The following is a 57,671-nucleotide window of genomic DNA, read 5'->3' as shown; positions in this document are numbered from 1 at the left end:
CATAGATGTCGATGACACCCGGACGAATGGTCGAGATCATCGGCGCATGCTTGGGCAGAACACCAAAATTCCCGTCCGTGCCCGGAACAACGACCATCTCGACCGGCTCGGATTTGAGCAGGGCAGACGGTGAAACAAGTTCCAGTACAGTCGTATCAGTCATGACAATCCTCGCTCCTTAGCCGGAGGGGGACCAAAGCTGCCTTAGGCAGCTTCGGCCATCTTCTTGGCTTTTTCGATGGCTTCTTCGATGGTGCCGACCATGTAGAATGCCTGTTCCGGCATGTGGTCATATTCACCAGCGCAGATCGCTTTGAAAGCCTTGATGGTGTCTTCGAGCTGAACGAACACGCCCGGAGTACCGGTGAAGACTTCTGCAACGTGGAACGGCTGCGAAAGGAAACGCTGGATCTTACGGGCACGTGCCACAACCAGTTTGTCTTCTTCCGAAAGCTCGTCCATGCCGAGGATGGCGATGATGTCCTGCAGACCTTTGTAGGTCTGAAGAACACGCTGAACTTCACGAGCGGTCTCGTAGTGTTCCTGACCAATGACGCCCGGATCCAGAGCACGCGAAGTGGAGTCGAGCGGGTCAACTGCCGGGTAGATGCCGAGCTCGGCAATCTGACGGTTCAGCGTGGTGGTTGCGTCAAGGTGGGCAAACGAGGTTGCCGGTGCCGGGTCAGTCAAGTCATCGGCCGGGACGTAAATTGCCTGAACCGAGGTAATGGAACCTTTTTTGGTCGAGGTAATACGTTCCTGCAGCGCACCCATGTCGGTTGCCAGCGTCGGCTGATAACCCACAGCAGACGGGATACGACCGAGAAGTGCCGACACTTCCGAACCCGCCTGGGTAAAGCGGAAGATGTTATCGACGAAGAACAGAACGTCCTGGCCTTCTTCATCACGGAAGTATTCCGCAAGGGTCAGACCGGTCAGAGCAACACGTGCACGTGCTCCCGGGGGTTCGTTCATCTGGCCATAAACCAGTGCGGCTTTGGATTCGCCTTCCGGGTTGATAACGCCCGATTCCATCATCTCGTGATAGAGGTCGTTACCTTCACGGGTACGTTCACCAACACCAGCAAAGACCGAGTAACCACCGTGGCCTTTTGCCACGTTGTTGATCAGTTCCATGATAAGGACGGTTTTACCAACGCCCGCACCGCCGAACAGACCAATTTTACCACCCTTGGTGTACGGCGCGATAAGGTCGATAACCTTAATGCCGGTCACAAGGATTTCGGTTTCGGTGGACTGATCGATGAAGTCAGGTGCTTCACGGTGGATCGGAGAGGTCTTGGCTGCATTAACCGGACCACGTTCGTCAACCGGCTCACCGATAACGTTCAGAATACGACCAAGGGTTTCCGGACCAACCGGAACCGAGATCGCGTCACCGGTGTCGGTGACTTCCTGACCGCGCTGCAGACCTTCGGTGGTGTCCATTGCGATCGTACGGACCGCATTTTCACCAAGGTGCTGTGCAACTTCAAGAACCAGACGCTGACCGTTGTTGTCAACATGCAGCGCATTCAGAATGGGAGGCAGATCGCCGTCGAATTTAACGTCGACGACGGCGCCCATTACCTGGGAAATTTTCCCCGCCTTCTTGTTCGCCATAGTTATTGTCTCCTGCTCGGACAAAGCTATCCGTTAACTTCCTGCGACCCGCTTACAAAGCCTCGGCGCCGGAAATGATTTCAATCAGTTCATTGGTGATCTGAGCCTGACGTGAGCGGTTGTACTGGATGCTCAGTCGGTCGATCATATCGCCGGCATTGCGGGTTGCGTTATCCATCGCGGACATACGCGCACCGTGTTCAGATGCGCTGCTTTCAAGCATTGCACCGAAAATCTGGACGCCAACGTTACGCGGCAGCAAATCAGCCAGAATGGCTTCTTCGGACGGTTCGTATTCATAAACCGCAGAAGAACCAGTTGCTTCTTCCTGCTCGTCTGCCTCTTCACCCGTGAACGGGATCAGCTGCTGAGCGGTTGCCACCTGCGAAATCGCAGACACGAACTTGTTGTAGAAGATCGTGCAGACGTCGAATTCGCCTTCGTCGTAAAGCGCCAGAACCTTGTCTGCCACCTCGGTTGCCGAAGAGAAATCAATCCCCTTCTTGCCCTCGATGCCAGTATACCGGGCGACAATATTGTCACCAAATTCACGCTTGAGCGCATCTGCACCCTTGCGGCCAACACAGATCAGCTTCACCGTCTTGCCTTCAGCCTGCAGGGCTTTGGCTTTCAGACGGGTTGCTTTGACGATCGATGCGTTAAAACCACCGCAAAGGCCACGGTCTGCGGTGAAGACGACGAGCAGATGCACATCATCCTTACCGGTACCGGCCAGAAGCTTTGGCGCCCCTTCATTGCTGCCGACGGCAGTTGCAAGACGGCCCAGCATCGTCCCCATGCGTTCAGCATAGGGACGGGCTGCTTCCGCTGCATCCTGTGCACGACGGAGCTTGGAGGCTGCCACCATCTTCATCGCCGAGGTAATCTTCCTCGTCGATTTGACGCTGGCAATGCGCGAGCGCAGATCCTTCAAACTAGCCATTGCGTTTCCTCCTTCGCCTAAGTTTCAGTCTTACGCGAAGGTTTTCGCGAACTTGTCGAGGAACGCTTTAAGCTTGGCTTCGCTGTCATCGGACAGAACTTTCTCGGTGCGGATCGCATCGAGGATATCAGCGCCAGCCGAACGAATTTCGGACAGGTACTGTTCTTCGAAAGCGCGAACCTTGTTCACCGGAATGCTGTCGAGATAGCCTTTAACACCAGCGTAGATCACAACAACCTGCTCTTCGACCTTGAGCGGCGAGTACTGCGGCTGCTTGAGCAGCTCGGTCAGACGTGCGCCACGGGCCAGAAGTTTCTGGGTTGCCGGATCAAGATCCGATGCGAACTGTGCGAATGCTTCCATCTCACGATACTGTGCGAGTTCCAGCTTGATCGAGCCAGCAACCTGCTTCATCGCTTTGATCTGTGCGGACGAACCAACACGCGAAACCGACAGACCAACGTTCACAGCCGGGCGTACGCCTTTGTAGAACAGGTCGGTTTCAAGGAAGATCTGACCGTCGGTGATCGAGATCACGTTGGTCGGAATAAACGCCGAAACGTCGTTACCCTGGGTTTCAATAACCGGAAGTGCGGTCAGCGAGCCAGCGCCGTTTTCGTCATTCATCTTTGCCGCACGTTCCAGCAGACGGGAGTGCAGATAGAAGACGTCACCCGGGAATGCTTCACGTCCCGGCGGGCGGCGAAGCAGCAGCGACATCTGACGATAAGCAACAGCCTGCTTGGACAGATCATCATAGAAGATGGTTGCGTGCATGCCGTTGTCACGGAAGTACTCACCCATTGCGCAAGCAACGAACGGTGCGATGAACTGCATCGGTGCCGGGTCGGATGCGGTCGCAGCAACAATGATGGTGTTTTCCATCGCGCCGCGCTCTTCAAGGACCTTAACAACCTGTGCAACGGTCGAACGTTTCTGACCAACTGCAACATAGATGGAGAACATCTTGTCGCTGTCGGATTTCGCTGCATCGTTCACCGGCTTCTGGTTCAGAATGGTGTCAACGATGATGGCGGTTTTACCGGTCTGACGGTCACCAATGATCAGCTCACGCTGGCCACGGCCAATCGGGATCAGCGAGTCAATCGACTTGATGCCGGTCTGTACCGGCTCGTGAACCGATTTACGCGGGATGATGCCCGGTGCCTTGACGTCAGCAAGGCGACGTTCTTTTGCACCCAGTTCGCCTTTGCCGTCGATCGGGTTACCCAGACCGTCAACAACGCGACCAAGAAGTTCTTTACCAACCGGAACGTCAACGATGGCACCAGTACGTTTAACCTGGTCACCTTCCTTGATCGAACGGTCAGAACCGAAGATCACGACACCAACGTTGTCTTCTTCGAGGTTAAGGGCCATGCCCTTAATGCCACCCGGGAAGTCAACGAGTTCACCAGCCTGGACGTTGTCCAGACCGTAAACACGGGCAATACCGTCACCGACAGACAGAACCTGACCGACTTCGGCAACTTCGGCTTCAGCACCAAAATTGGCAATCTGATCCTTAAGAATAGCGGAGATTTCCGCGGCGCGGATTTCCATCACGCAACCCCTTTCATAGCGAGCTCGAGCTTCTGCAGTTTAGTACGAAGCGAGGCATCAAAAACCCGGGAACCGACCTTGACGACAAGACCGCCAAGAACAGCCGGATCAACTTTAAGGTCCACTTTTACAGTGGCGCCGACAACTTCTTTGAGAGCGCCGGTAACGGCTTCGATTTGCTCTTTTTTCAGCTCGGAAGCCGAGGTCACCTGTGCGGTAACTTCGCCCTTGTGAGCCGAGAGCATGGAAAGGTAGGAATCAATGACATCCGGCAGGGCAAACAGACGACGCTTCTGAGACAGAAGCCCTACGGTCTTCTTGGTCAACTCGGAAACGCCAAGCTTGTCCAGAAGAGCCGCCATCGCCTTGGCCTGCACGTCCCGGGAAATCACGGGACTGCGGAGTACATTCCGGAGGTCATCGCTGGTTGCGATGGCCTGGTCGAGCAATTCAAGATCGCTTTTGACAGCATCAAGCTGGTTGGCCGAGTTGGCCAAGTCAAATAGTGCTGTGGCGTAGCGCCCTTGGAGCCCGGTCGCGGCAGTATTTTGGGACACCGGTGAAAGCCCTCAATTCTGGTTATGAGAACGACTCGGATACGTATAAAAAAATGATCCCCCGAAAGGGTTTCCTTCCGGGAAGCGAGCGTTTGGTATCACATGTCCTTTGAGTGGGCAACCCCCGCGCAAGCGCAATTGCGCCCTCTTTTCCATTCTTTGGCAAAGTTCGGCCAAAACACCCCGAAATCGCCCATTTTTAAGGCAGGCTTACAACTATTTAATAAGATGCCTCTGGTTGGGGATGGGGCCGCGAGGTTAATGAAATCCTGATTCAGCCGACGAATCCCCGAATTGCACAGAGTTGGTTTTTGTCGTGGCGGCAATTATCGGGATAAACCGGTCGAAACTGTAACCGACTTCACACCTGACCGAGACTTGAGGTGGCCCAGTAGAACTACCTGGTTCCCGGATCATCGCGAGGTATCATCACATTAAATCAAGTGACGTCGATGGTTTCAGACGTGTGATCCCGTGCCATCGCCCTTTGATACCCAGGTTCGTGATCGATTGATCGCCATCTTGGCCTGAACTTCCTGATCAAGATCGAGGTTGAACTGATCAGCCAGACGATACAGCAAAATCAGAACATCGGCGGCCTCTTTGCCGATCTCGCTGATGTCGCGATCCTGAACCGCTTCACCAAGTTCCTGCATTTCCAGAAGTGCGCGTTCCACAAGCGATGCCGGATCACTGACCGGGCCAAATGTCTGCTCTGCCCAATCGCACATGCTGCGCTGATTTTCAGATGATTCGTTATTACTTTCACAAAGCATTATCAAATTAACTCCTTAAATATAATATGACAGCAGATGCACCTGCGCCGTTTTCAGGACAACAGGAACGACAATGAAGACGCCAACGGCACGAAAACAAAGCTTCCTTGAACTGGGAATTTGCCTTTGTGCAGCAGTGTGCCTGATCCTGTTATCGTGGAAAAGCCCTTCGGCCCGCACCCTTGTGATCGAGGGGCTTGAAGAAGCCCCGTTGAAATGGGTTGGCCATGAAGACCCCATGGGCATTGATATCGACATCATGACCGAGGTGCTGCGCACTATGGGAATCCGGGATTATGTGTTCCGGTTTGTCGATAATGGCAGCCGTTTGCTGCACAACGCCCGCAACGGCAACTCGGACATCGTCCTGACGCTTTCGATGAATGACGAGCGCGCCGAATTCCTTCTATATCCCAATGAGGCGCATCTGCTGCTGGATTGGCGGTTTGCAATCCGGGCCGAGGACAAAGAAAAAATCCGGTTCGAGGAGTTTTCCGATCTCGCACGGGTGCGGATCGGGGCTGCGGCCGACTATTCCTATACCAGCGCCTTCTGGAATTCCGGTCTTGATATCCAGACAGTGGCCCGCAGTGACCTTCTGATCCCGATGTTGCTGCAAAACCGGTTTGACGCGGTACCGGTCAATTACCTCAACACCATTTATGACAGTTTGCAGAATCGCTATCGCAACAAGATCGCCTTTCTGCATCCACCACTGCGTCGTGCGCCCTATTATAATGTGTTCTCAAAGGCATCCGATTATCCCGACAAGGAAGCTTTCCTGAGCCGGTATGACGAAATCATCCGTGAAATGCGCGAAGACGGCCGGTTGCTTCGTATCTTTGAAAGATACCTTGGACCGGACGGGTATGACTGGTGGCAGTCGCAATATTCGCAATGAGCGACACGACGCGAAGCAATCCCGACTACATAAAGCTGTAGGGGTCGATATCGACCTGCACACGCACACTGCCCGGTGTTTTGACCTTTGACAGCCAGTCATGGATCAGTGCCTGCATCTTGACCGACTTGTCGGCACGGATCATGAAGCGGCGACGATAACGCCCGCGCAAAAGCGACAAAGGTGCGGGTGCCGGGCCCAGAACCATCAGTCCATCCCCGCGCGGCGCAACCCGGCCGATGCGCCATGCGGCCTCATCAACTTCGCTTTCCTTTTTGCCACTTATAATAAGGGCGGCCAGCCGACCATGTGGCGGCATGCCATGGGTCATACGTTGCGATAGCTCCACCTCGTTAAAGGCATCACGATCACCAGCGGCAATTGCCTTGATCACGCGGTTGGCCGGATCGGCTGTTTGCAGCATCACCGTTCCCGGTCGATCGCCACGGCCTGCGCGGCCCGCCACCTGGGTTAGCAATTGATAGCTGCGCTCGGCCGCGCGTAAATCGCCGCCAGCCAAACCCAGATCGGCATCAACCACCCCGACGAGCGTCAACATCGGGAAGTGATAGCCCTTGGCCAATATCTGGGTGCCGATCAAAAGGTCGACTTCGTGATTATGCACGCGATCAATCAGCTGTGCCGCGGCCTTGGGGCCCATGATGTTGTCGGATGTCGCGACCTCGACCCGGATATCGGGAAAAGTCTCAACCGCCTCTTCATACAGGCGTTCCACCCCCGGACCACAAGGGGCTAGTTTTCCCTCTGCCCCGCAGGACGGGCAGGCATCCGGGGCCTTGGCCTGATAGCCGCAATGATGGCATTGCAACTTGCCCCATGCCCGATGTTCGACCAGCCAGGCCCTGCAGTTCGGACACTGGAACCGATGACCACAGGCCCGACATAGGGTAAGCGGCGCATAGCCCCTCCGGTTCAGGAACAGCATCGCCTGTTCGCCATTGGCAAAGGTTTCTGCCAGCCGTTTTTTAAGCGTCGGCGTGATCCAGCGATTGCGTTGGGGTTTGTCTTGGCGGATATCGATGATCTCGACAGATGGCAACACCGCGACACCATGACGACTGCCAAGTTGAACATGCTGATAGCGTCCGGCTTCAACATTGGCCAGGGTTTCAAGCGATGGGGTCGCGGAAGCGAGAACAATAGGGATATTGCCCAGATGCGCCCGTGTCACGGCCATGTCGCGGGCGTGATACATCACGCCGTCTTCCTGCTTGAAGGCGTGTTCGTGTTCCTCGTCGACCACGATCAGACCAAGGTCATGATAGGGCAGGAAAAGGGCCGACCTGGCACCGACGACAAGCTTGGCCGATCCATCGGCCACCGCGCGCCAGGTATCACGACGCCGGGCCTGCCCGACTTCAGAATGCCAAAGGGCAGGTTCGACGCCAAACCGATCGCGGAAACGTTGCAGCCACTGGGCGGAAAGTGCGATTTCCGGCAACAGGACAACAACCTGCTTGCCCTGCGCCAGCGCGGCACGGACCGGTTCAAAATAAACTTCGGTCTTACCCGACCCGGTCACACCATCAAGGAGCGTGCAGGAAAAACCATCGTCATCAAGGCGCGCGCACAGCGCATCAGCGGCCTCGTTCTGTTCGGGTGACAAGTCCGGTCGCGGAATATCAAGATCAGGTGCCTCAAACGGCGATGGCGGGGTGACCATCAGGCGCTGCACAGCGCCAGCTTCGACCAGCCCCTTGATGACACTCGCCCCGGCACCGGTTTCGCGCAGGATTTCGCCCTGCTCCATCGGCGGATGATCGGCCAGAAACGCCAGAACGCGTTTGCGCGGCGGCGTCATGCGCAGAGATGTAGCGTCAAATTCCGGATTTAGGGTAAATCGAAAGATCGGTTTGGGGGCCTCAAGCGCATCTGGCACGCTCATGGCCATACGCAACACCGCCCCTTGCGGCGCCATGGTATAGGCCGAAACCCAATCAATGAATTTGCGGGTGACATCGGCCATCGGCGGGGTTGGCAAAACACCGAAAATTTCACGCAGCTTGGCGGGGTCAACATCGCCCTTGGCATCGCCCCAGACGACACCGCGCTGGGTTTGACGACCGAGGGGAATTTCAACGAAATCACCGGGTGCAACAGAGACGCCTTCGGGCACCAGATAGTCATATGGCCCGGCCAAAGGCAGCGGTGGCAGGACGCTCACGGTCTGGGCGGTTACCTCAAAGGCCGGATCATTCGCAAACAAATTTCCAGAGGTGGCCTTTGCGGCACGCATATATTATAAACCCCGTGAGGTTGCCCATCAGACCGAGCCGTTTCAGGAACGCCAGACATATGGGCACAGAAACAAACGGTCCCACAGCAAGGATCTGGTTCCGTCATCAGATGATCCAGAACCTAGCAGCTAACCGCATCATTGAACAACAGGTCCTAAACAGGAATTCCAATGAAGTTTTTCATCGATACCGCTGACATCGACGCAATCCGCGAACTGGCCATGTCCGGCCTCGTGGACGGTGTCACCACCAACCCCTCGCTGGTAGCAAAGTCTGGCCGACCGTTTCTCGAACTGATCAAGGAAATTTGTGAAGTTGTTGACGGTCCTGTCAGCGCAGAAGTTGCTGCGACCGACTACGAAACCATGGTTGCCGAAGGCCGCAAGCTTGCCAAAATCGCCGACAATGTCGTCGTCAAGCTGCCGCTGACCGCTGATGGCCTCAAGGCTTGCCGTACCTTCACCGACGAAGGTATTCAGACCAACGTAACCCTTTGCTTCTCGGTTGGTCAGGCCATTCTGGCGGCCAAAGCAGGTGCGACCTATGTTTCGCCGTTCGTTGGCCGTCTGGATGACATTTCCTCGGATGGTATGCAGCTGATTGCTGACATCGTTGATGTTTATGGCAACTACCCGAACTGGACCACCGAAGTGCTTGTTGCTTCGGCACGTGGCCCGCAGCACGTTGTCGACTCGGCCCGTCTCGGTGCTGACGTTGTCACCATCCCGCCGCAGGTTCTGGGCCAGCTGACCAAACACCCGCTGACCGACAAAGGCCTTGAAGCCTTCCTCGCCGATTGGGAAAAAACCGGCCAGTCGATCCTGTAATTTTGGATCGCTGATCGCGACAGACATATAAAAACCCGCATCGCGCGCGGTTTTTAACATGCATTTAACCCGGCAGCCCGCATTGTGGCAGCCGGGTTTTTTGTTTCTCACTTTTCAAGCCGGAACCGATGGAAAAGACAGCTTTGCGCGCCGACGATGTGGCGGACTACCTTGCCGAACATCCTGAATTCTTCACTACGCGCCCGGACTTGCTTGAAAGTCTTGATTTGCCGATGCGTGAACTGGGCAATGGCGTTGCCGACATGCAGCAATATGTCGTTGCGCGCCTGCGCGATGAACGTGAAAAGCTGCGCGGTGCCACCAGCGAACTGATCAATATTTCCAAATCCAACCTCGAAACCCAAAGCCGCATTCACCGTGCGGTTCTGGCCCTTTTGAATGCGCGCGGATTTGAAACCTTTGTCGAGGCACTTCAGGACCTTGTACCAGAGCTTCTTGATCTTGATGCGATTGCGCTGTGCTTTGAAGAATGCAAAGAGGCACCGGTACCAAGCTGTGATGGCCGGGTCCGGCGTCTTGTTGTAGGGGCTGTTGATCAGGTTCTGGGGGACGAGCACGATGTCTGGCTGTTACCCGATGATGCCGGTGACGAGGCGATCTTTGGCCCGAAGGCATCTGAAATCCGGTCTGCCGCGATTGTGCGCCTGGCACCATTTTATGGCGATCCGGTCGGGCTTGTTGCCTTTGGCGTCAAGGAACCGGATTATTTCAGCCCGGCACAGGCCAATGATCTGATCATGTTCCTGGCATCCGTTATCGAGTTTGGTGTGCGTCGATGGCTGACCCAAACGGTCTGACCGCCATCACCCTGCCACAGGATGTGCGCGACGCCATTGCCGACTGGCGTGGCTGGCTTGCCAATGAGCGTCGCGCGTCCAATCACACGACCGACAACTATCTGGCCGATCTTTATGCCTTTCTGGGTTTCATCAAGGATCACCTTGGCGAAACACCGACACTTAAGGATCTTCTGCGCCTGAATCCGCGCGATTTTCGAAGCTGGCTGGCACGCCGCAGCATGGATGGCATGGCCAAGACGTCGACCGCGCGTGCGCTATCCTCACTTCGCAATTTTTACCGATTTCTTGAACGATCCGGGCGCGGTCAAAACGCCGCGGTGCAATCCATCCGCAATCCTCGCCTGCCGCAATCAACGCCCAAACCGCTGGCGCCAGATGACGCCATGGCAGTGCTCGAAAATGCCGATGCCTGGCAGGATGAGCCGTGGCTTGGCAAACGTAACCTCGCCCTTTTCACCCTGCTGTATGGCTGCGGCCTGCGTATTTCCGAGGCACTTGATCTGAATGCCAATCAACGCCCGACCGGGGATTCGATGGTGATCACCGGTAAAGGCAACAAGCAGCGCCTTGTCCCGGTTTTGCCCATCGTACGCGACACCATCGAGGATTATGTCCGCACCTGCCCGTTTGCGCCCAATGGCGATGATCCCCTGTTTCTGGGCGCACGCGGCAATCGGCTTGTGGCGCAAGTCGCCCAGCGTGAAATGCGCAAGGTCCGCGAACTTTTGAACCTGCCCGATACCGCCACCCCGCATGCGCTGCGCCATTCCTTTGCGACCCACCTTTTGGCCGGCGGTGGTGATTTACGCACCATTCAGGATTTGCTCGGCCACGCATCGCTTTCAACGACCCAGCGCTATACGGCCGTGGATACCGAACAATTGATGGCGGTTTATAACGGCACCCATCCGCGCGCCCGCCGCTAGACCCCACTGCTAGAACACACATCGGAACCGTTTTGCGCGCTCAGGCGTTGGATGCCAAGACACAGCTCCGCGAAAGAGATCCAGTGATGAAGCTATTTCGATCCCGCCGCTTTGACGCCAGCCATCGCCACCGCCAGATTTACAGTGCCTATGAGATAGCCTATTCGGTCATCGACCTTTTGGCGGCCGTCCTGTTTATCGTTGGCAGCGTGTTGTTTCTTGATGATGCAACGGTCAAGGCCGGGACGTGGCTGTTTATCATCGGATCGGTGTTCTTTGCCGGTCGACCTGCCGTGCGGCTTGCCCGCGAATTGCATCTGGCCGGACTGGGTGACGAGGGTCAACAAGATAGGGCTGAGCCGGGTTCTGCCAGTAACCGCGCCGGGTCTTGAAAATCTTTTCGCAAAATTTCGGTTCCTAGCGATCACCTTTCGCCATTAGACTGCGGGCAAACACCTGATATGCCCGGAGGAAAACCATGATATTGCGTTCGAGTGGCCCGTCGCCGTTTGGCCGGAAAGTCAAAATCGTTGCCAAGATGCTTGGCATTTATGACCAGCTGACGGTTGAAGATTCCAACACCAACGACCCGGCAGATACCCTGCGCCAGCAAAACCCGCTGGGTAAAATTCCGATCCTGATCCTTGAGGACGGACGCAAGATTTTTGATAGCCGCGTGATCTGCGAATATCTTGATGCGCAGGTCGATGGCACCAGCCTGCATCCCACCGAAAGCGACGCACGGTGGGAAGCCCTTACCCTTCAGGCACTGGGCGATGGCATTGTCGATGCATCCATCTTGCAGGTCTATGAAAGCCGCATGCGCCCGGAAGAAAAACGCCATGGCGATTGGCTCTCCTATCAGGCGGACAAGGTCAAACGGTCCCTTGATCATCTGAGCGCCAATGCCCCGTCACTGGAAGGTGACCTGACAATTGGCCATGTCGCGATTGCCTGTGCGCTGGGCTATCTTGATCTGCGTTTTGAGGGCAAATGGCGCGAAAGCTATCCGGCACTGGTCACATGGCTTGAAACCTTTGATGCGCGCGTTCCGGCCTTTGAGGCCACCAAGTTTGTCGCCTGAGACTGATGCCCTTTGGCGCAATGCTGATTTCGCCAAAGGGCAAAGCTTTTAAATCAAGTGCTTAGCCACTGAAAAACAACCCGGAGCCTTTTGCACAATGTCCCGTCTGAACAGCGTTATCCGCCGCCTTCAAGCCCAACGCGATTGCCTGAATGCGGCAGCAGAAATGATCAAGGATCAGGACGGCATCGTGCTTGAAGTCGGGCTTGGAAACGGGCGCACGTTTGATCACCTGCGCGAAATCATGCCGGACCGCGAGATTTTCGTCTTTGACCGGCAAATCGCCGCCCACCCGAAATGCATCCCCGATGATGACCATTTGTTCCTTGGCGATATCTTTGAAACCCTGCCGACGGCGGTGGAGCGGTTCAAAGGCAAGGTCGCACTGGTTCACTCCGACGTCGGCACTGGGGACGAGGCGCTTAATGCCAAGATCGCGGCCTTTATCGGATCAACCCTGCCCCCGGCATTGATCAAGGGTGCAATTGTGGCATCGGACCAGAAAATCGATGTGCCGGGCACGATCGCCGAACCGCTGCCCGAAGGCGTTCCAAAAGATCGCTATTTCTTCCGTCGTTATCAGGGCTAATATCGCGCCCAGTTTTGGAATTGGTTCTGCACCCGCATCGCCCCCGTCAGCATCTTAGGAAATCGTGCCGTGGCCACCGCAAACGCCCCATCGCCCAGTGGAAGTCAATTGTCCGAAGCACAGGACTTTCTGACCAAATATCCCGATGTCGAGGCCATCGACATCATCCTGACCGACTTTCACGGCATTGGCCGGGGCAAGACGATCCGCCGTCACGAACTTGAGGGCATCTATAAATCCGGTCGCGGCTTGCCGAGCTCCTTGTTCGGGCAGGATGTCAGTGGCGAAGATGTTGATGATTGCGGCCTTGTCCAGACTGGCGGCGGCGGCGATTGCCGGTGCTGGCCGGTACCGGGCACGCTTGGCTATCTGCCCCATACCGGCCGCGGGCAGCTTTTGATTGCCATGTATGAAGAAGACGGCGCGCCGCATGACGTTGATCCGCGCAATGCTTTCGGCGCACAGGTCAAACGGGCGGAAAATCTTGGCTTCTATCCGATGGGTGCGTTCGAACTTGAATTCTATCTGGTCGATCAGACCCCCGACGCCCAGGGCCTGTATCACCCGGCATCCTATGCCATCACCAAACGGCGCAGCAAATTGCGTAACACCATGTCGGTCGACGAAATTGACGAGATGTCACCGCTTTTTGATGCGGTCTATGAAGGTGCCAAGCACCTCGACCTGACGCTGGAAACCCTGATTTCGGAATATGGTCCGGGCCAGTATGAAATGACCATCCGCTATCGCGATCTGATGCGCGCAGCCGATGACGTCATTATCGCCAAACGCCTGATCCGCACCGTGGCAAGGCGTTTTGGCAAGGAAGCGGTCTTTATGCCCAAGCCGTTCGGCAACGAAGCCGGATCTGGCATGCATTTGCACCTGTCGCTTGCAGGCCAAGACGGCAATAACCTGTTTGCCGATCAGGCGGATGGATCGCTAAGCCCCTTGATGCTCAATGCGATTGGCGGCATTCGCGGCACGATTGGCGAAACCATGTTGTTGCTCGCCCCATTCATGAATTCCTGGCGGCGTTTTGCATCGGCAATGTATTCGCCGGCCTCTGATGACTGGGGTGTTGAAAACCGCACCGTGGCATTGCGCGTGCCCGGCACACCGGGCAAAACACGCCACTTCGAACACCGTATTGCCGGAGTTGATGCCAACCCGTATCTGGTCGCGGCTGTAACACTGGGTGCAGCCCTTGACGGGATCGAGGGCAAAATTGATCCGGGCAAACCTTGCGAAGATGAAATCGGCGAGGCAAAGGCACCAAACGACCTGCCGCGTCATTGGCTTGAGGCAATTGATCAGTTTGCCGCATCCGATTTCAACAAACGCACGCTCGGCGAACGCTTCCACACCGCATTCACCAAAATCAAACAGGCAGAATACGAACAGATGGCGCTGAAGGTGTCCGCGGCGGAGTGGGAGTATTACGGATTTTCCGTCTGATCCCCTATCTGCGGGGGCGGTGCCGCAGCGATCAGTAACTTAGGTCCAAACCAAGGAAGTTGCTGAGTGCCAGGGTGATGCCCCCGACGACCAGAAGTGCAAGCACGAAGACGCCAGTGATCTTGGCGCTGGCGCGCAGGACCGCCTGTCTTCCGTACTTTTGACCTTGGTCGTAATGCCACTTGATGGCGAAGAACATCGCGGTCAGCAGTGCGACAACCTTGAACGTGCCAAAGGCGATCGGAACCCAATCCATAACAAAGACTTTCATTTACAGCAGTTATGGATGTTATGGGCGCATCTTGGCTCAAGGCAAACTTCCCATTCTGCAACCCTGTCATGAAACAGAAGGTGGCACCGGGAAGATCGGCTACTGCACGGGAATATATGGGATTTTCAGATGTAAGTGCCGTCTGGTCAGATTGCTCTGACCAGGACTATCGGCAGCGTGCAGCGCTAGGACGCGCGTTTGGCACGGTTGTTTGATTTGCGCGCCGAGAAGGCCACTTGCGGGCGGGCATCCATGGTTTTCTGATCGCGGAGATATGCGACTTCAAGATCGCGGGGCTCAACACTGAGAACCCGTGAAGTATCCGGGCGGTCAGAATTCGTATTGAGGTGAATCTGAGTCGAAACCCACTGCCATGTCGGGTATGTCAGCTTTTCATCCTGGGTTTCTTCGGTAATCACCTTATAGGATCCGGCCGGAAGGACTTCTGCAAGGCCACGCATGCTGAACGGACGTGTGAAATTCAGAATTCTCGAAGTGGTACGATTGGTCAAAAAAGGCTCCTTGCGCCGGAATGCGCGTTGGACAGGCCAAACGATCGGGACCATTCCCGCCGTCGGACACTGGCTCAGGTTACAGACAGATCAAAGTTTTCGGATTAACAACGGACAAAAGTGCCCAGGCCAATAAAATATTGGAAATTTGAGAATCAAAAAATATTTGCAGCATCAAGCATATGAATATTTTTGGTTAATTTACAACGTAATTATTTTTTATTTATACGATCAAACAAAATGGTGAAATTTAATTCGCCGATCAAAGACACCGGATTTATTTATTAATTCAGATAATTCCGTTCCATTTTCTGGCTCAGCAGCCGTCAGCCCCAATCAATATCGGACGTATGCCGCCTATTCCTTGCCATCCCGTCGCAATGGCGATATTCAGGTTTCAAACTGTCATTAACTTGCAATGCCGGGCCCCGCGACTTATCTCCGGCTTGCAAACAGGCGAGATGAGACGACGCCATGAATGAAATGATCACCATTGCCGAGGCATCTGCCGACGCAATGTCGGAAATGCAGATTGATCCCACCCTTGATCTGGAAGCTGAGATTCAGCGCCTGAAAAAGGAAAAGAACGCGATCATTCTGGCCCATTACTATCAGGATGGGGAAATTCAGGACCTTGCCGACTTTGTTGGCGATAGCCTGGACCTGTCGCGCAAGGCGGCCGAAACCGATGCAGATGTCATCGTGTTCTGTGGCGTGCGCTTCATGGCTGAGGTTGCCAAAATCCTCAGCCCGAACAAGACTGTTTTGCTGCCGGATTCCAAGGCCGGTTGCTCGCTCGAAGATTCGTGTCAGCCCGAACCGTTCCGCAAATTCCGCGAACAGCACCCGGATCACGTATCGATCACCTATATCAACTGCTCGGCCGAGGTGAAGGCAGCGTCTGATATTATTGTGACCTCGTCGAATGCGGCCGAGATCATTGATCAGATCCCGCTCGACAAGCCGATCCTTTGGGCGCCTGACCGCCACCTTGGTTCCTATCTTGCCAAGAAAACCGGTCGCGACATGACGCTTTGGAACGGCTCGTGCATTGTGCATGAACAGTTTTCCGAACGTGAACTGATCCGCCTGAAAACCCAGAACCCGGATGCCAAGATCGCAGCCCACCCGGAATGCCATGACGGTATTCTCAAACATGCCGATCACATCGGCTCGACCCGTGCGATCCTGGAATATGTGATTAACGGCCCGGATCAGAAATACCTGATCGCGACCGAACCCCACATCATCCACCAGATGGAAAAAGCAGCCCCGCACAAGGAATTCATTCCGGTGCCGGGTGCGGACGGGTCATGTGCGTGCAATAACTGCCCGTTCATGGAACTCAATACGCTTGAAAAGCTGTATCTGTGCCTGGTCAATAACGGCCCGCAGATCGTCATGCCCGAAGACCTGCGCGTCGCAGCGGTCAAGCCGCTTGAACGCATGCTGGAAATGTCAAAGAACATTCCGGTCAAAAAGGACGACGCGGCGTAAGCCAGCCAACCTCACAGCCCCGCAAAATTTGCGGGGCTGTTTGCCATCCCCCATCAGAATTCAAAGCAGCCCGCCATCATGACCGTCCTGACCCAAGCCGAAATCGCGGAATTCATTGATCGTTCCTTTGCCGAGGATATCGGCACGGGTGACATCACATCGGACAATGTCATCCCCGCCGATGCGCGCCTGCGCGTTGCGCTTGAAACCCGCGAGGATATCGTTGTGGCCGGGCTTGATATCGCCCTTGATTGTTTCCGCAAGCTGGTCCCGGATGCGAAGATCGAAAAGCACTGCGAAGATGGGGATGCGATTGCGGCCAAAGACGTTCTGGCCGTGGTCGAAGGCAATGCGCGCGGCATCCTGACGGCTGAACGTACAGCCCTTAATACGCTGCAACACCTGTCTGGCATTGCCACCACCACGCGCAGCTATGTCGCGGCGATGGGCGAAACAAACGCCAAACTGCTTGATACCCGCAAGACACTGCCGGGCTGGCGCAAACTGGAAAAATACGCAACCCGCATGGGCGGGGCGCAGAACCACCGCATGGGTCTTTATGACGGGGTGATGATCAAGGACAACCACATTGGCGTTGTCGGATCGATCACCAAATGCGTCGAGGCCGCCCGGGCCGCCAACCTGCCCAAGATCGAGGTTGAATGTGACACCCTTGATCAGGTCAAAGAAGCCACCGAAGCTGGCGCAGACATCATCCTGCTCGATAATATGGGTCCGGATATGTTGCGCGAAGCGGTTGCCATTGTCGCTGGTCGCTGCAAGACTGAGGCATCCGGGGGTGTAAACCTTCAGACCATCGGTGCAATTGCCGCAACCGGGGTCGATTATGTGTCCGTCGGGCGGATTACCCAATCCGCACCGGCCGTTGATATTGGACTTGATGTCGCAATCCTGTGAGGCCCCATGCGCGCAAGCAGTCATAGCACCACAGACCCAGCCTTGATCAAGGTGATCGAAACCGCCAACTGGATCTTGCGCGACGGCGAAAACATCCTGTCGGTCCGCAGCCACGGCCGTGACCGGTTCTATTTGCCCGGTGGCAAGATTGATCCCGGCGAAACCGCGCGCGAAGCCATCAAACGCGAAATCAAGGAAGAACTCGGCGTCGATCTGATCCCCGGCACGCTCCGCCAGTTGGGCACGTTTGCCGGACAGGGCCACAACCTGCCCGAAGGGTCGATTGTGCGCATGACCTGTTTTACCGGCTATTATTGCGGAACCCTTGCGCCTGAACGCGAGATCGCCGAACTCAGGTGGCTATCGCCACGAGAACGCCACCTGATGGCCCCGATGGGGCAAAAGATCACTGCGGCCCTTTTCGATATTTGATCCCCCGATCAACGCTACGTTGCCAACCGGCAGCACCTTGTAGTTGCAACCTTCGCGACAAATGTTCTTTTTATGTTCTATTCTTTTGTGGTAAGCATGATTTGCGATTTTGCACAAGGGGATCAGAACATGACGCAGGACAAAGGGGCATTGTTTCGGGCGCTTCACGAAGAACCCGGTGCATTCATCATTCCCAATCCATGGGATATCGGAACAGCCCGAATTCTTGCCGCACTCGGCTTTCGCGCCTTGGCAACGACAAGTGCGGGCATGGCCTTTTCCCTTGGCGTTGCAGAGGGCAAGACATCACCCGAAAATACGTTCAAGCATTGCCAGGCACTGGTTTCGGCCACGCCACTTCCCGTCACGGCCGATCTTGAAAAAGGGATGGGCGATAGTCCGGAAAGCTCGGCTGAAACGATTTCGGTCGCAGCGTCAATCGGCCTGGCGGGCTGTTCGCTTGAAGATCACACAGGGGACCGGGCAAACCCGGTCTATGATTTTTCGCTTGCTGTTGAACGCATTCAGGCTGCTGTCGAAGCCCGATCAACCTTGCCGCATGATTTTGTTCTGACCGCGCGGTGCGAGAACTTCCTGTGGGGACGCCCAGACCTTGACGACACGATCAAGCGCCTTCAAGCCTTTGAAAAGGCGGGGGCGGATGTTCTTTATGCGCCGGGCTTATATGATCTTGAAACGATCCGCACGGTTTGTTCATCGCTGAGCAAGCCGGTGAATGTCGTTATGGGCATGCCCGGAAACACCTTCAGCCTGACTGAACTGGCGGACGCGGGCGCAAAAAGGATCAGCGTCGGATCAGCACTTGCCCGCCTTGCCTATGGCGCCTTTGTCAAAGCATCGCGTGAAATGATCGATACCGGCACATTCGGATTTTCCGACCAGGCCATGGGTTTTGCCGAGCTTGAGGAATTTTTCACCGGACAAAACCACAAGGCCCAATAGCAACAGGCAGATTGAAACAGCAGATGGAACACACGCCCTAGCGCGGTGCATCCCCGTCAGGACTGCCGCCTGCATCTGGAATTTCACGGCTAGGCGCATCGCGATCGCGCGAAACATCCTTGGTCGCAGACGGTGGTGCGGCTTTTTGATCCGCCCCGCTATCGTCGGTGCCTGAGGATGTATGTTCTGCTTTGTCTTCTGACGTTTCGGGTTCCTCAGGCTCGGCCTTCTCGATCTTTTTCGGAGCCCCCTTGCCAGCGTCGCGGATGGCGTCGGTCAGCTTATCGATATCGCGCAGGTTCAGATCACGCTGCGGGAACGGAATTTCGATGCCTTCATCACGGAAGCGCTGGACAAGTTCAAAGCGGATCGAGCTTGCGACCGCAATCACATCGCCAATATCGCGCAGGAAATAGCGCAGTTCGAAATCAAGCGAGCTGGCCCCGAAATCCATGAACACAACCTGTGGTGCCGGATAGGTCAAAATCTCGCGGCGCTTGTCGGCCATTTCCAACAGGATCTCGCGAACCTTGTCGACATCCGATCCATAAGACACACCAATTTTGATGATGCCGCGCCCCGAACGTTCCTTAAGCGTCCAGTTCAGAACCCGGTTGGAAATCAGTTCGGAGTTGGGGATGACAACCGAAGACCGGTCAAAGGTTTCGATCTCGGTCGCGCGCACCCGGATGTCCTTTACAAAGCCCTGATCGGCGCCAACGACGATCCAGTCACCAACCTTGATCGGGCGTTCGACCAAAAGGATCAGACCCGACACAAAGTTGTTCACAATGCTTTGCATGCCAAAACCGATACCAACCGAAATGGCACCGGCGATGATGGCAAGATTGGACAAATCAAGCCCGGCGGCCGAAACCGCAAGCAATATGGCAAGACAGATCCCGGCATAGCCAAAGATCGCCGAAACCGAATGTTGCAGCCCCTGATCAAGCTTGGTGTTGGGCAGCACCCGCGTGCTCAACATGCGCTGGAAGAAGCGCATCACCGCCAACACGATGACAAACATCAAGGCCGCCAGCATGATGGAGCGCAGCGAGAAATGAATGCCGCCGACCTGAATGCCGATAAAGGCCTGCTGGACGGCCAGAATAAGATCAGCCCAGGCAATATCGGTAAAGATCATCACCGCGACCGGCACGGCGATGGAAAACATCACCACATCGATCAGAACCCGCAGCCAAAAATACAATGTGCCATGCACCGCATCGCTGACATTGCTGTCCTCGCTGCTTTCCGGACGCACCAGATAGGTATGCATCAAAGCCCGGCAATAACCGCGCAGCAGCCAGTAACAGGTCAGAAACGCCAGCGCCATCATCAGGTTTTCAAGGATGAAGCGTGCCAGGGCAACGTAACCCAGCAACATCAGCACCGGCATCATGATCGCGATGACTTTCAGGCCACGGCGCGACCGGCGTTCGATCTTTGACCAGATTTCGTGACGGTCGCGTTCGTCGTGCTGCCAGAACACACCGAGTGAACTGACAAACAGCAAAACCGAAATCACCAGCACGTTCGAGATGCTTTGCACAAGCGCGATATCAAGCGACGTTCCAAGCGTCGTCGCGCCCTGCAACAGCACCATGTCAAAGGCAAAAATCACCGCCACTGCCAGCGAACAGAACCCGACAACCCGCGCCCCCCTTGGCGTTGTACCCGAGCGTCGTAATGTGGGCGCAAACGGTGAATGCACACTGCGCACCGCAGCCCCGACAAACAACAGAAACAAGGCAGCCGCAAAGCATTGCAGAACAAAATCACCCATCGCACCGCTCAGAAGCGCATCGCGCGATTCAAGTATTCCATAGGCGATCAACAGAGCAATGCCCGGCACCAAGGCGGTAAACAGGAACCGCGTTCCCGATATCAGTGATACGCGGTCTTCATCCGGCACAGTGTTCCAACGCGCAGGCATATAGCGCAGCACGACCACCTCGCCACCAATCAGGGCGGCGATCACGATGAAGGTCAGGAAAACCAGACCCGGGGCCACTTCGGACAGCTGATCGGCGACGTCCCCTTCGAGTTCAAGGTTGGAATAGCGCGCCTGCACCATGCTGGGCAGCTTGACGATTTCGCGCCAGGCTTCAAACCAGACAACCGGATCAAACGGCACATCCACCCGGCCCAGAACACGCCGGGTAAAGCGTTCGCGCGCCAGGCCAGACAACTGGTCAGACAGCTCGCTTGCGCGGAAATTGACCAGTTCAAGCTGTTTGAGCACACCGCCAACACGCGCGATGTCCTGTCCAATACGATCTCGTTCACGGGCGACCTCGGGGACTTCTTCCTCGCCCTCTGCCGGGGGCTCGCCAAGTTTGCCACGGGCGGCCTCAAACCGCTGCAAACGTTCATCGGCCCGACCGCGCAGCTCGTTAATCGCAAGCTGGATGGTTTCGATCCGGTCGCGGCCATCGGAGATCACGCGCCCGGAAATTTCTTCGCCGGAAATCGATTCTTCAATCTCATCAAGCGTCGCTTCCCAGTCCGCAATGCGGTTCTGGGCATTTTCCAGTTCGATCTTCTGCACAGAGTCAGGGCGTGGTTCGTTGGGCTGTGCTGCCAAACCGAAAGAAACCGTCATTGCAAACAGACAGATTGCAAGACTTGCGATTACCTGACGAACTGATGTCATGCCTGATGATCCATATTGATGCCCGAAGCGCTGCCCGGCTTCCGTTTCTTGAGTGTTTTTCGCGTTTTGTAAACAGGTTGGCCTGATACTTGGTCACAGAACCGAACCCTACACTGAGAACAGTAACGAATCATCTAACGTTTCGTTCCGTTGTCATTGTGACGTGATGATGACCCCATCCCTGACCTGCATGAACGCAGTCAGCCAAGGAGCCCTGCGATGAGCAAAACCGCGCTGATCAATGCCTTTGAAATTGCCCCGGATGGCACCGCACAACCGGTTGGATGGGACGCCCTGCAATCGGGCCTGCCGCCGATTGCCGAGGGAAATTATCTTTGGGTGCATCTGGACTGGATGGGCGACGGGGTGCGCGACTGGCTGATCACGGTTGCCGGGATTGATGCGACAATCACCGATACGCTTTCGACCCGCGGCACGCGTCCAGCGGTGTTTTTCTATGATCCGGGCTATTCGCTTAATCTGCGCGGGGTGAACCTGAACGCGGAAAATGATCCGGCCGATATGATTTCGGTGCGTTTCTGGGTCACAAACAACATGGTGATCACGCTGCGCAACCAGCCGCTCAAGGCGTTTGATGACATGCGGGCCGCCATTGCCGACCACAAGGCCCCTAACAGCGTTGATGATTTCGTTCTGACCGTGGCCGAAAGGCTTGCCTTTCGGGTCGAGAATGTCGTGCGCGGCATGGAAGAAGATGTCGAGGCGATCGAAGACGATCAGGAAACCGTGGCCGAGGGCAAAACCCTTGCGCTGCGCAAACGTGGATCGGACATTCGCCATCGGCTGTCGCGCCTGCGCCGGCATCTGGGACCGCAACGCGATGCGCTGGCGCACTATGTCGAACAGAAACCGGTCTGGTCTGACAAGCGGTTCAAACGGCGCGCCCGCGCACTGACCGATAAAACCGTCCGTCTGGTCGAGGAATTTGATTCCCTGCGCGAACGCATTCAGATCGTGAATGAAAACCTGATGGCGCTTGAAAGCGAACAGATGAACCGCACGATGTATTGGCTTACGGTGATTGCCGGTCTATTCCTGCCGATCAGTTTCGTCACCGGCCTTCTGGGGATCAATGTCGGCGGCGTTCCGGCAACGGACAGCCCTTATGGCTTCCTTGGGGTGTCGATCATTCTGGCGGTGATTACCGCGTTTGAAATCTGGCTGTTTAAAAAGATGCGCCTGATCTGATGGCAGCAATGCAAACCGTCTTGTTGCAATGCGATGCAACTTGGAGCTATGACAATCTCACAGTCCTAATTCCTTTCACTGCATTCGAGATTTGTTGATGACCGACGGACCGCTTTCACGTTACCGCGCGAAAATCACCGCTGGTGAGCTGTCCCACGATCCGATGCAGGAACTCTGTGCGGAAAAACTCCAAAGCCTAAAAAATGCGCTGATCAACTACGAGCCGGCGACAGGCACAGGTGGCTGGCGCGAAAGGTTTGGCCTGACCCGTCGGCGCGATGAACCGACCCCGCCATCTGGACTTTACATTTATGGCGAGGTTGGTCGCGGCAAATCCATGTTGATGGATCTGTTCTATGAAACCATCGACATTGAAAAAAAGCGTCGCGTTCATTTCCATGACTTCATGCAGGATGTGCATGAACGCATGCACCGTTATCGCCAGACCAAGAAAAAGGACGATGCCGATCCGATCCCGCCGATTGCCAAGGACCTTGCAAACGATGCCTGGTTGCTGTGCTTTGACGAGATGCAGGTAACCGACATCACCGATGCCATGATCCTCGGCCGCCTGTTTGAACAGTTGTTTGATCATGGCGTCGTGATTGTCACCACATCGAACCGCGTGCCGGATGACCTGTATAAGGATGGCCTGCAACGCCAGAACTTCCTGCCCTTCATCGACATGATCAAGCAGAAGCTTGATGTGCTGGAACTGGCGAGCCCCACCGATTACCGCATGCGCAATCTGACGGCCGCCGAGGTATTCCTGTATCCGATATCCCGCGAACAGGCATCCAAGCGGATTGACGAGATGTTTGCCACCCTGACCGAAGGCGCACGCGTCGCGCCCGACAGCCTGACCGTCAAGGGACGCAAGATCGAAATCAGTGCTGCCGGTGCCGGGGTTGCCAAGTTCAGCTTTGAAGAACTCTGTACCCGTCCGTTGGGACCGGGGGATTACATCGCGCTTGCGACGCACTTCCACACCATCGTCATCGACTTCATCCCGAAACTGCCGGACTCGCGCCGCGACTGGGCCAAACGGTTCGGGACCCTTGTTGATGCGATGTACGAACACAAAACCAAGCTGATCTGTGCGATTGAGTGTGACCCGACCGAGATCTACACCGACGGTGATTACTCATTCGAATTCCAGCGCACGGTGTCGCGCATGACCGAAATGCGCAGTCAGGAATATCTCGATATGGCGCACCTGACCTGAAGGCTTTCAGAACGGCGGGACGGCTGATCAAAACGGTCGTTTTGATCGCAGCTTTGACCTACCTTTTTCGGACGACCTGCCAGCGATAGCGCAGCCTGTGGAAAACGACTCCATCCGGGTCACTTTAAAATCGTCGCAATTATTCGCCATATGAGCGCTTATCATCGCGCGATTCTTGCGTTTGACGCAGGGGAAACGATGCTTCACGCAAAAATCGTCATATATTGGATTTCACGTCCCCGTCCCGACCGCATGGCTGATGGCCGTTTCCTGCAATGCTGCGCCAGTGTAATCCTGTTCATACGCACGAATTCGCAGCAAAGGGGCGCACTGCCTTTCATTTAGGCAGGCCGCAATCGTAAACCAGCTTTGGTTTTGCTGCGCATTAGCCCGTGTTCGCATCTGCAACGTGAATGGTTTTTAAGCGTTTAGACCATAGTTGCAATAAACCGCGAAGCGGCGGTTTTCCTCGTAAAAACAGTGGGGTTTCCCCTTGTCATTCGTGGCGATTCAGTTTACGACACTCGGTGTTTACGAACGATTATTTCGCGTTCGCAGGTTTAAATTTTCAATCGCGCTCCCAAGTTGAGTTTCGACCCCCAGGAAGCGCAATAGGGAAGAAGGTAACGGAATGGCCCGCAACAAGATCGCGCTCGTCGGTGCCGGCAATATTGGTGGCACGCTTGCTCACCTCGTCGGTCTCAAAGAGCTTGGCGACGTCGTCCTTTTCGACATCGTTGATGGCATGCCACAGGGCAAGTCGCTCGACATTGCTGAATCCTCCCCCGTCGACATGTTTGATGCCGACCTCAAGGGTACCAGTGACTACAAAGACATCGCAGGCGCTGATGTCGTCATCGTCACCGCCGGTGTTGCTCGCAAGCCGGGCATGAGCCGCGATGACCTGATTGGTATCAACACCAAAGTCATGACCCAGGTTGGTCAGGGCATCAAGGAACACGCTCCGAACGCATTCGTCATCGTCATTACCAACCCGCTTGATGCGATGGTTTGGGTGATGCAGCAGGCAACCGGCTTCGATCCGAAGAAAGTTGTCGGCATGGCTGGCGTTCTGGACTCTGCACGCTTCCGTTACTTCCTCGCAGAAGAATTCAACGTCTCGGTCAAAGACGTTACCGCCTTTGTCCTTGGCGGCCACGGCGATACCATGGTCCCGTCGATCCGTTATTCGACCGTTGCCGGTATCCCGGTTCCGGATCTGATCAAAATGGGCTGGACCACGCAGGAAAAGATCGACGAGATCGTGCAGCGCACCCGTGACGGTGGCGCCGAAATCGTTGCCCTGCTCAAAACCGGTTCTGCTTTCTACGCCCCGGCTGCTTCGGCAATCGCGATGGCGGAAAGCTACCTCAAAGACCAGAAGCGCGTCATGCCGGTTGCTGCTTACCTGAGCGGCGAATACGGTGTTGACGGTCTTTATGTTGGTGTCCCGGTTGTTCTGGGTGCCAACGGTGTAGAACGCATCGTCGAGATCAATCTTGATGAGTCCGAAAAAGCAAACTTCGACAATTCCGTGAACGCTGTTCGCGGCCTCGTCGAAGCTGCAAAGGGCATGCTCTAAGAACGCGAAACGGGCTGGTCAGTGACCGGCCCGTTTTTCAATCATTGTTGTTATTCAAACTTCAATGATCGCGGCCTCTTAACAAAGTCCCTCCCGCTCGTTACAGGGACATTGAAATCCAGATTTCTGACCCACCGGAAATCGTACGGAAGGCAAGAAAGCGACCGAACATGAATATTCATGAGTACCAGGCGAAAGAAATTCTTCGCAAATACGGTGTGACCGTGCCGAACGGCAAGGTTGCATATACCGCTCAGGAAGCCATCGAAGCTGCCCAGTCCCAGGCTGGCCCGGTTTACGTGGTAAAATCCCAGATCCATGCAGGTGGCCGCGGTAAAGGCACCTTCAAGGAAGCCAAGGCAGGTGACAAAGGCGGCGTTCGCGTCGTCAAGAGCCCGGAAGAAGTCGGCACCAATGCCGAACAGATGCTCGGCTCCACGCTGGTTACCCACCAGACCGGCCCGGATGGCAAAGAAGTCAAACGCGTTTACATCGAAGAAGGCTGCGATATCGCACGCGAACTGTATCTTTCGGTTCTCGTCGACCGCGCCTGCTCGCGCGTGATCTTCATGGCGTCGACCGAAGGCGGCATGGACATTGAAGAAGTTGCAGAAGCAACCCCGGAAAAGATCGTCACTGTCGAGATCGATCCGGCGGCTGGTTTCTCTGGCTTCCACGGTCGCAAACTGGCGTTTGCACTCGGCCTCGAAGGCAAGCAGGTTTCCAAAGCTGTCAAATTCATGACCGCGATGTACCAGTGCTTCCTCGATACCGATGCTGCCATGGTTGAAATCAACCCGCTGGTTGTTACCGGCGACGGCGACATCATTGCGCTTGATTGCAAAATGAACTTCGACGACAACGCGCTGTTCCGTCATCCGGACATCGAAGAGCTGCGTGACGAAGACGAAGAAAACCCGGCCGAACTCGAAGCTGCAAAACACAGCCTCAACTACATCAAGCTCGATGGCACCATCGGCTGCATGGTCAACGGCGCAGGCCTTGCCATGGCAACCATGGACATCATCAAGCTTTATGGTGGCGCACCGGCTAACTTCCTTGACGTTGGTGGCGGCGCAACCAAAGAACGCGTGACCACTGCCTTCAAGCTGATCCTGTCGGATCCGAATGTCGAAGGCATCTTGGTCAACATCTTTGGTGGCATCATGCGTTGTGACGTGATTGCAGACGGCGTTGTGGCAGCAGCCCGCGAAGTCAGCCTGAACGTCCCGCTGGTCGTTCGCCTTGAAGGTACCAATGTCGAACTTGGCAAGAAGATCCTCGAAGAATCGGGTCTGCCGATTGTTTCGGCTGACAACCTTGCCGATGCCGCCGAGAAGGTGGTCAAAGCTGTGAAGGAGGCCGCGTAACTATGGCTGTTCTCGTCGATAAAAACACCAAAGTTATCTGCCAGGGTTTCACTGGTTCGCAGGGTACTTTCCACAGCGAACAGGCACTGGCATACGGCACCAAAATGGTTGGCGGTGTTACCCCGGGTAAAGGCGGAACCAAGCACCTTGACCTGCCGGTTTTCAACACTGTTGAAGAAGCGGTACATGTCACCGGCGCAAATGCCTCGGTTATCTATGTTCCGCCGCCCTTCGCAGCAGACGCAATCCTTGAAGCCATCGACGCCAAAGTCGAACTGGCTGTCTGCATTACCGAAGGTATTCCGGTTGCTGACATGGTCCGCGTCAAGCGCGCGCTCGACGGTTCGTCGACCCGCCTGATCGGCCCGAACTGCCCGGGTATCATTACCCCGGACGAATGCAAGATCGGCATCATGCCGGGTCACATTCACCGCCGCGGTAAAATCGGTATCGTTTCGCGTTCCGGTACGCTCACCTACGAAGCAGTTGCACAGACCACGGCCGCTGGCCTTGGTCAGTCGACCTGTATCGGTATTGGTGGTGACCCGGTCAACGGCACCAACTTCATCGACTGCCTCGACCTGTTCCTGAAGGATCCGGAAACCGAAGGCATCATCATGATCGGTGAGATCGGCGGCTCGGCCGAGGAAGAAGCATGTGAATTCCTGCAGGCTTCCAAAGTCAAGAAACCGGTTGCCGGCTTCATCGCCGGTGTTACCGCACCTCCGGGTAAACGCATGGGCCATGCCGGTGCGATCATTTCCGGTGGCAAAGGTACGGCCGATGCGAAAATGGAAGCCATGCGCAGTGCTGGCGTTCTTGTTGCCGATTCCCCGGCAAGCCTCGGCTCGACCATGCTGAAGGCTTTGAAGGGCTAATCTGGGTAGTCAGAGGAAAGGCAAGGGGGGGCGTGGTCCTTCTTGGGGACCATGCCTTCCAAGACCACAAATGAAACCTCAAGATCTCGACACGATTCTGAACGAGTCGAACGCAACCTACATCGCTGAACTTTATGCCCGGTATCTGGAAAGCCCGTCTGCGGTTGACCAGAGCTGGGCTGAGTTTTTTGACGGGTTGCAGGACGACGCCTCCGAAATCCTCGCAGAAATGCGCGGGCCGAGCTGGCAGCCACGGGAAACCAAGGTTGTTGGCGGCATGGAGGGATACGACGTCTCACAGGGGCATGCCGAACGCCCGGCCCAGATGGGCTATGCACCGGCACCTCATGCAGCACCCACGGCTGGTCAGGTAAATTCTGATGCCATCCGCGCTGCCGCCAATGATTCCATTCGCGCTCTGATGCTGATCCGCTCCTTCCGGGTACGCGGCCATCTTGAAGCGAACCTGGATCCGCTGGGCCTGGCACCGCGTGAACCGCATCCGGAACTTGATCCGAAGACCTATGGCTTTACCGAAGCCGACATGGATCGTCCGATCTTCATCGCCAATGTTCTTGGCCTTGAAACCGCGACCATCCGTCAGATCGTCTCGCTGGCACGCAAAACCTATTGCGGGTCGATCGGTATCGAATTCATGCATATCCAGGAACCTGAACAGAAATCCTGGATTCAGCAGCGTATCGAAAGCATCGGCAACCAGACGCAGTTCACCACCCGTGGCAAGGAAGCCATCCTTGAGCGCCTGATCGAAGCCGAAGGTTTCGAAAACTATCTTCACACCAAATATGTCGGCACCAAGCGTTTCGGTATTGATGGTGGCGAAGCCCTGATGCCAGCACTCGAACAGATCCTCAAACGTGGTAGCCAGCTTGGCATCCGCGAGGTTGTGTTCGGCATGCCGCACCGTGGTCGTCTTAACGTTCTTGCCAACGTCATGAGCAAGCCGTTCCAGGCGATCTTCTCGGAATTCATGGGCAACCCGTCCAAGCCGGACGACGTGATGGGCTCGGGTGACGTTAAATATCACCTTGGTACCTCCGCCGACCGCGAGTTTGACGGCAACGTTGTTCACCTGTCGCTGACGGCAAACCCGTCGCACCTCGAAGCAGTGAACACGGTTGTTCTTGGTAAGGTCCGCGCCAAGCAGGCCCAGCGCAAAGACACCAATCGCGAGCAGGTTATGGGTATCCTCCTGCACGGTGATGCGGCCTTTGCCGGTCAGGGTCTTGTGGCGGAAACCTTCGATCTGTCGCACCTCAAAGGCTATCGTACCGGCGGTACGATCCACTTTGTGGTCAACAACCAGATCGGTTTCACGACCAAACCGACCGATTCCCGTTCTTCGCCTTATTGCTCGGACATTGCCAAGGTCGTTCAGGCTCCGATCCTGCACGTCAATGGCGACGATCCCGAAGCTGTGGTTCATGCGGCGCGCATCGCGACCGAATTCCGTCAGGAATTCAAGCAGGACGTCGTTATCGACATGTTCTGCTATCGCCGCTTTGGTCACAACGAAAGCGACGAGCCGGCATTCACCCAGCCAAAGATGTATGACGTGATCGGCAAACACCCGACCACCAAAGACATCTATGCCCAGCAGCTGGTCAAGGAAGGTCTTCTGAGCGAAGAACGCATCAAGGAACTGGACAAGTCGTTCCAGGACTACCTTGATGAAGAGTTCAAGGCATCCGAAAACTACCGTCCGAACAAAGCTGACTGGCTTGAAGGCAAATGGTCGGGTCTTGCGTCCTCTCATGGTGACGATGCTGACTGGATCGGTAAAACCGGCGTTGAAAACGACCTGCTGCAGGAAGTCGGCCGCGCACTTTCGACCCCGCCGAGTGACTTTGACATCAACCGCAAAATCCTTCGTCAGTTGAAGGCCAAAGCGAAGATGTTCGAAACCGGCGAAGGTATTGATTGGGCAACCGCCGAGGCCCTGGCATTCGGGACCCTGATGTGCGAAGGCACACCTGTTCGTCTGTCGGGTCAGGATTGCCAGCGTGGTACGTTCTCGCAGCGTCATGCCAAGCTGATCGATCAGACCACCGAAGCAAAATACACCCCGCTCAACAACATCCGTACCGGTCAGGCCGAGCTTGAAGTTCTCAACTCGCCCCTGTCCGAAGCAGGTGTTCTTGGCTTTGAATACGGCATCACCCTTGCAGAACCGCATTCGCTGGTTCTCTGGGAAGCCCAGTTCGGTGATTTTGCCAACGGTGCACAGGTCATCATTGACCAGTTCATCAGCTCGGGCGAAGCCAAATGGCTGCGTATGTCGGGTCTGGTGATGCTGCTGCCGCACGGTTACGAAGGCCAGGGTCCGGAACACAGTTCCGCACGTCTGGAACGTTACCTGCAGCTTTGTGGTGAAAATAACATGCAGGTGGCGAACTGTACGACGCCGGCAAACTATTACCACATCCTGCGCCGTCAGATCCGTCGCTCGTTCCGTAAGCCGCTGATCCTGATGACGCCGAAATCGCTTCTGCGTCACAAACAGTGCGTGTCGAACCTGTCCGACTTTGCGACGGGCACGACATTCCTGCCTGTGATCAGCGAAACCGCTAAGCTGGTTGACGACAAGAAGGTCAAACGCGTCGTTCTGTCGTCGGGCAAGGTCTATTACGATCTGCTTGCTGAACGCGAAAACCGTGGCATCGAAGATGTTGCGCTTGTGCGTGTCGAACAGCTTTATCCGTGGCCGGAAAAAGAACTGGCAACGGAACTGGCCAAATACCCGAATGCTGATGTCGTCTGGTGTCAGGAAGAATCGGAAAACATGGGTTCCTGGTTCTTCGTTGATCGCCGGATCGAGGCAACGCTTGCCAGCATCAAGCACAAGGCAGGTCGTCCTGTTTATGTCGGTCGCGCAGCATCTGCTTCGCCGGCAACGGGCCTTCTGAAAGCCCACCTGCGCGAGCAGGCTGAGCTGGTCGACGCGGCACTTAGCGTAAAATAACTTTACCGGACGGGCGAGAAATCGCCCGTCCGCCACGTTCATTTAGATTTCATTCGTATGCTGGCAGACCCACACTGCCTGATTGAAAAAACGGTCGAGGAAAAAATGGCGACTGAAGTTAAAGTTCCCGCACTGGGCGAGTCTGTATCTGAAGCCACGGTGGCAAAATGGTACAAAAAAGTCGGTGACGCTGTTGCAGCCGATGAACCAATTGTCGAACTTGAGACCGACAAGGTCACCGTCGAAGTCAACTCCCCGGTTGCTGGCGCAATTGCCGAGCTGGTCGTTGGTGAAGGCGACGAAGTTGAAGTTGGCGCGCTGATCGCGCACATCAACGAAGGTGCCGAAGGCGCCGCTGCTTCTGATGAACCGGCCAAGGAAGAAGCCCCGGCCGCGAAGAAAGAAGAAGCTCCGGCCAAGAAAGAAGGGCCGAAAGCAGCCCCGGCTGCTGCACCGGCAGAAACGACCGCGTCAAACAGCGATCATCCGCTGGCACCGGCCGTTCGCAAACTGGTCGAAGACAAGAACCTTGATCCGTCCAAAATCCCGGCAACGGGCAAAGACGGCCGCCTGACCAAGGGCGACGTTCTGAACTTCCTTGAAGGCGGCGGATCTGCTTCGCGCGCTGCTGCCCCGGCTCCGAGCGCCCCGGCAGCTCCGAAACCGGAACGTGAACTGCGTGACGGTGAAGAGCGTGTCAAAATGTCCAAGCTGCGCCAGACCATTGCGCGCCGTTTGAAAGAAGCCCAAAACACTGCGGCCATGCTGACCACTTATAACGAAGTGGATATGACCAACCTTCTGGCTTGCCGTAACAAGTACAAAGACGGTTTCGAGAAGAAACACGGTGTGAAGCTTGGCTTCATGTCCTTCTTCATCAAGGCCTGCACCACGGCGCTCAAAGAATGGCCGGCTGTCAATGCCGAGATCGATGGCAACAGCTTCATCTATAAAAACTACTGCGATATCGGCGTTGCCGTTGGTACCCCACAGGGTCTGGTTGTTCCGGTCATCCGTTCGGCAGAGGAAAAAACCTTTGCGGATCTGGAAAGCACCATTGTCGATTTCGGCAAGCGTGCACGTGACGGCAAACTGGGCATGGATGAAATGACCGGCGGATCGTTCACCATCTCCAACGGCGGTGTCTTTGGTTCCCTTCTGTCATCCCCGATCCTGAACGCGCCGCAGTCCGGTATTCTTGGCATGCACAAGACCCAGATGCGTCCGGTCGCAATCGACGGCAAAGTCGAAATTCGTCCGATGATGTATCTCGCGCTTTCCTATGACCACCGTATCATTGACGGCCGCGAAGCCGTTTCCTTCCTGGTACGTGTCAAGGAATGCATCGAGAACCCGGAACGCATTCTGCTCGATATCTGATCAGACAAAAGGATCAAAGAACTCATGAGTGAGAACTACGACGTTGTCGTGATCGGTGGCGGTCCTGGCGGTTATGTTTGCGCCATCCGCGCCGCACAGCTTGGCCTTAAAGTCGCCTGCGTTGAAAAACGCGGCGCACTTGGCGGTACCTGCCTCAATGTAGGCTGCATTCCGTCCAAGGCCCTGCTGCATTCCTCGCACCTGTTCGAAGAAGCGACCGAGCATTTCGATACCCACGGCATCGAAGTCTCCAAGCCGAAGGTCAACATCGAAAAGATGATGGCCCGCAAGGACAAGGTCGTTGACAGCAATGTCAAAGGCATCGAGTTCCTGTTCAAGAAGAACAAGGTTACCTATGTCAAAGGTGCCGGCGAAATCACTTCGCCGACCTCGGTCAAGGTTGCCCTTCTGGATGGCGGCGAAGAAACCCTGAATGCCAAGAACATCGTCATCGCGACGGGTTCGGAAGTCACCCCGCTGCCGAGTGTCGAAATTGACGAAGAAAAAATCGTCTCTTCGACCGGCGCACTGGTTCTTCCGAAAGTGCCGAAAAAGATGGTCGTGATTGGCGCTGGCGTGATCGGTCTGGAACTGGGTTCCGTCTGGCGTCGTCTGGGTGCCGAAGTCACCGTTGTTGAATATCTTGACCGCATTCTGCCGGGCATGGATGGCGAGCTGGTCAAACAAACCCAGCGCATCTTTGCCAAGCAGGGTCTTGAATTCAAACTCGGTCACAAGGTTACCGGTGCCAAGACCACCAAGTCTGGCGTGACCCTGACGGTTGAACCGTCCAAGGGCGGCGATGCAGAAGAACTCAAAGCCGATGTGGTTCTGGTTGCCATTGGTCGTCGTCCGTACACCAAAGGCCTTGGTCTCGACGCTGTCGGCGTTGAACTCGACGATCGTGGTCGTGTCAAAACCGACGAGCATTTCCAGACCAATGTTGGCGGCATCTTTGCGATTGGCGATACCATCGTCGGTCCGATGCTGGCCCACAAGGCTGAGGAAGACGGCGTTGCCCTGGCAGAAATGCTGGCCGGTGAAGAAGGCCATGTCGATTACGGCAAAGTCCCGGGTGTTGTTTACACCTGGCCGGAAGTTGCCGCTGTTGGCAAAACCGAAGAGCAGCTGAAGGAAGAAGGCGCAGACTACAAAGTCGGCAAATTCCCCTTCACCGCAAACGGTCGCGCCAAGGCAATGGAAAGCACCGAGGGCTTTGTCAAAATCCTCGAAGACAAGAAAACGCACCGTGTTGTCGGCGCGCATATTGTCGGCCCGGCTGCGGGCGATCTGATTGCCGAAGTGGTTCTGGCGATGGAATACGGCGCTTCTGCCGAAGACATCGCACGCACCTGCCACGCCCACCCTGCCCTTGGCGAGTCCGTCAAGGAAGCGGCACTGGACGCGGACAAACGCGCAATCCACATGTAATTGATCAGTTCTCTGATCTGCAAACGGCCGTCCCATTCACTTGGGGCGGCCGTTTTGTTTTGACCTGCAGAAACGCCTAAGTCCCTAAATTTTATGTGGTTTGTGGAATTGTCAGACTTTTGGCAGGTGACGCTGGGGGTCTTTGGGGATTAGTATGACAAAACCTGTTTACTGGCCCGGAGAATGAAAATGGTGCTGTCTGTTGGCGTTGTTGCCCACGACCGTCGCAAACGCGAAATGGCTGACTGGCTGGAAAAACACAAGGATGTATTCGCCAATATGCGCATCTTTGCCACCGGCACCACCGGGCGTGTGTTGCAGGAAAGGTTTACCGAACTTGATGTACATCCGCTTAAAAGCGGCCCGTTTGGCGGCGATCAGCAATTGGGATCGATGATTGCGCACGGCGAATTGCAAGCCATGTTCTTTTTCACTGACCCGATGACACCCCAGCCCCACGATGTCGACGTCCGTGCCCTGATCCGGCTGGCCAACATGTATGAAGTGCCGATTGCCTGCAATCAAAGCACGGCGGACCTTTTGATCAGCAATCCGAGGTTCGAGGAAATCTGCGAACAATATCGCGACCATTCCCCCGAACAGGTCTTTGCCGATTACAGCAACCGCAAGGTTTAGCCGCCACCCCACTCGGCCCAACAAGACGTTTTCTGCGCCGGAGCGCCCCACCCGCCATGCAGCTCGCCTATGATGTCATCGCCGCGATCTTTCCGATCTTTGCCGCCATTCTGGTTGGTGCGGCCTTAAAGCATTTCCTGATCAAAACCGCCGATATCTGGGCCGGGATTGATCGGCTGACCTATTATCTGTTGCTGCCATCGCTTCTGATCGTCGAGATTTATCGCGCCGATTTTTCCAGCGGCCATGCCGGCACTGCCGTCGGTGTCACCCTTGCCGCAACACTGGGGCTGTCTGCGGCCCTGCTTTTACTGCGTCCGGTGATCACGCGGGACACGCCGCTTTTCACATCCATCTTTCAGGGCTCGGTACGTTACAACAGTTATGTCCTGTTGGCGGTCGCCGATGCGCTTTACGGGGCGGAAGGATTGGCGCTTGCCATCATCTTTGTTGCGGTGATGGTGATTGCCACAAACATGCTGGGTGTTGTGGTTCTAAGCGCCTTTAGCAGTGGCAAAAGCAACCTTAAACGGATCATCGCAGGCGTTCTGAAAAACCCGATCATTATTGCCGCCGGGGCCGGCGCCATCCTGAATGTGAGTAATATTCACGTTCCGTTGCCAATTGAAAATACCGCCGCCCTGTTCAAGACAGCCGCCCTGCCGCTCAGCCTACTTTCGGTCGGTGCGGGTTTGCGCTTTGTGATGGATAAAAAGGCCGTGGGCGCGATTGCCCTTGCCACCACCATCAAGCTTGCTGTTTTGCCGGTTATTACCGGCGTCTGCCTGTATCTTGCCGGTGTCGATGGCATGGTTCTGGCGATGGGGGTTCTTTATGCCGGCATGCCGTGTGCGGGCAATGCCTATATCCTGGCGCGCCAACTCAATGGCGACCCGGAGGCAATGGCATCGATCATCACGCTGGAGACGTTACTCTCCGCCTTCAGCGTCGCTGTCATCGCCGCTGTATTGAGCATCAATTGAGCTTGCATGCGCGGCGTATTCGCCGACGTAACCGCACGCTTCGAGCCCGGGGCGCATCAGTTCTGGCGGCGGTGCGTCGACAATCACCGGATCACGGTCGGCATGGAACGGAACGATGATCTGGCGCGATAGCAACATCAGGGTCGGCGGCGCACCAAAGACCGGCGGCTCATCGCCACGGCCATAAAACGGATCGCCAATCACCGGGTGCCCGACATGATCAAGATGCACACGCAGCTGATGGGTCCGCCCGGTGTGCGGGACAAGCTCCAGCCAGGTAATGTCCTTGCCATCTGCATCCTTGCCACGGCCCAGCACGGTATATTCAGTTTTTGACGGCTGACCATCTTCATGCACCAGCATTGTCCAGCCGCTTTCATCATTGATCTTGCCAATCGGCGCATCAATAAAGCCGTGATCATCTTCCATCGCACCACGGACCACCGCCCAATAGGACTTGCCGATTTTCTTTTCGGTGAACAGGCGGGTGATCTTTTTTGACGATTTCGGATGACGGCACAGCAACAGACAGCCCGCCGTATCACGGTCGAGGCGGTGTGCGAGTGTCGGTTCCGGCTGAATACCAAATTTCAGATCCGGCAGATAGGCATCAACATGAAAATAGGTTTTCGGCCCACCATGCGAGGCCAGCCCGGGCGGCTTGTTCAGAACAATGATGTTGGAATCGCGGTGCAGAACATGCGCGATCAGGTCGTCTGCAATCGGATGGGGCATGGCGTGGCCTTTCATTTCGGGTCTTGGCCCGTGAGCCCCTGCTTACCCCATCAGACCTTTGCGGGCAATGATCATGACGTTTGATCCGCAGATCACGCCACTGCGTAACAAGAAGGGAGTATTAGTTTTTCAACCCGGCTTTGGTACCAATCATGAAGACATCCATGGCATATCCGGTCAAATCGCTGTTTGGCGCCTGCGCCGTCGCGGGCGGTATCGCGCTGTCTTCCAATGCCTTTGCGGCCGACCCGCAATCATCAACGCAACCCAACGCCACACCCGTTGAGCAAGCGCGCCTTTCCGAGGCATTCGATGGCCCGGAAACGTGCCGCGAATTTGATGCGATCCAGCGATATGGCAACGAGCTTCGCTTTCAGATCCGGCGCAATGATTCCCCGGTAGGGAGCCATGTTGTCCAGTTCAATCAGGGGCGTGATGGCCTGCAGGTGGTTGCCCAAAGCAATATCGATATCAGCTTCTTGGGGTTTAACGCCTATAGCTTTGACTATCGATCCGAAAGCCTGTGGCAGGGTGACCGTCTGGCCGCCCTTTCCGTGCGGGTAGATGATGATGGCGACAAGACCGAGGTGGTCGCCAAACCTGATGCGCAGAGCACACTCGTTGTCAGTGGTCCGGAGGGGGATCAGGCATTGCCAAACGGGATTTTCCCGACGGATCACTGGCATTGCGGTGTGTTGGGCAGCAAAGCGGTCCTTAATACCATCACCGGCAAGTCAAACGCGGTCGATATCAGCGCGAACGAGCCAGAAACGCTGCAGACAACCAACGGCACGTTGCGCGCCACCCGTTTCACCTATGACGGAGAACTTGAAACCACTGCATGGTATGATGCCGACGGCCGCTGGGTCGGTCTTGCCTTCGAGGCACGCGACGGATCGCAGATCACATATCGTTGCATGAATTGCGCGACACAAACCGCGCAAAAGGATTAGGAATGAAAAAGCACTTCCAGACCATCTGGATTATCGGGGCGTCTTCAGGGATTGGTGCCGCATTGGCACGCAAACTCCATGAAAACCCGACATCCTCCGCGCAAAAAATCATCATTTCGGCCCGAAATTCCGACAAACTCGATGAACTTGCGGCTGAAATGCCGGGTTTAACCCCGGTTCCGGTCGATATTACCGATACAAATGCGGTGAATGGTGCGATTGCCAAGGTTGAAAAGCAGTTTGGCCTGCCTGACCTGGTTGTTTTGGCGGCTGGTATTTATTCCCCGATGAAGCTGAGTGCGTTTTCTGCGGCCACCATCCGCAGTCACGTCGATACCAATTACATGGGCATCGTCAATTGTCTGGAGCCGCTTTTGAACAAGATGCGCGCGCGCAAATCTGGCGAGATTGCCGTCATGGCATCGGTGGCAGGTTACCGCGGCCTGCCCAATGCCGCGGCCTATGGCCCGACAAAGGCCGCCCTGATCAATCTGTGTGAATCCCTGCATACCGAACTGAGCGGCAGTGGCGTTTTGTTGCGTGTGATCAATCCGGGGTTTGTTAATACACGGCTGACCGACAAGAACGATTTTGAAATGCCCTATCTGCTCGAACCGGAACAGGCCGCCGATTACATCTATCGCGGGCTTTGCGGCAGTGACAAATTCGAGATTGCCTTCCCGCCCCCATTTGTGCGGCAATTGAAGCTGACGCAAATTCTGCCTTATCCGATTTTCTTCAAACTGATGCGTAAGCTGCTTTGATCATGAACGACATCACCGACGCCAAGCGCCAGTTGCTGGCGACTTACGCAGACTATTACGAGAAACTGTCGCTTGAGACTGTTGATCAGTTAAAGGAACTGGTGACAGACGATTTCGTGTTTTGCGACCCGTTCACGACCGTCAGGGGTCCGGACGCCGTTTGTGCCTATCTGGCCAAGGCGTTTACCGATGCGGATCATCCGCGCTTTATCGTCACCCACCGTGCGATCGATCGGGATCGCGGATTTTTACGCTGGCGGTTTAGTGCGCGGGTAAAGGTGATCGGCAACTGGGAATTTACCGGCATGTCAGAGGTGACGTTTAACGACGATGGCACGCGCCTGGCATCGCATTTTGACCATTGGGATTCCGGCCAGAACTTTTATGCCAAAATCCCGGTACTGCGCTGGTTTATTCAGCGGCTTGCGCGACGCGTTGGGTCTTTGTGAAAAACAGCGTTACTTCGCCGATCTCAAAGCCCCATTTCTTGACCCTCGCCCGGTTGACCAGAACCCCATCTGGCTGCAGGAACATCCAGTCGTCGAACGTCACACGCCAGGCACCATCACCGACCTTAAGATCCATGTCATAAGACCAGTTCAGCGCATTGCCGTACTGACTGCCAATCGCCTTGCCAACGATGTCGTCCGCAAGCCCTTCATAGCTGTGTTCATCGGTTTTGCTGATTTTCCAGACACGGCGGTCTGTTTCGCCGTCGTCATAGATAAAGTCTTCTTCAAGTGTCAGAACACCATCTTCAACGGTTCCCGTTATTTCGACGGTGAACTGACGACGCAGGGTTCCGAAACGATCTTCGAAAATTCCCCAAGCCCGGCTGTCGCCTTCGAAATAGTCAAACACGTCGAAGCGGGGTTCTTTTTGCGCAAAATCCTGCGGTTTCATCGACCCACATCCGGCTAATAGTACCAAAACACACAGCGCCATGAAGTTCCGCAGCATCGATTTTCTCCTGTCCTGACAATCCCAAGATCAATCATTGCGGCGTGAAAGGCGCCGACGAATGGCAACCTGATGCGTGCTGTCCAACGGAAAGCGCCACATCATCCCGATTGCTCCTGCCTTCAATACGATGGGGATCACCGCATAGATCAAAACCAGCACAACCAATGCGCCAGTTTTTTCGTCTCCGCCGTCGGTCAGGCCAAATGCCCCCAATATCGGGAAGGCAATCCCGGCGGCAAGCGCCATGGCAAGCTTGTTGGTCATGTTCCAAAGGGCAAATAAAAGGCCGGTGCGCCGCACCCCAAACCGGTAACGATCCCAGTCATCGACATCGGCCTGAATGGCGGGTGGCAAAGCCAGATCCGCGCCCAGTGCCGCCCCGGTAACAAGGCATATGACCGCAAAGGCACCGAAATCCCCGGCATCAAGGATCGGCACAAAGGCGAAGGCGGCAATCGCCATCACCATGGCAAAACACCAGACGCGGTGCTTGCCAATGCGGCCGGCCATCACAACCCAAAGCGGAATGGCAATGATCGCCGCGGCGAAATAAAGCAGGATCAGGATATTCTCGCTGTCCTGATCAAGTTCGAGGTAATAGCGCACAAATAACGGAAAACACACGGCCGGCAGTCCGGCCGCCAGACCGTTGATCATCCATGCCGCAAGCAAGCGCATGAAAAGACCATTGTCACGCAGGCTTCGGGCGCCAAGGCGCAAAGTTGCCCAAAGGTTTCCTCTGCCAAAGCTCGTTCGGCTTGTGCGTTTATGTTGCGCAACCGGATCGGGCACCTTCCAGACCAGAAGGGCAACAAATACAGCCCCCAGTGTCAGTGTCACGGTGGCAAGGGTTTGAATTTCGGCTGCGCGATCCGGCGCATTAATCAGCACCGGAATGGCACCGGCCAATACAATCCCGATCAAGCCCGCCCCTTCACGAAGGGCGGTAAGCGTTGTGCGTTTTTTGTAATCGCCCGAAAGATCCGCCCCCCAGGCAAGATAGGGCACCTGAAACATCGTCCAGCCCAGAAACAGCACACTTGCCCAGATGAGGAGATATATCGCGCTCGGTTGGGATGGCGGGCTGAACAAATACCAAAGCCCGATACCGGCAATCACCGCCCCGGCACCGGTCCAGATTTTGCGATTGCCCGTCTTGTCGGAAAGCCAGCCAACCACGGGGTCGGTCAGCATATCGATCATGCGGACCAGCAACAAAACAACACCCGTGATCGCCAATCCAATGCCAAGGTCATCGCCATAATAGCTTGGCAACAATACATAGGCCGGAATGGTCGGTACGGCTGCTGCCATCGCCGGTAGCGCATAGAGAACCGAAATACGGGTGGGGTATTCAGCCTGTCGCATTTTCGCGATGTTCGATCACGAACAGCCCGACATCGATGGAGCCCTGATCAAATCCGGTTTCGCAGTAGGCAAGGTAGTATTCCCACATACGTTTGAAACGCAGATCAAATCCCTGCTTGGCAATGCCATCCCAGGCATGCTGGAAGCTGCGCTGCCATTCGGCCAGTGTGCGGGCATAGGATTTGCCGAAGAATTCCGAATGACGCAGTTCAAGCCCGGCGGTATTAACCGCCGCCGACAGCGCAGTTGGCGAGGGCAACATGCCGCCCGGGAAGATGTAGCGTTGAATGAAATCCGCCCCGCGGCGATAGGTTTCAAACCGGTCATCATCAATCGTGATGATTTGCAACACCGCCTTGCCGCCCGGTTTCAAGCGTTTGCGGATCATCTCGAAATAGGTTGGCCAGTGTTCTTCACCGACCGCCTCGAACATTTCGATCGAGACAATCTTGTCGTACTGGCCTTCTTCATGACGGTAATCGCGCAGAACGATATCGGTGCGGTCGCTAAGTCCCTGCATCAAAAGGCGTTCGCGTGCGAAAGCGTGCTGTTCATTCGACAGGGTCAGACCGGTGACATTGCAACGATACTTGCCGGCTGCAAGTTCGGCAAAGCCGCCCCAGCCGCATCCGACTTCCAGCACATCTTCACCTGATTTCAGGTCGGCAAGTTCGCAAATACGTTCATATTTTGCAGATTGCGCCGCATCCAGAGTCATGTCGGGCGAGCTATACAGGCCCGATGAATAGGTCATGCTGGGATCAAGCCATGCGCGATAGAAATCATTGCCGAGGTCATAGTGATAGGCGATGTTGCGCTTTGATCCCTCAAGCGTATTGGCATTACGCAGATGTCCGATCCGCGCCACCGTACGTGCCAGAAATCCTGCGGCCAGACGGGCCCGCACGATCGTTTCATTGTGCATGGCAAAGTGCATCAGATGCGTCAGATCAGGGCTGCTCCAACTGCCATCCATATAGGCCTCGGCAAAGGCAACATCCCCACCCGTGGCCAGTTTGCGGATCGCCTGCCAGTCATGGATGTGGATGGCCGCGCGCAGATTGGTTTCATGTTCGCCGGAAAAATGCAGGGTGTCGTTGTCGGGCAAAACAATGGTCAAACGACCGTAATGTAGATGCGCCAGAACGCGCTTGAGCATCGCCTTTAGAAGGCTGCGGCTGCCGGTCATGCTGCCCAGCATCGGCAGAATGCGGTCACGCAGTGAAAAGGCGGAAACGGATGCATTACGATTGCTGTTTGGCATTGTTTTTATCTCTTCCCTGATTGGGCCGCTGCTGTCCCGGCTTCCAGCACATAGGTTACAGGCTGTTCTGGCGGTGCTGGTCGTTTATGGAATGTCATACCTTTGCGCCAAAGATGGAGCGCCTCCCAGTGGATACCTGCCACGACCTTCAGGGTCATCAGCGGGTATCGAATGAAGGCTCCTAAAAGTTTACGGTCGGAAAGTTCGGTTCGATCACCGACAAAGGCAGCATTCAAAAACAGACCTTTTGCGTCGGTTTCGCGAATGGCAACCGCGACATTTTCATCGGGCATGCGAATGCGGAAATGATAGTCCGCGACCATGTCGATAAAGGGTGAGACGTAAAAACCCTTCGCACAGGACTGGCGCAGCACGTTCTTGTCATCCAGCGCGCCTTCGCTGACCGGGATCAGGTAACTGTGCCGATCTCCGAAGGTGTTTGATACCTCGTACAGAACCGCGCCCACCGATCCATTGGCACGATGGCAGAAATAAACCGAGAGCGGATTGAACACAAAACCAAGCAAGCGCGGATAGCACAACAGCCGGATCTTGTCCGCGCAATCACCAAGCCCGTGATCACTCAGAATTGCTTCCAACCGGGTGCGCAAATCGGTGGCACCCCCGTCGGCGTGATCGCGGTCATGGAATGAAAACAGGTTAAAGCGATTGCGACTGAACAGTTTCAGCTTGGCGGCAAGACCATCAATCTCGTCGAGATCAAGCAGGAAGGAAAACACCCGATAGCGCAGTTTGTGCTTTTTCGGACGCAAACGATGATGCGTGACCACCCCTTCAAACAGGGCCGATGCCGGTTTTGTCGCAACAGGACGTGTCATGCAGCCTCGCTTGATTGCGAACGGGCTGTTTCGCCAACATGGATACGGCCGCTTTCATTCTCGACATTCCACGGGCGTCGCACATTGCCAAGGGCCTCGGCAACCGCAAGACCGGACTGAATACCATCTTCATGGAAGCCATAGCCAAAGTAACTGCCGCAGTACCAAAGGTTATCCACCCCCTGGATCGACCACAGTTCCTTTTGTGCTGCCATTGCGCCCGCATCAAACAGCGGATGATCATACAGGAAGGATCTGATGACACTGCCTTCTGCCGGATGGCGTGGCGGGTTCAAGGTCACGAAAAGCGGCTGCCCCGGATCAAGATGCTGCAGACGGTTCATCCAGTAGGTGACACAGACTTTCTGTTCGCCGTCATGATCTTCGGCCAGATAGTTCCAGCTTGACCAGACCTTCTCGGTCTTTGGCATCAGGCTGGCGTCATTGTGCAGGATCGCCAGATTGCGTTCGTATTTGAACGCCGAAAGCAGTTCTGCAGTACGCGGGTCGGGTGTTTCCTGCAATGCCAGCGCCTGATCACCATGGCAGGCCAGAACGACATGATCATATTCTTCACGCTTGCCATAGCGGTCCTCGACAAACGCGCCACCAGATGCGGTCTTGCCGACCTTGGCAATGGCGCGGTCAAGAACCACACCGCCGGAAATCTGTGCCGTCATGCGTTTCACATATTCGCGTGATCCGCCAACCACGGTGCGCCATTGCGGACGGTCCTTGATCTGCAACAGGCCGTGGTTCTGGCAAAACCGCACGAACGCCGCCAGCGGATAGGCCATCATGGTATCAACCGGTGTTGACCAGATGGCCGCCCCCATCGGCAGCAGATGATCATTGATAAAGGCTTTGGAATAGCCATTGTCGCGCAGGTAATCGCCAAGGCTTATATGCTCAGCCGTGCCGTCTTCAAGGGCGGCCGGGGCTTCGCGATAGAACCGCAGGATATCGCGGACCATTTTCCAGAAGCGCGGACGGAACAGGTTGCGTTTCTGGGCAAACAGGGCCGAAAGATCACCACCTCCATATTCCAGACCGCCTTCATCCATCGAGGCAGCAAAGGACATGTCTGTCGGGGTTGTTTCAATGCCCAGATGATCAAACAGGGCACACAGGTTGGGGTAGCATCGGGTGTTATAGACAATGAAACCGGTATCGACCGGCGTTTGCCCGGCATCGACCGTGTTGGAATGACCGCCTGCGCGATCATCCTTTTCATAAAGCGTCACGTTGTGTGACTGGCTCAGCAGCCAGGCAGCAGACAAGCCCGATATCCCAGACCCGACAACGGCGATATTGAGTTTTCCCGGGGTGACAATGTTCATATCGGCGCGGCCCGCTTGCTGTTACTGTGTGACATTATTTATATGAGTACGCGAATCTGTAATTCGCGGATCACTCGGATTATTTTGGATTTGTTTGCCTGAACAGATTGTAAGTGTCTGGTAGGAAACATACATTTTTATTTGATCCGAATGAACGTGGCCGACGTAGGAATTGCATGATGAACACAATTCTGGCGCGGCCCCAACAGGGACCTGAAACAAAAATGAGCGGCACCACACCACGACGCACCGGGCCAGCCGATCCGGTCGAAGCGAAAAGATGTGCCGATTGGATTGTTTCCGTCGCAGCGACACGCGACCGGGAAGCATTTGCGCGATTGTTTGCGCATTTTGCCCCGCGCGTGAAAGCTTACATGTTCCGGTTTGGCGGTAATCCCGAGACCGCCGAGGAAATGGCACAGGAAGCAATGATGCAGGTATGGCGCAAAGCGCACCTGTTTGATCCTGCGAAGGCAGCCGCCAGTACGTGGATTTTTACCATCGCCAGGAACCTTCGGATTGACCGGTTCCGGCAACGCAAACATATCGAGGTAGATGATTCCGACCCGACTTTGATTGTTGACGAAGATCCGCTGGCAGATGACCTAGTCAATCGTGACCAGGAGGCCGTCCTTGTCAAAGCCGCAATGGAAGAATTACCCGCCGACCAAAAGGTAGTTGTAGAATTGTCGTTTTTCGAAGATTGCTCACACAGTGAAATTGCCGAGCGTCTTGATATCCCGCTGGGAACTGTGAAGTCCCGTTTGCGGCTTGCGCTTGGCAAGTTGCGTGGCGGACTGGAAGGTGTCGCATGAACATTAAGCATCATCCAACCGATCAGACATTGATGGAATATGCCAGTGGTTCGCTGTCGCAAGCGATGGAGCTTCTGGTGGCAACCCACATGACCGTGTGTCCGCATTGCCGTGACAAGGTCAGTGGGTACGAAACCATGGGCGGTGCCGCGCTTGAAACCACGAATAGCATGTCGATGGCGGATCATTCGCTTGATCACGTCATGGCGATGCTTGAACTTGAAACAGCGAACGAAAACATCGTTGCGCAAGAACGGCCGTCATTGCGTCGTGTTGCGGTCGGTGAAAGCATTACCGGCAGTGCCATGAGCGCCCTGCCAAGGCCGCTTGCCGATTTGCTGCCTGACGATGTGATGTCGCTTGATGATATTCCGTGGAAATCGCTTGCACCGGGTGTGAAGCATTTCCAGTTGAAATCCATCGAAAGCAAGGGCACCGTGCGCCTGATGAAGATCGCGCCGGGTGTTTCGATCCCCGATCACGGGCACCATGGACATGAAATGACCCTGTTGATCAAAGGATCCTATATCGACGAGATCGGCCGGTTCCGGGCCGGTGACGTGGCAGACCTTGATGATGACGTTGATCATCAACCGATTGCTGATACCGCCGAGGAATGCATCTGCTTGATCGCAACCGATGCGCCGATGAAGTTCAATCGTCTGCTGCCGAAATTGCTGCAGCCGTTCTTTGGCATCTGATACCTGTTACCAATGCGTCCCAACGCATCGAGGCCCCGCTGGCATCACGCCTTCGGGGCCTCTTTTCTTTGCAGCGGGTCTATGCGGCGGGCACCAGCCATCGCATCTGATGGTTTGCGGGCCCCGGTAGTTTGCAGGTTTTCGCAAGCCAGTTTCCGATATCGCCCAGTTGCTGATCAAACTGCCACGGCGGATTGATGACCAGAAGGCCGGTACCGCGCATGCGGCCCTTGGCCCCACCCTGATCAGTGGCAAGTTCGGCACATAGAACACCACCCGATGCCTTGATCGCGGCAAACGATTTGCGAAGGTCGGCATCAAACCCGTCCAACAGGATCGGGTACCACAGCATGAAAGTCGCCGTTGGCCATTTTTCCCAGGCTTCGCGGATTGCCGTGGCGGCCTTTTGATAATCCTGTTTCACATCATAGCTTGGATCCATCAGAACCAGTCCGCGACGAATGGCGGGCGGCATCATCGCAACAACACCCTCATAGCCATCGCGTTTGTGCAGATGAATGCGCGCATCACGTTTGACCCGGTGATGAAGCATTTCATGTTCACGCGGATGAAGTTCCATCAGGACCAGTTCATCATCTTCGCGCAGCATATCGCGGATGATAAATGGTGATCCCGGGTAAAACGGACCTTGGTAACCATCGCCTTCGCGTACCCCATAATCACGGCCCCTGGCCACCGGATCAAACGCGGCGACATAGTTTAAGAATTGCTGCAGCGTTTCGGGTGCATTGGCACCGTCCTTGGCGCGCGCATAACCGTCTTTCCACTCGCCGGTTTTGGCGGCCTGTTCACTGCCAAGGTCATACCAGCCCGATCCGGCATGGGTATCAATCACACAGAAAGGTTTTTTCTTTTTGCGCAAATGTTCAAGGATCAGCCAAAGGGCGGCATGCTTGTGCATGTCGGCAAAATTCCCGGCATGAAAGCCGTGCAGGTAACTCAGCATGGCGGCTATCCTTTCTTTGGGCGCGAACGGTGGCGTGCAGGTTTATACCCGCCCTTGCGTCGTGGACTTTTGCCCGCCTTTACGCCTTCACGCGCGATATTGGCTTTGTCGTCGGCATTGGGCGCATTGGTAACATCGGGCAACTGATTACGGCGCGGCGGCTTGGCCGATCCGGGGGATAGCCTTCTATGGGTGGCAGGCGGTGCATCGACCTCGATCACCTTCCATTCGCCGGGCGCCAAACCATCGAGCGTCCAGTCCCCGATGGCATGCCGGATCAATCGCAAAGTCGGAAACCCGACGGCGGCGGTCATGCGGCGTATCTGGCGATTTTTGCCCTCGGTAATGGTCAGTTCGATCCAGCTTGTCGGGATCGCCTTGCGATAGCGCACCGGCGGATCCCGTTCCCAAAGCCCGGCCGGTTCATCAATCCGCCGGGCCTTGGCGGGCAGGGTCATACCGTCTTTAAGCTCTACCCCGCGGCGCAGGGCATCAAGTGCGGCGTCAGTGGGTTCGTCATCGACCTGAACCAGATAGGTTTTGGGTTTCTTGAACTTCGGATGGGCGATCTGGGCGTTCAGCGGCCCGTTATCGGTCAGAAGCAACAAACCCTCGCTATCGCGATCAAGCCTGCCAGCGGCATAAACGCCGGGCAGATCGATATAGTCGGCCAAGGTCGCCCGACCGTTTTCACGGTCGGTGAACTGGGTCAAAACGCCATAGGGTTTGTTAAACAGGATCAGTTGCGCCATGGCGCGCATAAAACCAGCTTTGACGAGGCTGTCAACTCAGTTCAACCCCTAATCGCGGATGAGATATTCCATGGTGGTGACCACGCGCACGGTCTTGTTGATCTGGTTGGCTTCCATCATGTTGGGGGCGCCATCGGCGGCCAGTATCTGAAACAGGCCCTGTGTCGCGCGACGAATACCGCCAAGTTCACCACCGGAATCCGCGGCAAATTGCTGGGCTGCTTCGCGGGCATTGGCGGTGGCGGCCGCGATCATTTCCGGTTTGATATCGTTAAGACCGGTGAACAGGTAACTCGGCCCGGGGTTATAGCCCTGCCCGCCCAGAACAACACCACCCTGCAACAATTTGCCGATATCCTGGGATGCGGCAGCCACCGCATCAACATCATCGGTGCGGACCTGAATGGTCTGATTGACGATATAGCGGCTTTCAATCGGTCCGGACCGATAGGACTGGGCAAGCTGATCGGTTACCTGAAGGTTTTGCAGCTCGGTCGCTTCGCGTCCTATGCCGTGGCTGGCAAGAAATTCAAACAATGTGTTTGTATCAGCATCAATCTTGGCCTGTGCATTTTGCAGCACATCATCAGTCGCAACATAGGTAATCGGCCAGACGGCCTTGTCGGCCTTTACATCGCGTTCGGCCAGTCCCTTGACCGTGACATAGCGATCAAGGGCACGCATGTTCTCAATGCCTGTCCCGACCAGCCAGCCCGATGCGGCCAGCCCCCCGGCGACAACGATTGCCGCGACAACTTTGGCAAATCCCGATGATTGCGACATGATGCAGTTCCCCTGTCCAGTTTCGGGCGATATCGCAAACATGATATCACACTGTATGATTTTCATTGTATTGCGCTGAAAAGCGGCGATTGCGGGGCAGCTTGTGATAGGAACTGCCAAGACCCGCAGTGTGAAATCGAAATGCATTGAATGCATTCAAAAACTATCGCATTCACCATTCGGGCGTGGTAAAACCCGGCCCAATCAATCATGCCAAATGCCACAAGAGGTCAACCATGCTGCGTTCTGAAATCAATGCCTGCATCGAGCATGCCAAGGAACTTTATGCATCCATCGCGTTCAAACTGCCGGAATGGGCGCATTACAGCCCGGCACAATGGGAAGCTGAACCTGATCTGGCAAAATGGTGCCGCAACCATCAGATGGGCTGGGATGTCACCGATTACGGCGAAGGCAATTTTGAAAAGCGCGGCCTGATCCTGTTTTGCCTGCGCAACGGCATCCTGCGCCAGCCGGGCGAAGTGCCCTATGCCGAAAAAATCATGATCGTTGGCGAAAATCAGGAATGCCCGTGGCATTACCACAAGGTCAAAATGGAAGACATCATTGTACGTGGCGGCGGCAACCTGGTGATCGAGCTGTGCAACCTGACCGAAGACGGCCAGATGGACCGCGAAAACGAAGTTCGCGTGCGCACCGACGGCAAACTCAACATCCTGCCCGCAGGTGGCAAGGTTGTTCTGGAACCGGGTCAAAGTGTGACCCTGCCGCGTACGCTGATCCACCGCTTCTATGGCGAAGAGGGCAAGGGTCCGGTGATCGTGGGTGAAGTGTCGCAGGTCAATGACGATCTGACCGATAACTACTTCTTTGATTGCGATGCGCGCTTTACCAAGATTGAAGAAGACGTCGCACCGATCCACCCGTTGTGGAACGAACTGCCAAGCAGCTAAGCGACTGCACATACCCGGATATCAAAAAGCCCTGCAGCAATCCTGCAGGGCTTTTTCGTATGTGACTTATATTTCCCGGGTTACTCGGCTGGCGGCAGGTCTTCCTTTTTGCCGAGAATCTGGGTGAATTCCGGCATGTCGCGGAGCGGTTCGAATTCTTCCTCGACCCAGGCGGGCTGGCGCATGGTATCAGACAATTCAACAGCACGTTGCAGGTCGGCAAGGGCTGCTTCCTTGAAACCAAGGCCGGCATTGGCACAGGCACGCTGATAGTACCCGTTGGCGTTTTCGGGGGCCTCCGCCAATAGCCGATTACAAAGACTTAGTGCCCAGTCACGATCCCCGAGCTGCAAAGCAGCATCCGCCTTATAGGCCATGACTTCCGGATCACCCGGTGCGAGTTCGAGGATCTTGTCATAGGTTTCGATCTTTGCCCGCGGATTGCTGAGCTGGTTGGCTTGCAGCCACAGGGCATGGATGGTCTGGGTGCGTTCGATCTCGTGCTGATGTTCGTTGATCAGTTTGGATTTCAACAGCAATTCGTTTTCAAGCGAGGTGAGCCGCCCTTCGAATTCCTGCGACAAACGTTGCAGTTCGGTATTGGCCAGATTGCGCACGCTTGACTTCAATTCGCGCAGAGACTGCCATCCCAGCATGGTCAAAAGCGCACCGACGGCCGCCACGAAATAGAAGAAGTAAGTCACGGTGTTCGATGAATAGGAAATAGCCTTGTCGATGGCCTCAAGCTGCCGGTTAACGACCTCGCGCAGCAATTCGGCACGCATGCCTTGCATTTCGGTACGAAGGTTTTTCAACTCATCAAGCACATAGCGTTCCATCAGAGGTGGCATGTTGGACCGTTCCTCGGCAGACAGGGGACGATAGTCGATCGATGGAACATCGGTCGTGCTGTCTGTGACCTGGCCATTGACCGTCGTCTGGTCTGTTGAACCGCTGGTCTGGGCGTTTGCAACGTCACCTGACAAAACAAAGCCCAACGCCACCACGACAGCAGCCATCAAAGCCGATAGTTTCTGCATCTTTTTATCCCGTTTTCTTTTCCGGATCGAAGCCGTTTCCTGACAAAGGCAGACTAGGGTCCACACTCATTCAAATAATCGTCCCGGTCACCCGGATTTGTGCGGATACGCGAAGCAAAACCGCAGGAAGATATGTATCTTTCAAGGTTTTGCGACAAAGTGGCCCGTGCAAATCCGGGTGATCCAAAGGACAATTGATATGAGAGAAAGCCTCTGCGTCAAATCCCTTGACCGGGGGGCACCCCGATCTGCGGGCTTTTCCTTGCCATTTCTCTCATATCAATTGCCGGGTCGGTCATTTGAATGAGCTTGGACCCTAGGGCTTAGACGTGAACAAACCAATAAAACTACAACCGCTGCGCTCTGTACGCGCATGTGGGAAAGCTGATATACTGCGTGTGCGAAATGCGCGGCCCAGACTTAAAGAAGTGCCTTTACATCCGACGATATCACTCCTTCAGGTTCCCAGGAATGCCTCAGCAAGAACAATACCGGCAGCGGTCATACGCGCTGTCGCGCGAAGCGCTGGAATTGATCAATGAATTGGGTTTGAGTGCAAACCCGATCAATTATGCTGTGTTCTTTGCCTATGTCGAAAAATCAAACGATGACCTTGTTGCGCTGATTGATATTCTGCGCGGCAACAAGCGTGCGCTGGATGATGTCAAATGCCACGAGCTTTATCAGCGGTTTATCGAACCCAGTCGGGCAGAGCTTCTGCGTGAAACCATGTCCCATGAGCTGCAACGGCAGGTTTCCGATCTGATTGATCGACTGGCAAAAGGCAAGGACGTCATCAGCACTGCCGATCTGCGGGATGCTGCCCACGATCTTTTGGGGATGGAAAACCGGGCCAACGCACAACAAGGCGCAAAAGGCGTGAACGATGCCGATCCGGCACCGGTCGAAGTCACCCAGTTGCTTCTTGATCTTGAGGAAATGAAACGCGAAGCCCACACAGACGGGCTTACCGGGATTGCAAACCGCAAGGCCTTTGACGAAAGCCTCCGCGATGCAGCAATGACAACGATGGAACGGGGGGAGCCCCTGAGCATCCTTCTGATCGACATTGATCATTTCAAACGGGTCAACGACAAACATGGTCATCAAGCTGGCGACCAAGTCATCAGGACATTGGCCAAGACCCTGCAGCAGAATGTCAAGGGACGCGACACCACCGCGCGCTATGGCGGTGAGGAGTTTGCCGTCGTCCTTCCGGCCACGACGCTTGCGGACGCTATGCGGGTCGCGGAAAACATTCGCGCATCAATCGAGGCTCTTCATCTGAGAAGTTTTAATCGCAACGAAGATCTGGGCCGGATCACGGCATCTGTCGGGGTTGCGACGTATCAGCTGGGTGAACCCCTGACCCGCGTGATAGATCGTGCCGACCAGGCGCTTTATCTTGCCAAGGCGAATGGTCGAAACTGTGTGATGAACCAGAATGATCTTCTGATCCAGCCGATCAATCGCGCAGAAAGCGCATAAGCGTCCCCCATCACAATTGACCTATTTTATCATGTGAAATCAAAAATCCCCCGGATTACGGGGGATTTGATGATTTAAATCAAACCTTTCGCATATGCGTTTGCATAGGATGTTGCCGAAACTTATGGCGACATAATTCTACTGCAGGCAATTGATGAGCGCGTACGGGTTTAATCACAGAACAGCTCAACAGCACAGCAACGCTGCGAACAAACTGATGGCAGAGTTGGGTGTGGTTTCGCATCCGGACAATTTCCAGCTGTTTTTTACCTATGTCGCGCATACGAACTTCGATCTTTGCCGCACGATCGACATTCTGCGCAGCAACCATCGCGAATTTGATGAAGCACAGTGCGAAGAACTCCATACCCGTTTCTTCAGCGACAAGCGCGAAAACGAAATCATCGAACGCATTTCAAACGACTTGCGCGCGCAGTTGGGCAGCATCCTTGATACTGTTAACAAGGTCGGCGTCGACACACGGAAATACAAAAAGGCGCTTGATCATTTCTGCTCCTATGTCGGGGACAAGAACCGCAACCTCAGCAATCTTGAACAGGCACTTCATACCCTTCTGGGCGCCACCCGCGAGATGGAGGGCGTCAATCGCAACCTTGAAAGCCGGTTGACGAACAGTTCGTCGGAAATCAACCGTCTGCGCGAAGATATGGAAAATCTGAAACGCGAAGCCATGACCGACGGGCTGACCGGCATTGCCAATCGCAAGGCATTCGATATGCAACTGCGCGGTGGCATGATGCATGCCATGGAAGACGGTCAGCCGCTTTGCCTTTTGCTTCTTGATATTGATCACTTCAAAAAGTTCAACGACACCTATGGTCATCAGGTCGGTGATCAGGTGATCCGGTTGATGGCAGAATCGCTGAAACGCAATATCAAAGGCCAGGATACTGCCGCCCGTTATGGCGGCGAGGAATTCGCAATCATCCTGCCAAGCACGTCGCTTGGCAATGCCGTGTTGTTTGGCAACAAGCTGCGTCAATATATCGAAAGCCACAAGGTCGTGACCAAAAGCGGCAAGACGATCATCAGCAAGGCGACGGCGTCAATCGGGGTGGCTGAATTCCGGCCCGGCGAACCGGCCGCCAAATTGATCGAACGGGCCGACAGGGCACTTTACTTCGCCAAGGAAAACGGCCGCAATCAGGTTGCAAGCGAACAACAGATTGAACAATCCAAAACCGCCGGCAAACGCGGGGACCTAAAACCCCCGAGTTCCAGAGGCATCGCCGCCGAGTAGGTATTTGCGCCACTGGCACTGACAAGGCCACGTTTTCCACGTATAAGCAGGTCCGAAATTCACATGAATGGATCTGACGGGCTTGAAAAAGATTGATGTTCTTGTCATCGGGGCGGGTGCGGCCGGCCTGATGTGCGCGATTGAAGCAGGAAAACGCGGAAGAACCGTTGTGGTGGTTGATCATTCGACCAAACCGGCGGAAAAAATTCGCATTTCCGGTGGTGGGCGCTGCAACTTTACCAATATCCACACCAGCCCGGAAAACTTCATTTCCGAAAACAAGCGGTTCTGTGTTTCAGCGCTTAAACGCTATACGCAGCAAGATTTCATTGATCTGGTGAACCGGCACAATATCGCCTGGCATGAAAAGACACTCGGCCAGCTTTTCTGCGATGAATCGTCCTTTCAGATCATCGATATGTTGCTTGATGAATGCAATGCCGCCGATGTGACGATCAAGCTTAATACCGAGATTTCAAACATCATCAAACGCGACGATGGCGGCTTTGATGTCACCACGCGCACTGGCGCGCAATGGACCTGTTCATCACTGGTTGTCGCATGTGGCGGCCTGTCGATCCCGAAAATCGGTGCTACCGGCTTTGGCTATCAGATCGCACGTCAGTTCGGCATTAATGTCATTCCGACCCGTGCCGCACTTGTGCCGTTTGTTTTTGATCCGGATTTGCGTGCGCGTACTGGCGAACTTTCGGGCATTTCCGTTGATGCCGTTGTTCAATGTAACAAAAAGCAATTCCGCGAAGGTTTGCTGTTCACCCACCGAGGTCTCTCCGGCCCGTCGATCTTGCAGATTTCATCCTATTGGAACGAGGGCGACAGCATTACGGTGAACCTTAACCCGGAAGAAGATGCGTTCGATCTTTTGAAAACGGCCAAGGGTGAAAACCCGAAACAGGCGGTGCACACGGTTCTGTCACGCATATTGCCAAATCGCCTTGCCCAGATGATTGCCGCCACCCATGGCCTTGATCGCCCGATTGGCGAAACCGGTGACAAGGCACTGCGCAAATTGGCGATGGATGTCAATCAATGGGCCCTGACACCAAGCGGGACTGAGGGGTATCGCACGGCCGAGGTCACGGTTGGCGGTGTCGACACCAATGCCCTTTCGTCGAAAACAATGGAAGCACGTGACGTACCCGGCCTTTATTTCATTGGCGAAGTGGTTGATGTCACGGGCCATCTTGGCGGCTTCAATTTCCAGTGGGCATGGTCATCGGGCTGGTCTGCCGGACAGGTGGTTTAAACTGCCCTTCCCAACCCGCCTGATGCACTGATTGAATTCAGTGCGGGAACAAACAAGAAAACCAATCGTTTGAGTTGTAAGCGCGGTACAGATACCGCAGCAACAAATGTGAGGTTGGAACATGCTTGAATATGGTGGAATTATCGGACTTCTCGTCCTGATTGCCGATATCTGGGCAATCGTGAATATCATGGGCAGCGGTGCAAGCACCGGTGCAAAAGTATTGTGGACAGTACTTGTTGTTGTCCTGCCGGTTCTTGGCCTGATTATCTGGTTCTTTGCTGGCCCGCGCAGCGGACGCGCGACAGCTTAAAACCGGTTAAATCATTTCCCTCAATGACGAAAAAGGCCGACAGGAAACTGTCGGCCTTTTTTCGTGGTTCTAAACACCCGCAGCAAAAATCACTGCACCACCAAGTGCAACCATGCCGATCCTCTGCCAGACAGGTCTGGGCGCGATCAGGCCATATGAAATGGCCGTCAAACCCACCGCGACCTTAAGCCCGGCGATGATCGCCCAAACCGGATCACTGCCAAGTTCGATCAGCGTGCTGTTGGCGATCATTGCCAGTGGCACGATATAAAGCCCGATGCCAAGCGCCATCGCCGTTCCGGCGACCTTGAGCCAGTTTTCCTCGACCATGCCCGCGGCAATGAACACCGCCCCGCAAACCGGCGGCGTAATCGTCGATAAAAGCGCAAACCAGAACACAAACAGATGCGCCTGAAGCGGTTCAAGCCCGAGCTCTATCAACGCGGGCCCGGCAACCGAAACACAAATCACATAGGCCGCCGTGGTCGGGACTTCCATCCCTAGGATCAGACAAGCCAGTGCCGTCAGCAAAAGAGCCGGCCACAACATGCCACCCGATCCGGAAATCAGAAGCGAGGTGATCTTCACACCAAGTCCGGTCAGGCCGAGAACCCCGATCACGATCGACGCGCACAAGATGATCGAACCGATCATTGCCACCTGACGTCCGGCATTAAGGCAAACATCGGCAAACCGTTGTTTGCTGCGCAGCAAATCAACCGTCAGATCCGCATCAAGCAACAGCAAAGCTGCCCCGGCCAGAAGCGCCAGACAGGCGGCATATTGTGGTGTGTAACCACCGCCAAACATGCCCCAAAGCAAAATGGTAAATGGCACCAGGAAGAAGGCCGATGTGATTACGACCGACCGCAGGTTCGGGCGATCTTCGTTTGGCACGCCGGGAAGATCATAGCGCATGGCAAAGGCATTGATGCCAACCCAGACGGCAAGGAAGTAAAGGACAGCCGGCAAGATGGCCGCGACCATGATGTCGACATAAGGCTTGCCGGTAAGTTCCACCATGACAAACGCCCCTGCCCCCATCAGTGGTGGCATGATCTGCCCGCCACTGGATGCTACGGCCTCAACCGCAGCCGCCAGACGTTTGGGGTAACCAAGCTTGGTCATGGCAGGCAGGGTAATCGCCCCGGTCGAGGCCACGTTGGCCGATGCAGACCCCGATATCGAGCCAAACAGCGCGGATGATACAACAGAAACCTTTGCCGCCCCGCCCTTAAGCCGACCGGCGGCGGCACCTGCGACATTCATAAAGCCCTGACCGGCCTCGCCGCCATTCAAAACCGCCCCGAAAATAACGAAGATCGCGACGATATTGACCGACACGCCCGTCAGGCTGCCCCAAAGGCCGCCCTCGGCGATGGTCAGGGTGCCCAGCATACTTTCAACTGGCAGCCCGGCATGGCCAAACTCGCCCGGAATATGTTGCCCGAACAGCGCATAGAGCAGTGCAATTGCCGCCACCGTCGGCAACGGCCAGCCGATTGCCCGACGTGCCATTTCAAGCACAATCAGTAATAACGCCGCTGCCAGCATGATCTGGCTATTGCCCATCAGGAAACCGTATTGATCGCCAAGCGTCTGATGATTGGCAACGATCCAACCGCACGCAATCAGACCAATCAGCGTCAGGACGATGCCAGAGATTTTCTGTGCACGGGTTTTGGCAACAAAGATCAGCGCCCAAGGCAGGGCAAGCGCCATGTGGATCGGGCGGCTAACAAGATTGGGAACCAATCCTGAAAAAATCAGCCACAGGTGAAAGGCAATTGAAACGGCGCCAAGGGCGATCCAGAAGGGACGAGTGGTGGCTGACATAATCTAAATGGCTTGTTTGACAAGAAACGGCCCGGCAAAACTGCCGGGCCTTGAACATGTTATCTGATCAGCACTTAGCGCTGATCGTCGCGGATGGAAAACCCGACTTCGTCATAGTAACGCAGCGCACCGGGATGCATTTTGCCCGTGATGTTGGCAAGCATTTCCGGGCTGACACCGTTCCACCATGAAGAGCTTTCACCCATTTTCGCCTTCTGCTCCCAGAAGGTTTTGGTCAGCGCATAAGCCGTATCGGCATCCATTTGGGTGGTGGCAAAGGCAACAACCGAAAGCGATGCAGTGGTGATGTCTTCTTCCTGACCGTTATAGGTCCCGGCCGGGATGACGGTTTTGTCACGCTTGGTCTCGGCAAGCTGATCTTCGGACAGCGACAGAACAATGACGTCGGTTCCTGCCGCGGCCTCGATCACGTTCGGGGCAGGCCAGGAACCAGCGGTCACAAAGCCATCAATCTGACCGTTTTTAAGGGCGGCCACCGCATTGGACAGTTCGGCATCGGCCAGATCGACCTTGCCTTCAAGACCAAACAGCTGAAGGTATTTTTCACCTTCACGCGCGCCAAAGGATCCCTTGCCAAGCAGAATGGTCTTGCCTTCGAGATCGGCAAAGCTGGTCGCACCGGAATCAGCACGCATCACGAAATGCATGGTCAGCGACGGGATCGGGAACAGGGCGCGGACTTCGGCAAACTTTTCGGTCGGACGTCCGTCGAACGGGCCTTTGCCGTTCTGTGCCAGGCTTACGAGACCGGGCGGGGAGGTGAAGACATAATTGCCCGGACGTACCATGGCTTCCATGACGTTCTGAACCGAACCCTGGCTTTCCTCGACCGTGACGATGATATCGCCATCGGTACCGGTTTTCATCGCCTCGGCAAACTGGGCGGCCATCTGGTAATAGGATGACGCGGCCTTGGCCGATTTCAGGGTGACGCGGGTTTCAGCCTGCGCGGCATTCGCCACGGACAAGGCCATCATACCGGCGGCAATCACACCGAGTGTGCGCAAAATTTTCAAGGTTTCCTCCCCTTGTATGGTCGGTTCATCAGTTGGCTTGAATGCCGATTATCATCAATGAACCTGAAGTCTGGTGGCGAAACGCAAAATCCAACCCCGGATCGCGGGAATTTTGGCAAATTGCGTCTGATTTCGGTCCATAGAAAGCATCAACACCCCCAAGGTCAAGCTGCTTGTGCGATTTTCACCGAACAAAGCCTGCTTTGGCGCCAAGTAAAGCCGCTTTACACATATCAGTTGCGCGAAACCGGCACTATGCGCGTGGGCCAAGCAGGATTAAAGAAGGTTCATAATTTTTGCGGAACTTCTTGTGCGCCGTGGTGTTAAACACAAAATGCACTATTCCCCTTGTGTGCCAAGGGCTTGTAAGGATTGACACGGTCGATCCCCTTGCCGCAGGGTGCCTGCCTGATTGAAACTCAAACGAGGATGCCATGCCGCGTTCGCCGGTCGCCCTTATTATTGCACTGTCTGCAACGCTGTTCGCCGCGTTTGCGCTAAATAGTGGGGCATCTCTGCAATCATCGCTGCTTGCACTGCGTGCATCCGCCGAGGGATTTGCGCCGGTCTATACCGGTATCATCATGGCATCCTATTATATCGGGTTCGTTGCCGGCATCATCTGGGGGGCGAGCCTTGTCAACCGGGTCGGCCACATCCGGACGTTTGCCGCACTGGCATCGGCCGCATCGGCCATCACACTTTTACATGCCGTTCTGGTTGATCCGATTACCTGGTCGCTGTTTCGCATCATGACCGGCTTGTGTGTTTCGGGCCTGTATCTGGTGATTGAAAGCTGGCTGAATGCGCAAGCGGACAATACATCGCGCGGTGGGACGATTGCGATTTACATGACGGTTTCGCTTGGCGGGCTGGCGATTGGTCAGCTGTTGCTCAATGGTGCCCCGGTCAGCAGTTTCGAGCTGTTTACGGTGGCCTCTGTGCTGCTGTCGCTGTCGCTTGTTCCGCTTGCCCTGACCCGTCAGCCACCGCCGTCGGCGGTCAGCGGTGAACGCATG

The 57,671-nt window shown here is 55.4% G+C and carries 56 protein-coding genes (2 of these 56 cut by a window edge); 34 read left to right on the top strand and 22 right to left on the bottom strand.

The annotated features are described in order from the left end of the window. From atpC to TH2_RS07255, 6 genes are all read right to left on the bottom strand, one after another. Positions 1–163, bottom strand: partial view of an ATP synthase F1 subunit epsilon gene (gene atpC / locus TH2_RS07280; protein WP_008889765.1) — the 5' end (the start) only. Its footprint begins 242 nt before the window's first position; 163 of the gene's 405 nt are visible here — the first part of the coding sequence; the start codon lies at positions 161–163; the stop codon falls past the left edge of the window. Positions 164–204: 41 nt separating this feature from the next. Further along, a complete protein-coding gene (gene atpD, locus TH2_RS07275) occupies positions 205–1,623 on the bottom strand; it encodes a F0F1 ATP synthase subunit beta (RefSeq protein WP_008889764.1) in 1,419 nt (472 codons plus the stop codon). 52 nt (positions 1,624–1,675) lie between these two features. Further along, on the bottom strand, positions 1,676–2,566 hold the full coding sequence (locus TH2_RS07270) for a F0F1 ATP synthase subunit gamma (RefSeq protein WP_008889763.1): 891 nt from the start codon (positions 2,564–2,566) through the stop codon (positions 1,676–1,678). 30 nt (positions 2,567–2,596) lie between these two features. Beyond that, positions 2,597–4,129: a F0F1 ATP synthase subunit alpha gene (gene atpA, locus TH2_RS07265; protein WP_008889762.1), complete on the bottom strand. Its 1,533-nt coding sequence runs from the start codon at positions 4,127–4,129 to the stop codon at positions 2,597–2,599. Further along, entirely contained in the window at positions 4,129–4,686 is a 558-nt protein-coding gene (locus tag TH2_RS07260) for a F0F1 ATP synthase subunit delta (protein ID WP_040823053.1), read from the bottom strand. Before TH2_RS07260 ends, atpA begins: the two co-directional genes overlap by 1 nt. Before the next feature lie 458 nt (positions 4,687–5,144). Then, positions 5,145–5,462: a MazG-like family protein gene (locus tag TH2_RS07255; protein ID WP_008889760.1), complete on the bottom strand. Its 318-nt coding sequence runs from the start codon at positions 5,460–5,462 to the stop codon at positions 5,145–5,147. A gap of 73 nt (positions 5,463–5,535) precedes the next feature. Between TH2_RS07255 and TH2_RS07250 the strand changes: the two genes are divergently transcribed. Further along, positions 5,536–6,363 (top strand): substrate-binding periplasmic protein, encoded by an 828-nt coding sequence (locus TH2_RS07250; RefSeq protein WP_008889759.1) that lies wholly within the window; start codon positions 5,536–5,538, stop codon positions 6,361–6,363. 25 nt (positions 6,364–6,388) lie between these two features. On the opposite strand, the gene TH2_RS07245 is transcribed toward TH2_RS07250, so the two are convergent. Further along, positions 6,389–8,620 carry a primosomal protein N' gene (locus TH2_RS07245; protein WP_008889758.1) on the bottom strand — a complete coding sequence of 744 codons (2,232 nt, stop codon included), beginning with the start codon at positions 8,618–8,620 and terminating at the stop codon, positions 6,389–6,391. A gap of 171 nt (positions 8,621–8,791) precedes the next feature. Here TH2_RS07245 and fsa point away from each other — a divergent pair, with 171 nt between their 5' ends. From fsa to TH2_RS07210, 7 genes are all read left to right on the top strand, one after another. Further along, the gene (gene fsa, locus TH2_RS07240; protein ID WP_008889757.1) at positions 8,792–9,448 is read left to right on the top strand and encodes a fructose-6-phosphate aldolase; all 657 of its coding nucleotides are present in this window, start codon (positions 8,792–8,794) and stop codon (positions 9,446–9,448) included. 128 nt (positions 9,449–9,576) lie between these two features. Further along, a complete protein-coding gene (locus TH2_RS07235) occupies positions 9,577–10,266 on the top strand; it encodes a DUF484 family protein (protein WP_008889756.1) in 690 nt (229 codons plus the stop codon). Continuing rightward, on the top strand, positions 10,245–11,195 hold the full coding sequence (locus TH2_RS07230) for a tyrosine recombinase XerC (protein WP_008889755.1): 951 nt from the start codon (positions 10,245–10,247) through the stop codon (positions 11,193–11,195). Before TH2_RS07235 ends, TH2_RS07230 begins: the two co-directional genes overlap by 22 nt. A gap of 86 nt (positions 11,196–11,281) precedes the next feature. Further along, positions 11,282–11,587 (top strand): YrhK family protein, encoded by a 306-nt coding sequence (locus TH2_RS07225; protein WP_008889754.1) that lies wholly within the window; start codon positions 11,282–11,284, stop codon positions 11,585–11,587. Positions 11,588–11,673: 86 nt separating this feature from the next. After that, positions 11,674–12,279 (top strand): glutathione S-transferase family protein, encoded by a 606-nt coding sequence (locus TH2_RS07220; RefSeq protein ID WP_008889753.1) that lies wholly within the window; start codon positions 11,674–11,676, stop codon positions 12,277–12,279. Positions 12,280–12,376: 97 nt separating this feature from the next. Continuing rightward, complete coding sequence (locus TH2_RS07215) at positions 12,377–12,868, top strand: class I SAM-dependent methyltransferase (protein ID WP_008889752.1); 492 nt, start codon at positions 12,377–12,379, stop codon at positions 12,866–12,868. Between the two features lie 69 nt (positions 12,869–12,937). Continuing rightward, positions 12,938–14,326: a glutamine synthetase family protein gene (locus TH2_RS07210; RefSeq protein ID WP_008889751.1), complete on the top strand. Its 1,389-nt coding sequence runs from the start codon at positions 12,938–12,940 to the stop codon at positions 14,324–14,326. Positions 14,327–14,357: 31 nt separating this feature from the next. Here TH2_RS07210 and TH2_RS07205 read toward each other — a convergent pair whose 3' ends face one another. Then, positions 14,358–14,582, bottom strand: coding sequence for a hypothetical protein (locus tag TH2_RS07205; RefSeq protein ID WP_008889750.1), 225 nt, complete (start codon positions 14,580–14,582; stop codon positions 14,358–14,360). A 200-nt stretch (positions 14,583–14,782) separates the two neighbouring features. After that, positions 14,783–15,109, bottom strand: a complete 327-nt coding sequence (locus TH2_RS07200; RefSeq protein WP_008889749.1) for a hypothetical protein — start codon at positions 15,107–15,109, stop codon at positions 14,783–14,785. Positions 15,110–15,583: 474 nt separating this feature from the next. On the opposite strand from TH2_RS07200, the gene nadA reads away from it, so the two are divergent. The 4 genes from nadA to TH2_RS07180 all read left to right on the top strand — a co-directional run bounded on the left by nadA (position 15,584) and on the right by TH2_RS07180 (position 18,919). Then, positions 15,584–16,606, top strand: coding sequence for a quinolinate synthase NadA (gene nadA / locus TH2_RS07195; RefSeq protein WP_008889748.1), 1,023 nt, complete (start codon positions 15,584–15,586; stop codon positions 16,604–16,606). 78 nt (positions 16,607–16,684) lie between these two features. Continuing rightward, complete coding sequence (gene nadC / locus TH2_RS07190) at positions 16,685–17,524, top strand: carboxylating nicotinate-nucleotide diphosphorylase (RefSeq protein ID WP_008889747.1); 840 nt, start codon at positions 16,685–16,687, stop codon at positions 17,522–17,524. A 6-nt stretch (positions 17,525–17,530) separates the two neighbouring features. Further along, positions 17,531–17,956 (top strand): NUDIX hydrolase, encoded by a 426-nt coding sequence (locus TH2_RS07185; RefSeq protein ID WP_051007597.1) that lies wholly within the window; start codon positions 17,531–17,533, stop codon positions 17,954–17,956. Positions 17,957–18,085: 129 nt separating this feature from the next. After that, positions 18,086–18,919, top strand: a complete 834-nt coding sequence (locus tag TH2_RS07180; protein WP_040823163.1) for an isocitrate lyase/PEP mutase family protein — start codon at positions 18,086–18,088, stop codon at positions 18,917–18,919. 37 nt (positions 18,920–18,956) lie between these two features. On the opposite strand, the gene TH2_RS07175 is transcribed toward TH2_RS07180, so the two are convergent. Beyond that, positions 18,957–21,575, bottom strand: coding sequence for a DUF3772 domain-containing protein (locus TH2_RS07175; protein WP_008889744.1), 2,619 nt, complete (start codon positions 21,573–21,575; stop codon positions 18,957–18,959). A 219-nt stretch (positions 21,576–21,794) separates the two neighbouring features. Between TH2_RS07175 and TH2_RS07170 the strand changes: the two genes are divergently transcribed. The 10 genes from TH2_RS07170 (at position 21,795) to TH2_RS07125 (ending at position 35,252) form a co-directional block, all read left to right on the top strand. After that, a complete protein-coding gene (locus TH2_RS07170) occupies positions 21,795–22,784 on the top strand; it encodes a CorA family divalent cation transporter (protein ID WP_008889743.1) in 990 nt (329 codons plus the stop codon). Positions 22,785–22,881: 97 nt separating this feature from the next. Beyond that, positions 22,882–24,009 (top strand): cell division protein ZapE, encoded by a 1,128-nt coding sequence (gene zapE, locus TH2_RS07165; RefSeq protein ID WP_008889742.1) that lies wholly within the window; start codon positions 22,882–22,884, stop codon positions 24,007–24,009. 631 nt (positions 24,010–24,640) lie between these two features. Continuing rightward, positions 24,641–25,591 (top strand): malate dehydrogenase, encoded by a 951-nt coding sequence (gene mdh, locus TH2_RS07160; RefSeq protein WP_008889741.1) that lies wholly within the window; start codon positions 24,641–24,643, stop codon positions 25,589–25,591. A gap of 140 nt (positions 25,592–25,731) precedes the next feature. Next, a complete protein-coding gene (sucC, locus tag TH2_RS07155; protein ID WP_255356213.1) occupies positions 25,732–26,961 on the top strand; it encodes an ADP-forming succinate--CoA ligase subunit beta in 1,230 nt (409 codons plus the stop codon). 2 nt (positions 26,962–26,963) lie between these two features. Beyond that, positions 26,964–27,839, top strand: a complete 876-nt coding sequence (sucD, locus tag TH2_RS07150; RefSeq protein ID WP_008889739.1) for a succinate--CoA ligase subunit alpha — start codon at positions 26,964–26,966, stop codon at positions 27,837–27,839. Positions 27,840–27,909: 70 nt separating this feature from the next. Further along, positions 27,910–30,822 (top strand): 2-oxoglutarate dehydrogenase E1 component, encoded by a 2,913-nt coding sequence (locus tag TH2_RS07145; protein WP_008889738.1) that lies wholly within the window; start codon positions 27,910–27,912, stop codon positions 30,820–30,822. A 105-nt stretch (positions 30,823–30,927) separates the two neighbouring features. Beyond that, complete coding sequence (odhB, locus tag TH2_RS07140; protein WP_040823157.1) at positions 30,928–32,202, top strand: 2-oxoglutarate dehydrogenase complex dihydrolipoyllysine-residue succinyltransferase; 1,275 nt, start codon at positions 30,928–30,930, stop codon at positions 32,200–32,202. A gap of 24 nt (positions 32,203–32,226) precedes the next feature. Further along, entirely contained in the window at positions 32,227–33,633 is a 1,407-nt protein-coding gene (gene lpdA / locus TH2_RS07135) for a dihydrolipoyl dehydrogenase (RefSeq protein ID WP_008889736.1), read from the top strand. A gap of 189 nt (positions 33,634–33,822) precedes the next feature. Further along, entirely contained in the window at positions 33,823–34,269 is a 447-nt protein-coding gene (locus TH2_RS07130) for a methylglyoxal synthase (protein ID WP_008889735.1), read from the top strand. 56 nt (positions 34,270–34,325) lie between these two features. Then, the gene (locus TH2_RS07125; protein ID WP_008889734.1) at positions 34,326–35,252 is read left to right on the top strand and encodes an AEC family transporter; all 927 of its coding nucleotides are present in this window, start codon (positions 34,326–34,328) and stop codon (positions 35,250–35,252) included. On the opposite strand, the gene TH2_RS07120 is transcribed toward TH2_RS07125, so the two are convergent. Next, positions 35,199–35,987 (bottom strand): RluA family pseudouridine synthase, encoded by a 789-nt coding sequence (locus tag TH2_RS07120; protein ID WP_040823155.1) that lies wholly within the window; start codon positions 35,985–35,987, stop codon positions 35,199–35,201. The genes TH2_RS07125 and TH2_RS07120 overlap by 54 nt on opposite strands. A 152-nt stretch (positions 35,988–36,139) precedes the next feature. On the opposite strand from TH2_RS07120, the gene TH2_RS07115 reads away from it, so the two are divergent. Genes TH2_RS07115 through TH2_RS07105 form a run of 3 tightly spaced genes read left to right on the top strand, consistent with a single transcriptional unit; the run spans position 36,140 to position 38,153 of the window. Beyond that, positions 36,140–36,940: a DUF6134 family protein gene (locus TH2_RS07115; protein WP_157193921.1), complete on the top strand. Its 801-nt coding sequence runs from the start codon at positions 36,140–36,142 to the stop codon at positions 36,938–36,940. A gap of 2 nt (positions 36,941–36,942) precedes the next feature. Beyond that, positions 36,943–37,704, top strand: coding sequence for an SDR family NAD(P)-dependent oxidoreductase (locus TH2_RS07110; protein WP_008889731.1), 762 nt, complete (start codon positions 36,943–36,945; stop codon positions 37,702–37,704). Between the two features lie 2 nt (positions 37,705–37,706). Beyond that, positions 37,707–38,153: a nuclear transport factor 2 family protein gene (locus TH2_RS07105; protein WP_008889730.1), complete on the top strand. Its 447-nt coding sequence runs from the start codon at positions 37,707–37,709 to the stop codon at positions 38,151–38,153. Here the strand turns inward: TH2_RS07105 and TH2_RS07100 are convergent. The 5 genes from TH2_RS07100 to TH2_RS07080 form a co-directional block, all read right to left on the bottom strand. Then, entirely contained in the window at positions 38,116–38,607 is a 492-nt protein-coding gene (locus tag TH2_RS07100; protein WP_008889729.1) for a DUF3833 domain-containing protein, read from the bottom strand. The genes TH2_RS07105 and TH2_RS07100 overlap by 38 nt on opposite strands. Positions 38,608–38,694: 87 nt before the next feature. Beyond that, on the bottom strand, positions 38,695–40,035 hold the full coding sequence (locus TH2_RS07095; RefSeq protein ID WP_008889728.1) for an MFS transporter: 1,341 nt from the start codon (positions 40,033–40,035) through the stop codon (positions 38,695–38,697). Next, complete coding sequence (locus TH2_RS07090; RefSeq protein ID WP_008889727.1) at positions 40,022–41,299, bottom strand: SAM-dependent methyltransferase; 1,278 nt, start codon at positions 41,297–41,299, stop codon at positions 40,022–40,024. Before TH2_RS07090 ends, TH2_RS07095 begins: the two co-directional genes overlap by 14 nt. A 5-nt stretch (positions 41,300–41,304) precedes the next feature. Next, a complete protein-coding gene (locus TH2_RS07085) occupies positions 41,305–42,138 on the bottom strand; it encodes a DUF1365 domain-containing protein (RefSeq protein ID WP_008889726.1) in 834 nt (277 codons plus the stop codon). After that, on the bottom strand, positions 42,135–43,478 hold the full coding sequence (locus tag TH2_RS07080) for an NAD(P)/FAD-dependent oxidoreductase (RefSeq protein WP_008889725.1): 1,344 nt from the start codon (positions 43,476–43,478) through the stop codon (positions 42,135–42,137). Before TH2_RS07080 ends, TH2_RS07085 begins: the two co-directional genes overlap by 4 nt. Before the next feature lie 224 nt (positions 43,479–43,702). Here TH2_RS07080 and TH2_RS07075 point away from each other — a divergent pair, with 224 nt between their 5' ends. Together TH2_RS07075 and TH2_RS07070 are read left to right on the top strand one after the other, a co-directional pair. Next, complete coding sequence (locus TH2_RS07075; RefSeq protein WP_040823148.1) at positions 43,703–44,293, top strand: sigma-70 family RNA polymerase sigma factor; 591 nt, start codon at positions 43,703–43,705, stop codon at positions 44,291–44,293. Beyond that, positions 44,290–44,994 (top strand): ChrR family anti-sigma-E factor, encoded by a 705-nt coding sequence (locus TH2_RS07070; RefSeq protein WP_008889723.1) that lies wholly within the window; start codon positions 44,290–44,292, stop codon positions 44,992–44,994. Before TH2_RS07075 ends, TH2_RS07070 begins: the two co-directional genes overlap by 4 nt. A 79-nt stretch (positions 44,995–45,073) precedes the next feature. Here TH2_RS07070 and TH2_RS07065 read toward each other — a convergent pair whose 3' ends face one another. Genes TH2_RS07065 through TH2_RS07055 form a run of 3 tightly spaced genes read right to left on the bottom strand, consistent with a single transcriptional unit; the run spans position 45,074 to position 47,496 of the window. Continuing rightward, positions 45,074–45,961 (bottom strand): 23S rRNA (adenine(2030)-N(6))-methyltransferase RlmJ, encoded by an 888-nt coding sequence (locus TH2_RS07065; RefSeq protein ID WP_008889722.1) that lies wholly within the window; start codon positions 45,959–45,961, stop codon positions 45,074–45,076. A 5-nt stretch (positions 45,962–45,966) separates the two neighbouring features. Continuing rightward, complete coding sequence (locus TH2_RS07060; protein ID WP_081579289.1) at positions 45,967–46,713, bottom strand: rRNA large subunit pseudouridine synthase E; 747 nt, start codon at positions 46,711–46,713, stop codon at positions 45,967–45,969. A gap of 48 nt (positions 46,714–46,761) precedes the next feature. Then, entirely contained in the window at positions 46,762–47,496 is a 735-nt protein-coding gene (locus TH2_RS07055) for an SIMPL domain-containing protein (protein ID WP_008889720.1), read from the bottom strand. 236 nt (positions 47,497–47,732) lie between these two features. Between TH2_RS07055 and TH2_RS07050 the strand changes: the two genes are divergently transcribed. Continuing rightward, positions 47,733–48,410, top strand: a complete 678-nt coding sequence (locus TH2_RS07050) for a D-lyxose/D-mannose family sugar isomerase (RefSeq protein WP_008889719.1) — start codon at positions 47,733–47,735, stop codon at positions 48,408–48,410. An 80-nt stretch (positions 48,411–48,490) separates the two neighbouring features. Here TH2_RS07050 and TH2_RS07045 read toward each other — a convergent pair whose 3' ends face one another. Continuing rightward, positions 48,491–49,450: a TPR end-of-group domain-containing protein gene (locus tag TH2_RS07045; RefSeq protein ID WP_008889718.1), complete on the bottom strand. Its 960-nt coding sequence runs from the start codon at positions 49,448–49,450 to the stop codon at positions 48,491–48,493. Positions 49,451–49,921: 471 nt separating this feature from the next. Between TH2_RS07045 and TH2_RS07040 the strand changes: the two genes are divergently transcribed. From TH2_RS07040 to TH2_RS07025, 4 genes are all read left to right on the top strand, one after another. After that, entirely contained in the window at positions 49,922–50,938 is a 1,017-nt protein-coding gene (locus tag TH2_RS07040; RefSeq protein WP_008889717.1) for a GGDEF domain-containing protein, read from the top strand. A 217-nt stretch (positions 50,939–51,155) separates the two neighbouring features. Further along, positions 51,156–52,199 carry a GGDEF domain-containing protein gene (locus TH2_RS07035; protein ID WP_008889716.1) on the top strand — a complete coding sequence of 348 codons (1,044 nt, stop codon included), beginning with the start codon at positions 51,156–51,158 and terminating at the stop codon, positions 52,197–52,199. 67 nt (positions 52,200–52,266) lie between these two features. Further along, the gene (locus tag TH2_RS07030; RefSeq protein ID WP_008889715.1) at positions 52,267–53,466 is read left to right on the top strand and encodes a BaiN/RdsA family NAD(P)/FAD-dependent oxidoreductase; all 1,200 of its coding nucleotides are present in this window, start codon (positions 52,267–52,269) and stop codon (positions 53,464–53,466) included. Between the two features lie 121 nt (positions 53,467–53,587). Continuing rightward, positions 53,588–53,779 (top strand): PLDc N-terminal domain-containing protein, encoded by a 192-nt coding sequence (locus TH2_RS07025; protein WP_008889714.1) that lies wholly within the window; start codon positions 53,588–53,590, stop codon positions 53,777–53,779. A gap of 69 nt (positions 53,780–53,848) precedes the next feature. On the opposite strand, the gene TH2_RS07020 is transcribed toward TH2_RS07025, so the two are convergent. After that, positions 53,849–55,615 (bottom strand): TRAP transporter permease, encoded by a 1,767-nt coding sequence (locus TH2_RS07020; RefSeq protein WP_008889713.1) that lies wholly within the window; start codon positions 55,613–55,615, stop codon positions 53,849–53,851. 74 nt (positions 55,616–55,689) lie between these two features. Then, positions 55,690–56,652 carry a TAXI family TRAP transporter solute-binding subunit gene (locus TH2_RS07015; RefSeq protein WP_008889712.1) on the bottom strand — a complete coding sequence of 321 codons (963 nt, stop codon included), beginning with the start codon at positions 56,650–56,652 and terminating at the stop codon, positions 55,690–55,692. 57 nt (positions 56,653–56,709) lie between these two features. Here TH2_RS07015 and TH2_RS21240 point away from each other — a divergent pair, with 57 nt between their 5' ends. Both TH2_RS21240 and TH2_RS07010 read left to right on the top strand, forming a co-directional pair. Further along, positions 56,710–56,979 (top strand): hypothetical protein, encoded by a 270-nt coding sequence (locus TH2_RS21240; protein WP_157193917.1) that lies wholly within the window; start codon positions 56,710–56,712, stop codon positions 56,977–56,979. 107 nt (positions 56,980–57,086) lie between these two features. Continuing rightward, positions 57,087–57,671, top strand: the 5' portion of a protein-coding gene (locus TH2_RS07010; RefSeq protein WP_008889711.1) for an MFS transporter. The gene runs 831 nt beyond the window's last position; the window shows 585 of its 1,416 coding nt (coding positions 1–585); it begins with the start codon at positions 57,087–57,089; its stop codon lies beyond the right edge, outside the window.

This window comes from Thalassospira profundimaris WP0211 (genome assembly GCF_000300275.1).
GTDB classification, from domain to species: domain Bacteria; phylum Pseudomonadota; class Alphaproteobacteria; order Rhodospirillales; family Thalassospiraceae; genus Thalassospira; species Thalassospira profundimaris.
Note: the sequence above shows the minus strand (reverse complement) of the source record. Positions and strands in the feature narration are given on the sequence as shown.

Coding starts and splice junctions, on each gene's coding strand:
- atpD (WP_008889764.1), bottom strand. CDS start 1,623: ATGGCGAACAAGAAGGCGGGGAAAATTTCCCAGGTAATGGGCGCCGTC.
- TH2_RS07270 (WP_008889763.1), bottom strand. CDS start 2,566: ATGGCTAGTTTGAAGGATCTGCGCTCGCGCATTGCCAGCGTCAAATCG.
- atpA (WP_008889762.1), bottom strand. CDS start 4,129: ATGGAAATCCGCGCCGCGGAAATCTCCGCTATTCTTAAGGATCAGATT.
- TH2_RS07255 (WP_008889760.1), bottom strand. CDS start 5,462: ATGCTTTGTGAAAGTAATAACGAATCATCTGAAAATCAGCGCAGCATG.
- TH2_RS07250 (WP_008889759.1), top strand. CDS start 5,536: ATGAAGACGCCAACGGCACGAAAACAAAGCTTCCTTGAACTGGGAATT.
- TH2_RS07245 (WP_008889758.1), bottom strand. CDS start 8,620: ATGCGTGCCGCAAAGGCCACCTCTGGAAATTTGTTTGCGAATGATCCG.
- fsa (WP_008889757.1), top strand. CDS start 8,792: ATGAAGTTTTTCATCGATACCGCTGACATCGACGCAATCCGCGAACTG.
- TH2_RS07235 (WP_008889756.1), top strand. CDS start 9,577: ATGGAAAAGACAGCTTTGCGCGCCGACGATGTGGCGGACTACCTTGCC.
- TH2_RS07230 (WP_008889755.1), top strand. CDS start 10,245: ATGGCTGACCCAAACGGTCTGACCGCCATCACCCTGCCACAGGATGTG.
- TH2_RS07225 (WP_008889754.1), top strand. CDS start 11,282: ATGAAGCTATTTCGATCCCGCCGCTTTGACGCCAGCCATCGCCACCGC.
- TH2_RS07220 (WP_008889753.1), top strand. CDS start 11,674: ATGATATTGCGTTCGAGTGGCCCGTCGCCGTTTGGCCGGAAAGTCAAA.
- TH2_RS07215 (WP_008889752.1), top strand. CDS start 12,377: ATGTCCCGTCTGAACAGCGTTATCCGCCGCCTTCAAGCCCAACGCGAT.
- TH2_RS07205 (WP_008889750.1), bottom strand. CDS start 14,582: ATGGATTGGGTTCCGATCGCCTTTGGCACGTTCAAGGTTGTCGCACTG.
- nadA (WP_008889748.1), top strand. CDS start 15,584: ATGAATGAAATGATCACCATTGCCGAGGCATCTGCCGACGCAATGTCG.
- nadC (WP_008889747.1), top strand. CDS start 16,685: ATGACCGTCCTGACCCAAGCCGAAATCGCGGAATTCATTGATCGTTCC.
- TH2_RS07185 (WP_051007597.1), top strand. CDS start 17,531: ATGCGCGCAAGCAGTCATAGCACCACAGACCCAGCCTTGATCAAGGTG.
- TH2_RS07180 (WP_040823163.1), top strand. CDS start 18,086: ATGACGCAGGACAAAGGGGCATTGTTTCGGGCGCTTCACGAAGAACCC.
- TH2_RS07175 (WP_008889744.1), bottom strand. CDS start 21,575: ATGACATCAGTTCGTCAGGTAATCGCAAGTCTTGCAATCTGTCTGTTT.
- TH2_RS07170 (WP_008889743.1), top strand. CDS start 21,795: ATGAGCAAAACCGCGCTGATCAATGCCTTTGAAATTGCCCCGGATGGC.
- zapE (WP_008889742.1), top strand. CDS start 22,882: ATGACCGACGGACCGCTTTCACGTTACCGCGCGAAAATCACCGCTGGT.
- mdh (WP_008889741.1), top strand. CDS start 24,641: ATGGCCCGCAACAAGATCGCGCTCGTCGGTGCCGGCAATATTGGTGGC.
- sucD (WP_008889739.1), top strand. CDS start 26,964: ATGGCTGTTCTCGTCGATAAAAACACCAAAGTTATCTGCCAGGGTTTC.
- TH2_RS07145 (WP_008889738.1), top strand. CDS start 27,910: ATGAAACCTCAAGATCTCGACACGATTCTGAACGAGTCGAACGCAACC.
- odhB (WP_040823157.1), top strand. CDS start 30,928: ATGGCGACTGAAGTTAAAGTTCCCGCACTGGGCGAGTCTGTATCTGAA.
- lpdA (WP_008889736.1), top strand. CDS start 32,227: ATGAGTGAGAACTACGACGTTGTCGTGATCGGTGGCGGTCCTGGCGGT.
- TH2_RS07130 (WP_008889735.1), top strand. CDS start 33,823: ATGGTGCTGTCTGTTGGCGTTGTTGCCCACGACCGTCGCAAACGCGAA.
- TH2_RS07125 (WP_008889734.1), top strand. CDS start 34,326: ATGCAGCTCGCCTATGATGTCATCGCCGCGATCTTTCCGATCTTTGCC.
- TH2_RS07120 (WP_040823155.1), bottom strand. CDS start 35,987: ATGCCCCATCCGATTGCAGACGACCTGATCGCGCATGTTCTGCACCGC.
- TH2_RS07115 (WP_157193921.1), top strand. CDS start 36,140: ATGAAGACATCCATGGCATATCCGGTCAAATCGCTGTTTGGCGCCTGC.
- TH2_RS07110 (WP_008889731.1), top strand. CDS start 36,943: ATGAAAAAGCACTTCCAGACCATCTGGATTATCGGGGCGTCTTCAGGG.
- TH2_RS07105 (WP_008889730.1), top strand. CDS start 37,707: ATGAACGACATCACCGACGCCAAGCGCCAGTTGCTGGCGACTTACGCA.
- TH2_RS07100 (WP_008889729.1), bottom strand. CDS start 38,607: ATGAAACCGCAGGATTTTGCGCAAAAAGAACCCCGCTTCGACGTGTTT.
- TH2_RS07095 (WP_008889728.1), bottom strand. CDS start 40,035: ATGCGACAGGCTGAATACCCCACCCGTATTTCGGTTCTCTATGCGCTA.
- TH2_RS07090 (WP_008889727.1), bottom strand. CDS start 41,299: ATGCCAAACAGCAATCGTAATGCATCCGTTTCCGCCTTTTCACTGCGT.
- TH2_RS07085 (WP_008889726.1), bottom strand. CDS start 42,138: ATGACACGTCCTGTTGCGACAAAACCGGCATCGGCCCTGTTTGAAGGG.
- TH2_RS07080 (WP_008889725.1), bottom strand. CDS start 43,478: ATGAACATTGTCACCCCGGGAAAACTCAATATCGCCGTTGTCGGGTCT.
- TH2_RS07075 (WP_040823148.1), top strand. CDS start 43,703: ATGAGCGGCACCACACCACGACGCACCGGGCCAGCCGATCCGGTCGAA.
- TH2_RS07070 (WP_008889723.1), top strand. CDS start 44,290: ATGAACATTAAGCATCATCCAACCGATCAGACATTGATGGAATATGCC.
- TH2_RS07065 (WP_008889722.1), bottom strand. CDS start 45,961: ATGCTGAGTTACCTGCACGGCTTTCATGCCGGGAATTTTGCCGACATG.
- TH2_RS07060 (WP_081579289.1), bottom strand. CDS start 46,713: ATGGCGCAACTGATCCTGTTTAACAAACCCTATGGCGTTTTGACCCAG.
- TH2_RS07055 (WP_008889720.1), bottom strand. CDS start 47,496: ATGTCGCAATCATCGGGATTTGCCAAAGTTGTCGCGGCAATCGTTGTC.
- TH2_RS07050 (WP_008889719.1), top strand. CDS start 47,733: ATGCTGCGTTCTGAAATCAATGCCTGCATCGAGCATGCCAAGGAACTT.
- TH2_RS07045 (WP_008889718.1), bottom strand. CDS start 49,450: ATGCAGAAACTATCGGCTTTGATGGCTGCTGTCGTGGTGGCGTTGGGC.
- TH2_RS07040 (WP_008889717.1), top strand. CDS start 49,922: ATGCCTCAGCAAGAACAATACCGGCAGCGGTCATACGCGCTGTCGCGC.
- TH2_RS07035 (WP_008889716.1), top strand. CDS start 51,156: ATGGCAGAGTTGGGTGTGGTTTCGCATCCGGACAATTTCCAGCTGTTT.
- TH2_RS07030 (WP_008889715.1), top strand. CDS start 52,267: ATGGATCTGACGGGCTTGAAAAAGATTGATGTTCTTGTCATCGGGGCG.
- TH2_RS07025 (WP_008889714.1), top strand. CDS start 53,588: ATGCTTGAATATGGTGGAATTATCGGACTTCTCGTCCTGATTGCCGAT.
- TH2_RS07020 (WP_008889713.1), bottom strand. CDS start 55,615: ATGTCAGCCACCACTCGTCCCTTCTGGATCGCCCTTGGCGCCGTTTCA.
- TH2_RS21240 (WP_157193917.1), top strand. CDS start 56,710: ATGAACCTGAAGTCTGGTGGCGAAACGCAAAATCCAACCCCGGATCGC.